This is a genomic window from Nonomuraea turkmeniaca (assembly GCF_005889735.1).
Taxonomy (GTDB): Bacteria; Actinomycetota; Actinomycetes; order Streptosporangiales; family Streptosporangiaceae; genus Nonomuraea; species Nonomuraea turkmeniaca.
The window spans coordinates 1-56,054 of the sequence record NZ_VCKY01000040.1 but is presented as its reverse complement, the minus strand read 5'-3'; the positions used below and the strand labels follow the sequence as shown (position 1 = coordinate 56,054).

Below are 56,054 nucleotides of genomic sequence, written 5' to 3'. Positions count from 1 at the left end.
GATTAGGGTGGGTGAGGCGAGGAGGTCATGATGAACCGCTTGAAAGACGCCACCAGCCCCTATCTGCTGCAGCACGCGGACAACCCGGTGGACTGGCATCCCTGGGGTGAGGAGGCGTTCGCGGAGGCCAGGCGCCGCGACGTGCCGTTGCTGATCAGCGTGGGCTACTCGGCATGCCACTGGTGCCACGTCATGGCCCACGAGAGCTTCGAGGACGCCGGCACCGCGCGCCTCATGAACGAGCACTTCGTCAACATCAAGGTCGACCGCGAGGAACGCCCGGACGTGGACGCCGTCTACATGGGCGCCACCCAGGCCATGACGCATCAGGGCGGCTGGCCGATGACGGTGTTCGCGACGCCGGAAGGCCACCCGTTCTACTGCGGCACCTACTTCCCGCGCCCGCACTTCCAGCGCCTGCTCACCGAGGTCCACAACGTGTGGACGGGCGACAGGGACTCGGTCTTGAAGCAGGGCGCGAAGGTAGTGGAGGCGCTCAACTCGCAGACCACGCTGCCCAGCGGGGCGGTGCCCGGCGAGGAGACGCTGGAGCTGGCCGTACGGAACCTGCGGGAGTCTTACGACCCGGTGAACGGCGGGTTCGGCGGCGCGCCCAAGTTCCCGCCGTCCATGGTGCTGGAGTTCCTCCTGCGTTCGGGCGAGCGCGAGATGAGCGGCAAGACGCTCGGGTCGATGGCCCGCGGCGGCATGTACGACCAGCTCGGCGGCGGCTTCGCCCGCTACAGCGTGGACGCGGAGTGGGTCGTGCCGCACTTCGAGAAGATGTTGTACGACAACGCGCTCCTGCTGCGGGTCTACACCCACTGGTGGAAGACGGGCGGCGGCGACCTGGCGCGGCGCGTGGCGCTGGAGACGGCGGACTGGCTGCTGCGCGAGATGCGCACCACAGAGGGCGGGTTCGCCTCGGCCCTGGACGCCGACAGCGAGGGCGTGGAGGGCAAGTTCTACGTCTGGACGCCGGAGGAGCTGCGCGAGGTGCTCGGCGAGGACGACGGGCGGTGGGCGGGCGGCCTGTTCGACGTCACCGGAACGTTCGAGCACGGCACGTCCGTCCTGCAGCTGCCGCGCGACCCTGAGGACCCCGAGCGGTACGCGAGCGTCCGCGAGCGGCTGCTCGCCGCCAGGGGCCGGCGGGTTCGCCCCGGGCGCGACGACAAGGTCGTGGCCTCGTGGAACGGCCTGGTCATCGCGGCACTGGCGGAGACCGGCGTGGTGTTCGAGCGGCCCGACCTCGTGGCGGCGGCCTCGGCGGCGGCGGAGCTGCTGGCCGGCATCCACATGGCGGACGGCAGGCTGCTGCGTACGTCACGTGACGGGCACGCGGGCACGAACGCCGGCGTGCTGGAGGACTACGCCAACCTGGCGGAGGGACTGATCGCGCTGTACGGCGTGACCGGCGAGGCCAGGTGGCTGCGGTTGGCGGGATCGCTGCTCGAAGTCCTCCTCGACAGGTTCGCCGACGGGGCGGGCGGCTTCTACGACACGGCGGACGACGCCGAGCGGCTGTTCCAGCGGCCGCAGGACCCCACCGACAACGCCACCCCCTCGGGCCAGTTCGCGGCCGCGGGCGCCCTGCTCTCCTACGGCGCGCTGACCGGCTCGGCCCGGCACCGAGAGGCCGCCTACGCCGCGCTCGGCACCGTGTCCGTGCTGTCCAGAGGGCATGCCAGATTCGCGGGCTGGGGGCTGGCCGTGGCGCGGGCAGCGCTGAACGGGCCGGTGGAGGTGGCCGTCGTCGGCCCGCCGGACGACCCGCGGACGGCGGCGCTGCACCGGGAGGCGCTGCTGGCGGACGTGCCCGGGCTGGTGGTCGCGCTCGGCGCCGGCGACTCCGCGGCGAGGGGCGCGGCGGGTGACCCGCTCGTCCACGGCGGCGAGGTGTTCCCTGCGCTGCTCGAAGGCCGCGGAACGGTCGGTGACGCACCGGCGGCCTACGTGTGCAGGGGTTTCACCTGCCGGATGCCGGTGACGACGGTCGACGCGCTCAAGGCGGAACTGGCCGCCGGATGAGGGCGGCCCGCCTTTAGCGCCCGTGGACGGCCGGCGCGTCAGCCCGTCGGGCGGGCGCCGTTGTCGCCCGTACTGGGCTCGGTGTCCGTGGACGGCTGCTCCGGCTGCTGCGTGACCGGTGGGGCGGTCTGTTCCGGCTGCTCGTCCTGCCGGTCCTCCGGCGCCTCGGTGACGGGCGGGTCGGTGACCGGCGACTCGCTGAACTCGGGCTCGGCCGTGCCGGAGAACTCGGGGTTCACCGGCGGCGTGTACTCCTGCTCCGGGACGTCACGGTCGGGAACCGAGTAGTCGTAGGAGTAGCCGTAGTCGGACGGCTCGGGGAACTCCTCGACCGGCTTGCCCGCCATGGCCTCGGTCATGAACGCCCGCCAGATCTGCGCGGGCAACGACCCGCCGAACTGGGTGCCGTACCCGGGGATCGTCACGGTCTTGTTGTCGTCGCGGAACATGGCGACCGCCACCGCCAGCTGCGGCGTGAACCCGTTGAACCAGACCGACTTCGAATCGTCCGTGGTGCCCGTCTTGCCGGCCACCGGGCGGTCGTAGAGCCGGGCGGCGGTGCCGGTGCCGTACTTGACGACCTGCTGCATCGCGTACGTCGTGTCCGCCGCGGCCTGCTCGCTGACCACCTGCTTGGAGACCGGGTTGACGACCACCTTGCGCCCCGTGCCGTCGGTGACCGACTTGAGCACGTGGGCTTCCACGTGCACGCCCTTGTTGGCGAACGTGGAGAAGCCGGAGGCGTTCTGGACGGCGCTGATGGAGGACACGCCGAGCGGGAACGAGGCGACCGTCTTCTGCTGCTCGAGCTGGTCGGCGGGGATGCCCGCCGCCTCCGCGATCTCGGCCACCTTGTCCAGCCCGACCTTCTGCCCGAGGTCCACGAACGCGGTGTTGACGGAGTTCTGGGTGGCCCGCACGAGGTCGATCTGGCCGTACGAGCGCCCGCTGTCGTTCGGAATCGGCTCTTCCGCGGAGGCCACGCGTAGCGGCGAGTTGCCGTCGACCCTGGTGGACAGATCGAAGCCGTTGTTCAGTGCGGCGGCCAGCGTGTACGGCTTGAACGTCGATCCGGCCATCACCTCGGCCGAGAAGGCGTTGTCGTAGTCGTACCGTTCGGGGTCGCCGCCGTAGAAGGCCACCACCTCGCCCGTCTTGGGGTCGACGGCCGCGAGCCCGGTGCGTACCTTCTCCGGCGTGTTGTCCGGCAACACGTCCTTGACCGCCCGCTCGGCCGCCGCCATGAGCTTCTTGTCGAACGTGCTGACGATCTTCAGCCCGCCGCCGTTGATGTCCTCGTCGCTGTAGCCGCGCCGGTTGAGCTCATCGGTCACCTGCCGCAGCATGTAGCGGGCCTGGCCCTTGAGCTCGAACGGCTTCTTCGGCGCCGCCGGCGTGGGGAACTTCTCGGCCGCCGCCTGCTGAGGTGTCAGCGCGCCCGTCTGTGCCATGGCGTTGATCACCGACCGCCAGCGCTTCTCGGCCGCGGCCAGGTCGGCGCCCTTGGGGTCGGCGAAGCGGCTCGGCTGCTGGATCACCGCCGCCAGGTAGGCCCCCTCGGACACGGTCAGCTCGCCGACGTCCTTGCCGAAGTAGGCGCGGGCGGCCGACTGGACGCCGTTGGCGCCGCGGCCGAAGTAGATCGTGTTGAGGTACTGCTCCAGCACCCAGTCCTTCGACTTGGACTGGTCGACCTTCATCGCGATGAGGATCTCTTTGAACTTGCGGGTGACGGAACGTTCCTGGCTGAGGCCGCTGTAGTAGTTGCGGACGAGCTGCTGGGTGATCGTGGAGCCGCCCTGGAGCTGCTGTCCGGTGACCGTGGACCAGACGGCCCGGCCGGTGCCCTTGAGCGAGACGCCCGCGTCCTCGTAGAACGAGCGGTTCTCGGCCGCGATGACGGCTTGGCGCACGTGCAAGGGCACCTTGGCGAGCTCGACCACCTTGCGGTCCACGCCCTGCCGGGCCAGCACGGTCTTGCCGTCGCGGTAATAGATCACCGACCCTTGTGCGGTGGCCTGCTTCTGGGTGGTGTCGGGAATGGGGGTCATTGCCCACGCGACGGCGAACAGACCGACCATGACAAGAATTGCCGCACCACATGAAATCAGGAGAAGACGGAGAATCCGCCGCTTTCGCATCCCGTTTCCTCCACCGCCTCGCACCCTCGACCTCCCGTCGTCCAAGCCTCGCCGAACCCCCGCAAGCTGGGCGAATGCCAAGGGTAAACGATCGACAATGGTGCCCCGTCCCCAAGCGATACTACGGCGACCGCTGCTCCCGCCGCGGAACATCGGCGACCAAAGGCAGCACTCGGTAGGGAACCGGGGTGTCGAGGGCGATGATCGAATTAGTCCTGAGCACACCCCGAACATCAACGATCTGGTCAATAACCCGTTGTAAATCGGCATTGGTGCGAGCCACCACGCGGCAGAGCAGATCGCTGTCGCCGGTGATCGTGTGCACCTCCAGCACCTCGGGAATGCGGGCCAGTTGATGCGCGACCGGATCGTGCCCGGCGACCTGCCTGATCTCCATGCTGACGAACGCGGTGACGTCGTAGCCGAGCGCCGCCGGCGACACGTCCGGACCGAACCCCGTGATCACGCCTCTGGCGATCAGCCGGTCGAGCCTGGCCTGTACGGTGCCGCGGGCCACGCCGAGCCGCCGCGAGCATTCCAGCACTCCAAGGCGGGGCTCGGCGGTCAGCAAGGAGATCAACCGGGCGTCGAGATCATCGATCGTCATGCTGTACAGAACTACCCGATATTTCGAGTGATAGCTAGACAGGTTGTGCACTGCTTGAGGTAACCCTTGCGCAAGTCGCCCAGGAAAATCGAGAGTTGGTGGCATGAGTGATGACTTTCCGGTTAACGGGATGGATGCCGTGGTGTTCGCCGTGGGCAACGCCAAGCAGGCGGCCCACTACTATTCGACGGCGTTCGGCATGAAGCTGGCGGCCTACCGCGGGCCCGAGACGGGCAGCCGCGACCTGGCCGCGTACGTGCTGACGTCGGGCAGCGCCACGTTCGAGTTCCGGGCCTCGATCCGGCCAGGCACGGAGGTGGCCCGGCACGTCGCCGAGCACGGTGACGGGGTGATCGACCTGGCCATCCAGGTGCCCGACGTGGAGGGGGCGTACGCGCACGCGGTCGCCCAGGGGGCGAAGGGGCTGGCGGAGCCGTACACGATGGAGGACGAGCACGGCAAGGTGCAGCTCGCGGCCATCGCCACGTACGGCGAGACCCGGCACACGCTGGTCGACAGGTCCAACTACGGAGGCCGCTACCTGCCCGGGTACGTGGCCGCCGAGCCGCTGGTCGCGCCGCCCGCGACCAGGACCGGGCGGCTGTTCCAGGCCATCGACCACTGCGTCGGCAACGTCGAGCTGGGCAAGATGGACGAGTGGGTGGCGTTCTACCGCAACGTCATGGGCTTCACCAACATGGCCGAGTTCATCGGCGACGACATCGCGACGGAGTACTCGGCGCTCATGTCGAAGGTCGTGGCCGACGGCACGCGCAAGGTCAAGTTCCCGCTCAACGAGCCGGCCGTCAGCAAGCGGAAGTCGCAGATCGACGAATACCTCGAGTTCTACCGAGGTCCTGGTGTGCAGCACATCGCGCTGGCCACCAACGACATCCTGACCACGGTCGACCACATGCGGGCGGCGGGCGTGCAGTTCCTGGACACGCCGGACTCGTACTACGACGACCCCGAGCTGCGCGCGCGCATCGGGCAGGTGCGGGCGCCGATCGAGGAGCTGAAGAAGCGGAAGATCCTCGTCGACCGGGACGAGGACGGCTATCTGCTGCAGATCTTCACCAAGCCGGTGCAGGACCGGCCCACGGTCTTCTTCGAGCTGATCGAGCGGCACGGCTCGCTCGGGTTCGGCAAGGGCAACTTCAAGGCCCTGTTCGAGGCCATCGAGCGCGAGCAGGAACGTAGGGGCAACCTTTAGTTTGTCGCGACTTGGCGGGGGCGATCAGGACACCATGGGATTGCCGCCACCGGGGCTGGCGGGACGCTGGCGGCGGCTGTTCGCCGGCGTCCTCGACTGGTTCATCGTCAACATCGTCTCAGCCCCTTTCAGCTGGACGAGCTGGGACTACGTCTGGGACAGCGCGCGAGGCGTCTGGGACCGCTACCCGGTGGAACACACCTTCCTGGCCGGGCTCGTGGCCTTCCTGTACTTCTGGCTGCTGCATGCCTTCTGGCGCGGTCAGACGCTGGGCAAGAGGGTGTTCGCGATCAGAGTGGTCTCGGACACCGGCGGGAAGCTGGGCGTGGGGCAGGTGGCGGTCAGGCAGGCCGTGATGACCGCTTTCGAATGGTTGTGCTGCGTCGGTCTCCTGATCGACCTGGCGTGGATCCTCTTCGACCCGCGCAAACAGGCCCTCCACGACAAGGCCGCCAGGACGGTCGTCGTCCACGCCTGACACAGCGTAATATTCACGTCACATAGCGAAGGGGGGTCGTTCGTCTATGCGTTCCAACCGGCGCGGGGTGGCACTGGTGACGGCGCTGGTCAGCGTGCTGGCCTGCGCGCCCGCCCATCAGCCGCATCCGGCGGCCGACCACCGGGCGGGCGCGCCCGGCATCGGCGACACGGACTTCCCCCAGGACGGCAACGGCGGCTACGACGTCGCCCATTACGCCGTCGCCATCGACTACACGCCCGCGAGCAAGCAGCTGGTCGGCGAGACCACCATCAAGGCCGCCGCGACGCAGGGCCTGTCCAGCTTCAACCTGGACCTGGCCGGTTTCGACGTGCGCGGGATCAGCGTGAACGACGCACCCGCCACGTTCAGCCGCGAAGGCGACGAGCTGACCGTGCGGCCCGCCCGGCCGATCGACAATCACGCCACCTTCACCGTGAAGGTGTCCTACTCGGGCGTCCCGAAACCGGTCCAGGAGGCCACCAAGCTGGGGACGTACGGCTTCATATCGACACCGGACGGCGCGTTCGTGGCCGCCCAGCCCAACGGCGCCAAGACCTGGCTCCCCGCCAACGATCACCCCGCCGACAAGGCCCTCTTCGATTTCACGATCACCGTGCCCGCCGGGTTGACGGCCCTGGCCAACGGCGAGATGACCGGGCAGCCCACGACGGCGGGCGGCAAGACCACCTACCGGTGGCGTGAGCGGCACCCGATGGTGACCTACCTGGCCACGGCCACGCTGGGCACGTTCGAGCTGCGCCAGGGCCGCACGCCCGGTGGCATCGCCAACCTGACCGCCGTCGACCCCAAGTTCAAGGCCTCGCTCGACGGCCTCTACACGAGCTCCGCCGCGCTCACCGACCACTGGGCCACGGTCTTCGGGCCCTACCCGTTCGGCTCGACCGGCGGCGTGATCGACGACTACGCCGCCGGATACGCGCTGGAAAACCAGACCAAGCCGCTCTACGGCGGCTTCCACCCGGACGAGACCATCGTCGCGCACGAGCTGGCGCACCAGTGGTTCGGCAACAGCCTGAGCATCAAGCGGTGGAAGGACCTCTGGCTCAACGAGGGGTTCGCCACGTACGCGGAGTGGTTGTGGGCCGAGCACAAGGGCAGGAAGACCGCCGAGGCCACCTTCAAGGAGCTCCACGGCCGCCCGGCCTCCGACCCGATCTGGGCGTACCCGCCAGGGCAGGCCCGGCCCGACGACCTGTTCAACCAGTCGGTCTACGTGCGCGGCGCCATGACGCTGCACGCCCTGCGCCAGGCCGTCGGCGATCAGACGTTCTTCGCGCTGCTGAAGAAGTGGGCCGCCGACCACCGCTACGGTCATGTCACGACGGAGCAGTTCATCGAGCTCGCGGAACGGATGTCGGGCAAGGACCTCGGCACCCTCTTCGACGCCTGGCTCTTCCAGCCCCGCCGCCCTGCCTGACCGGCGCCCCTCAGACTGGCCGCCTTCTGGTCCCTTGGGCAGGAGGCGGGCAAGGGCGGAGGAAACGCTTTTCGTCGCTCGGTCCAAGTACCGGATGTAAGGCGAACGACGAAAGGGATTGCAGGCGATGCGCCTCAACGAAGACCCTGCGGCCTTTGAGGCCTTCTATCGCCGCCACGTGGATGCCGTGCTGAAGTTCGTGGCCCGGCGGGTGAGTGACCCTCATCTCGCCGCGGACCTGACGGCGGACATCTTCCTGGCGGCCCTGGACTCGGCTCACACCTATGTGCCCGGCCGGGGCAGCGAGATCGCATGGCTGTACGGCGTCGCGCGCAACGTCGTGTCGGCCCAGCACCGCAAGGCGGCCAGGGAAGCACGGGCCACCGGCCGTGTCGCCGGTCGCCGGCTGATGGACGACGACGACCTCGTCAGGATGGAGGAGCGGATCGACGCCGAGCGCCGGATGCGCAGCGCTCTGGAGGCCATGGCCGGGTTGCCGGAGGGCGAGCGTGCCGTGCTGGAGCTCGTGGCGATCGACCAGCTCACCGTCACCGAGGCCGCCAAGGCCCTGGGCATCAGGCAGGTGACCGCGCGAGTCCGGTTGCACCGAGCCAGAAAAGCCCTGGAGAACGTCGCCTCACCAGCACCTGTGTACGTGGAAGGACAGGCATGAGCAATTTCGAAGAGCGCCTTCTCAGTGCACTCAAGGAAGAGATCACGACGAGGACGGCGGAGGACAAGATGACGACAACTGTGACGCAGGTTCAGCGCGGCTCGCGGCGGCGCCTCGCAGGGCTGTCCGCCGCGGTGGCGGGGGTCGCGGCGGCCACCACCGCGGTGGTGCTCCTGACGGGGGTCGCGGACAACCCGGCGTACGCGGTCACCAAGGGCACGGACGGCTCGGTCAGCGTGCGGATCAGCGCGTTCACCGACCCCGACGGGCTGGAGGCCGAGCTGGCCAACGCCGGCGTCAAGTCGGTCGTCGACTACCTGCCGCAGGGCCAGACCTGCAAGGACCCCCGCGGCGAGAAGGGCTCCGTCACCGGGCCGTTCTCGGTGAGCGTGGGGTCCGCGGGCGGCGGGGTCTCCTTCACGATCGAGAAGGGGAGGGTGCCCGCGGGCGAGACGCTCGTGCTGGCGGTGTCCAAGAGCGAGGACGGCGACGACAGGCCGCCGTTCGGGGTGTCGCTGACCGTGGTGAAGGGGGCGGTCGCGGACTGCGAGCCGACCTCGATGCCCGTCCCGCCCGCCGGCGACGGCGGCGTCACGGTGGACAAGAAGGACGACGGCGGGGCCGGCTTCGACTTCAGGACCGGAGGCGAGGACGAGGGTCCCAGCCTGGACCAGAAGACCGGATAGCGCTCCTTCCCGGCCTGCCGGAGCACCCTCACCGCTCTGGCAGGCAGGCCCGGCGACCTTCCCGAGCAGCGGGGCCGCCGGGCCTTCACCGTCGTTCAGCCCAGTAACTCTCGCCTGCCAGGATGAGGGCGGCCGCGCCGATCAGGCCGGCCTCCTGGCCCAGGGAGGCGGGTATGACCTTGACCCGCCGGGCGAACTCCACCCGGGCGTGCTCGCGCAGCGCCTCATCCAGCGGCCCGAACAGCGGCTCCCCCGCCTGCGACAACCCGCCGCCGATCGTGACCAGGTCCAGGTCGCACAGGTGCGTGGCCGACGCGATGGCGATGCCGAGCGCCCGCCCGGCCCGGCGCATGGCCCGCACCGCGACCGGGTCGCCGGCCCGCGCGTCGGCTGCCAGCGCCCGCGCCGTGACCACCCGATCCTCCTCGTACGTCCCGGATTCGGGATTTTTCGGCGCCCACCCTTGCTCCAGAGCCCAGGCGGTCAGGGCCGGACCGCGGGCGATGGCCTCCAGGCAGCCGTGGCCGCCGCAACCGCAGCGGGGCCCGCCGTCCGGCTCGACCACCACGTGCCCGATGTGCCCGGCGTTGCCCGTGCCGCCGTTGATCAGGCGCCCCTCCAGGATGAGCCCGCCGCCCACGCCTGTGGACACCACCATGCCGAGCATGTCCGCGCTCCCCTGGCCGGCGCCCTTCCAGTGCTCGGCCACGGCCAGGCAGATGGCGTCGTTGTGGAGGCGTACCGGTAAACCGGGGAAACGCTCGGCCAGCCGGGCACGCAGGGGGAAGCCGCGCCAGCCCGGCATGTTCAGCGGTGAGACCTCGCCGTCCGGCCAGGCCATGGGCCCGCCGCAGCCGACCCCCACGCCCTCGACCCCGTCCGGCAGGGAGTCGATCAACTCGACGAGCGTCTTCCACAGGGTCAAGGCGTCCGCGCCCTGCGGCGTCGGGACCCGCGCGGAGCGCGTCACCGTTCCGTCACCGGCCACCAGGCCGGCGGCCATCTTGGTGCCGCCGACGTCGATCGCGAGGATCATGGGTGCCTCAAGGAGCACCCGCGGCACTGGACAAGCCTCATGGAGCGCCTGCCGTGCTGGAGAAGACGAGCACGGAGGCGGTGAAGCCGTGCACGTGGTTGTGCCCGGCCACGGGACCGACCTCACCGGCGGCGAAGAAGCCCGCCACGCCGATCGGCCCCAGCGTGTCCCGCAACGCCACCGGGTCGTGGTCCGCGGTGCCGAACATGGCCGAGCCCCGTCCGTTGCACGAGAACAGCAGCGCCCCGTCCACCTTGCCGAGTTGCTCACGGTGGGCGTCGAGCAGGTCGTACAGGTCCTCGTCCGCGGTGGCCGCGTCCCGCACCTGGAAACGTACGGTCCTGCCGATCTCCACGATGTCGCCGATGGCCACGGCCTCGCGTTCGGGGTCGATGCCGATGACGCCGCGGATGAGGAAGTCGCCGCGTTCGTGGCGTTCGGCGTACTCGTCCATGGCCACGCCGATCTGCAGCCCGGCGGCGACCAGCTCGCGGTCGTCCTCGTCCAGCTCGCTGACGATGTCCTCCAGCCTGGCCAGCGCGGGCTGGCCGGCCAGCTCCAGCAGCAGGTTCTCCTCCGACGCCGTGACGACCATGCTGGGGCCGATGGGCCGGCAACCCTGGCTGACCACGGTGCTGACCTGCACCGGGCCGCTGAGCAGCACGCCGATCGCGCCCTCGGTGTAGATCCGGCCGTCGGCGAAGAGCCGTACCGAGCCCCGTCCCTGCAACCCGTTGGCCAGCCCGCCGATCAACGGCAGCTCGCCGAGCACATCGACCGAGCGCTCCACGAAGGCGTCGGTCGGGAAGGTGTACGGGTCCGCGAGCAGGATCGCCACATGGTCGTCCTGGCTGCGCTCGGGCAGTCCGACCACCACGAACTTGTCCTCGGCCGCCAGCGTCTCCAACGCGAACGTGGTCAACCTCGCCCCGTCCAATGTGCCCGCCCAGGCGCTCACGGCAGGCGTCAACTCCACACCCTGCCCGTCGCCGATCACTCCCGTGGCACTGCATCCGATCACATGCGCTCCGGGCGCGAGCTCCATCGCGGCCTGACCGGCCCTCGCGACGTCCTCGGGATCGTCACCGCAAATGAAGAAGCAGACCAGGTCGGCTTGGCCGCTGAGCCTCGACAGGGCCTGGCCGACAGCGTTCCGCGCGGCCTCCACCAGGTCGGAACCCACGGCGAGGCCGTCGGCGAAGCGGCTTGTCATCAAGGCCACGCGTCTCGCCTCCCTCGACATGTCCAACGTTCCTAGGCCCGATTCTCCCCACTAAAAGGACAAGCACGCCCACGAACCATCACGCAATAGTCAAGATCCGAAATCTCCGCCAGATGCGAAACTCTCTGCCACATTCCACGCAGGGGACGTAGTCTCGATCCCGTGCATCAGCCACAGCCACGTATTCTCCGCGAGCTGCGAGAGAGCGGCCACGTTCATCGCACCGTCAAAGCCGAGGTCCGCGAAAACCTGCTGGCCAAGCTGCGAGCGGGCGAGCCGAGATTTCCCGGCATCGTCGGGTTCGACGACACGGTCCTGCCGCATCTGGAGCGCGCTCTCCTCGCCGGTCACGACCTGGTCCTCCTCGGTGAGCGCGGCCAGGGCAAGACCCGGCTCATCCGCACCGTCACCGGGCTGCTCGACGAGTGGACGCCCGTGGTCGAGGGGTGCGAGATCAACGACCACCCGTACGCGCCGGCCTGCACGCGCTGCCAGGCCCTGGCGCGGGAGCTGGGCGACGAGCTGCCGGTCGCGTGGAAGCACCGCGACGAGCGCTACGGCGAGAAGCTCGCCACGCCCGACACCTCCGTCGGCGACCTGATCGGCGACGTCGACCCGATCAAGATCGCGGAGGGGCGCACGCTCGGCGACCCCGAGACCGTCCACTACGGGCTCGTGCCGCGCACCAACCGGGGCGTCTTCTCCGTCAACGAGCTGCCCGACCTGGCCGAACGCATCCAGGTGTCGCTGCTCAACGTGCTGGAGGAGCGCGACATCCAGGTGCGGGGCTACAACCTGCGGCTGCCGCTCGACATCCTGCTCATCGCCAGCGCCAACCCGGAGGACTACACCAACAGAGGCCGGATCATCACGCCGCTGAAGGACCGGTTCGGCGCCGAGATCCGCACCCACTACCCGCTGACGGTCGAGGACGAGCTCACGCTCATCCGCCAGGAGTCCATGCCGGACATCGGGGCCGACCTCCCCGAGCACCTGGTCGAGGTGATCGCCCGGTTCACCCGGCTGGTCCGCGAGTCCACCGCCGTGGACGCCCGTTCCGGCGTGTCCGCCCGGTTCTCCATCGCCGCCGCCGAGACCGCCTCGGCCTCCGCCGTGCGCCGTTCGGCCATCGCGGGCGAGGAGCAGGCGGTCACGCGGGTCGTGGACCTGGCCAGCGTGGTGCACAGCCTGCGGGGCAAGGTGGAGTTCGAGGTCAGCGAAGAGGGCAGGGAGACCGAGATCCTGGCCCACCTGCTGCGCCGGGCCATGGCGGAGACGTTCAGGAGCCGGTTGGGCGGCATGGATCTGTCCGCGGTGACCGACAAGTTCGCCGAGGGCAACCAGGTGGAGTCGGGCGAGCTGGTCCCGGCCGGCGAGCTGCTGCACCGGATGGGTCCCGTACCCGGGCTGGCGAAGATCATGTCCAGGCTCGGCATGGGGGCGGGCGAGGAATCGCCGGGCCACGCCGCGGCCGCCTTGGAGTTCGCGCTGGAAGGGCTTTACCTCATGCGGCGCCTGTCCAAGGAAGACCTTGACGGAGTGACCGTCTACCGGACGTGAACGACCGGGTCTACTTCCGCGTCATAGTGGATAGCTGTTCACATTTGACGGGGAGACCACTCATGCGCCTGTTTGCCGGTGCCGCCATCGCCGTTGCCCTGGGGAGCGTCGTCGCCCTGCCCGCAGAGGCAGCCGCCACCAAGGTCGTCTACGGGTACGCGTGGGCCGACGGCCAGGGCCACCTGCGGATCGTGCCCAAGTCGGCCACGTTCGTGAAGGCGACGGGCGGCTTCGTGGGCTACCGGCTCAAGCCGGTCTCCGGAGCCAAAGAGGTGCGGCTCGACTACACCAAGGCGACGAAGCTCGCGTTCGGGCGGGTCACGGTCGCGTGCGATCTCAAGGAGACCGAGGGGCGGGTCGCCGTGGACAGGAAGGGGCTGGGCCGGACCGCCTGCAAGCCCGCGGATCTGGCTGCCGGATTGCAACGCGGCGTCACTCCGCTTCGGGTCGAGTACCGAGGCTCCATGGCCGTCAAGATCAACGAGTTCTTGGTGGACAACTGGCCGAACTCGCGGACCGGCCGGGGCACGATCAAGCGGATCAACGACAACAGCGTCCTGTTCGCGACCGGCGGAAAGACCATCAAGCTGGGCTACTCGTACACCACGTTCTTCTACCGCGCCACGGCTCGCTGCCCGGACGGATGGCTGGCCGGCGAGCCGGTCAACGCCGGCAAGAACGGGCTCGGCAAGATGTCCTGCAGTGCCGCGGACCTGACCAAGGTGCTGAAGTCGCAGAAGCACCCCGTGCTCGTGCAGCTGCGCTACTCGCCCGAGGTGGGTGGCATCGACGAGGTCTGGGAGATCTACGGGGACGCGTGACCCCCGCCGGACCCGCGTCTGATGGGGCGCGCGTGGGGGGTTTCCGGGTTAGCGTGGGTTCGTGATGGCCTTCCGCTATGGCGAGTACCACGACGGGCCCGACCCCCTTGCCCCGCCCTACGACGTACGAGCGGCGCTGGACGAGATGGGCGATGCGATCCTGTCGGGCTCGACGCCGGTCCACGCCCTGCGCGACCTCCTCAAGCGCGGCCTGCCCGGCGCCCAGGACCGCCGAGGCCTGGACGACATGCTCAGGGAGGTCCGCCGCCGCCGCCGCGACCTGCGCGAACGCGGCCGGCTGGACGGCACGCTGGAGAAGGCACGGGCACTGCTCGACAAGGCGATCGGTCAAGAACGGGCCGAGCTGTTCCCTGACCCCTCCGACGAGGCCCGGTTCCGGGAGTCCGCGCTCGACGCGCTGCCCGACGACACGGCCAGCGCCATCCAGGAGCTGAACACGTACGACTGGCGCTCGGCCGCGGCCCGCCAGACCTTCGAAGAGCTCCGTGACCTGCTGCGCCGGGAGGTCCTCGACAGCCAGTTCCGTGGCCTGCGCGACGCGCTCGCGAACCCCGACCCCGAGGCCATGGAACGCATCCGCCAGATGATGTCAGATTTGAACGACATGCTGGACAAGGACGCCCGCGGCCAGCACACCCAGGCGGACTTCGACGACTTCATGGAGAAATACGGCGACCTGTTCCCGGAGAAGCCGCGCAATCTGGAGGAGCTCGTCGACATCCTGGCCCGCCGCGCCGCTGCCACACAGCGCATGCTGGCCTCGATGACCCCGCGCCAGCGCGAGGAGCTCGGCAATCTCATCAACCAGACCCTCGACCAGGCCGGGCTCTCCGACCAGATGCGCCGGCTCGGCGAGGCCCTCCATGCCCGCCGCCCCGACCTGGCCTGGAACGCCCCCGAACGCCTCACCGGAGAAGAGCCCCTGGGCATGGGCGACGCGGTCACCGCCTTGGAGGAGCTGGCCGACCTCACCCAGCTGGAAACCGCCCTGCGCCAGGACTACCCGGGCGCAAGGCTCGACGACATCGACGAAGCCGCGGTACGTCGCGCGCTCGGCCGTTCCGCGGTCGACGATCTGGAGGCGCTCAAGCGCATCGAGCGGGAGCTGGAGGAACAGGGCTACCTGCTGCGCCGCCGCGGCAAGCTGGAGCTGACCCCGAAGGCGGTGCGCCGGCTGGGCGAGACGGCGCTGCGCCGGGTGTTCTCCTCCCTCGACGCGGGCCGTCGCGGCGACCACGACCAGGACGACGCGGGCGCGGCCGGGGAGCTCACGGGCTCGTCCCGGGCGTGGCGCTTCGGCGACGAGCAGCCGATCGACGTGGTCCGCACCCTGGTCAACGGCGTCCGCCGGGGCAATGCCGGCAACGGCACGAGGACGGCTGTGAAGCTGTCCGTCGACGACTTCGAGGTCGCCGAGACCGAACGCCGCTCCGCCGCGGCCGTCTGCCTGCTGGTGGACCTGTCGTACTCGATGGCGTTGCGCGGCACCTGGGCCGCCGCCAAACAGACGGCCCTGGCCCTGCAGGCCCTGGTGGCCTCCAAGTTCCCTCAGGACGCCGTACAGATCATCGGCTTCTCCAACTACGCACGCGTCCTGCAGCCGGACGAGCTGGCCGGTCTCGACTGGGACATGGTCCAGGGCACCAACCTGCACCACGCCCTCCTGATCGCCGGCCGCCACCTGGACCGCCATCCCGACTTCGAGCCGGTGGTGCTGGTGGTCACGGACGGCGAGCCCACCGCCCACCTCATGCGCAGCGGCCGTTCGGCGTTCGAGTGGCCGCCGTCCCACGAGACGCTGGAGCTGACGCTGGCCGAGGTCGACAAGATGACCCGGCGACGCGCCACGATCAACGTCTTCATGCTGGCGGCGGACGACCGGCTGAAGGAGTTCGTGGACGAGGTGGCCCGCAGGAACGGCGGCCGCGTGTTCTCCCCGAGCGCCGATCGCCTGGGCGAGTACGTCGTCAGCGACTTCCTCCGGCTGCGCCGTGCCCGCTGAATCGTCGGTGGGGCCTGCCAGACTCACTCGACATGAGCGACGAGGACGTGCGGTTGCGCGACGTGGTCGAGGCGGACCTGGAGGTGTTCCTGGCGCAGGAGCACGACCCGGAGGCCGTCAGGAGATCGAGGTTTCCCGCCCGGCCGCGAGAGCGCTTTCTCACCCACTGGAAGACCCGGATCCTCGACGACCCCACCGTCTTCGTGCAGGCGATCATGGTGGGCGATGAGCTGGCCGGAAACCTCGTGGCGTGGTGGGAAGGGGATCGGCGCTTCATCGGCTACTGGCTCGGGCGCGAGTTCTGGGGCCGCGGCATCGGCACCCGAGCCCTGGGTCTCTTCCTGCGTACCGAGAAGACCCGCCCCCTCTACGCCGACCCCTTCCACGGCAACACCGCGTCGGTCCGGCTCCTGGAAAGGCACGGCTTCCAGCGCTCCGGAACGGTGCGGCACGGCGACGACGAGCACATCCTGCTCGTCCTCCACGACCCGGCGCCATAACAGGTACCAGCCATATCACCGCGCCGAGCCCGTCCGGACGCCGTACTACCGTCTTTCCCGGAAGGGCCAGTGTCGGCATATCCAGACGGCTACAAGGCGCACCCGATCGCCACAGAGCTTCTTCATGTCATCTACGTCGGACGTCAACATGACAACCGGTCGCGGTTGCCGGATCGCCAGCTCAGCCACGACCGCGTCGATCGCGTACTTGTGACCGTGCAGCTTGTGACCGTGCAGCCCGGCGGCGACCGGTCGTGGCGCAGGAATCCATGCGACGCCTCGAACCAGGCGATCCGGTCGAGGCCGGGGGTCCGGGGTAGGGAGGCCGGCAAGGGGGAGCTGTGGGCCCCCGTAAGAGGAGCCCGGAGCTTATTCGCGCGAAGCGCGCAACTGGCGGAGGCCCATGCCGTTGGGCAGGGGCTCCAGGTTTAGGCGCCGACGAGGCGGGTGTAGAAGGCGAGGGCCACGTCGAAGCCGTCGCGGCAGTTGCGGTGGGAGCGGTAGCAGGGGCGCCAGGCCGTGCTGGCGCCGACCCCGGCTCGGGCCTCGGTCAGGGCCGAAGGTACGCGCTCCGGTTTCGGGAGCAGGCCGTGCCCCAGGTAGCGGACGCCGGCCAGCTCGGTGTGGGCGCCGCGGCCGCCCGAGACGAACGTGCCCAGGCGCCAGCCGCTCTCCTCGTCCCACACCAGCGCGCCCCCGTCGGCCAGCTTGAGCGTGGCGTCACGCGGATCGCAGGGGCCCTCCCACCAGTCCACGACCTCGGCTCCGAGCTGGTCGACGACCTGGCGCACGTAGCTGGTCGGCTGCTGCAACCACTCGTCGGTGTACGGCTCGACGTGCCTTATGGCCACGGACGGCACCCCCTTGTGCCCAAACGGTAAGGAAAAAGCGACGGCTACCAACCATACCCGCGCCGAACTTATTCCGTTGCACAGGCGTCTAGTCATTCAGGACGATATTTACGTCCGGCACGGGGAAGGAGGCGAGACCATGATTGCCACGATTCTCCTCATCGTGCTGATGGTCGTCGCGGTGGCGGTCACGGAGCTCTGCATGTTGTGCTCAGCAGAGAGCAAAGAGAGTGTCGAGTCCCCCGCCGAGATCGTCGGGGACTAGTCTCTCCGGCATGTCGTCCCTGTTTCTCTGGTTGCACATCGCCTTCGCCATCTTCACGATCGGCCCGGTCACCGCCGCGACGATGGCCGCGCCCCGTGTCATCCGCAACAAGAACGTGCCCGCGCTGCAGAACATCCAGCGCATGACGCGGGTCTACAGCTTCGGCTCGATCGGCGTGTTCGTGTTCGGGTTGGCGCTCGGCGCGGTCCTCGGCAACGGGGTCCTCGGCAGGTGGTACATGACGGCCTCGATGACGTTGTTCATCGTGGCCGCCGTGATGCTCGTCATCATCGACCGCGACCTGCGCACCGCCGTACGGGTGCTGGGCAACGAGGACGCGAACGATGACGCGAAGGTGCAGAACGGGCGGATCGCCGCGATCAGCGGGTTGCTGTCGGTGATCTGGCTCGTGATCCTGTTCCTGATGCTGGTCCCCGGTTCCTGACCCGGTCCCCGGCCCGCCGGTCGCCGCGATTGCGGCCAGGGGAGCCGGATGATCAGGCCAGCGCTTGCGTCAGGTCGGCGAGCAGGTCATCGACGGTTTCGATGCCGACCGACAGCCGCACCAGGTCGGAGGGCACCTCCAGCGGCGACCCCGCCGCCGACGCGTGGGTCATCCTGCCGGGGTGCTCGATGAGCGACTCGACACCGCCGAGCGACTCGCCCAGCGTGAACAGCTTCGCCCGGTTGCACACCTCCACGGCCTCCGCCTCGCCCCCGGCGACCCGGAACGACACCATGCCGCCGAACCGCTTCATCTGCTTGGCCGCCACCTCGTGCCCCGGGTGGTCGCCCAGCCCCGGGTAGAGCACGTCGGTCACGCGCGGGTGCGCCAGCAGCAGGTCGACGACGCGTTCGGCGTTGTCGCAGTGGCGGTCCATGCGGACGCCCAGTGTCTTGAGCCCGCGCAGCGTCAGCCAGGCGTCGAACGGCCCGGCCACCGCCCCCATCGCGTTCTGGTGGTAGGCCAGCTCCTCGCCGAGCCCGGCGTCGGCCGCGATCAGCGCCCCGCCGACCACGTCGGAGTGCCCGCCCACGTACTTGGTCGTGGAGTGCACGACGACGTCCGCCCCCAGGGCAAGGGGCTGCTGCAGGTACGGCGACGCGAACGTGTTGTCCACCACCAGCAGCGCCCCGTTGTCGTGGGCCAGCTGCGCGAGCGCCGCGATGTCGGCGATGCCGAGCAGCGGGTTGGTGGGCGTCTCGACCCAGACCACCTTGGTCTTCTGCGTCATCGCCGCGGCCACGGCGTCGAGGTCGTGCAGCGGGACCGGGTCGTAGTGCAGGTCCCACCGCTCGTTGACCTTGGCGAACAGCCGGTACGTCCCCCCGTACGCGTCGTTCGGGATGACCACGTGGTCCTGCGGCTTGCACACCGCGCGAAGGAAGGTGTCCTCAGCGGCCAGTCCCGACGCGAACGCCAGGCCGCGCGTGCCCCCCTCCACGGCCGCCAGCGCCTCCTCGAGCGCGGTCCTGGTGGGGTTGGCCGAGCGGCTGTACTCATATCCCGAACGCAGGCCGCCCACGCCGTCCTGCTTGTACGTGGACGTCGCGTAGATCGGCGGCACGACCGCACCGGTCAGCGGGTCGGGCTCTTGACCTGCGTGGATGGCCAGGGTCTCAAAACCGTTGCTCATAGAGGCCACGTTAACGGAAGACGGCGAGCGGTCCGTTCCCGCACCATCCGTTCCTGCCCGACGGCCCGCGGTCCGTTCCCCACCGGACCGCGGGCCGCGGTGCGGGTGCCGTCCCCAACGGCCGCCCGCGCAGCTCGCGCACCATGCCCGCGCGAGCCGGTCCTCAGGCCGCCTTGGGCTCGTGGCGGTCTCCCCCGCTCGCCTTGGGCGCCAGCCGTACCACATCCGCCTGGACGAAGCGGCCACTGCCGCCCTCGCCGGACTCCCCGTTGATGCGGGAGAGCAGCACCGGGTCGGCCAGCGCCAGCAGCACCCCGACGACCAGGCCGATTCCCAGTAATGCGAACCCGATGGCAACCATCTCTGTCCCCTTTCCGACATATCCAGCATCCGTGATCTCCTCCCCCGCCGCCTCCGCTGAAGGATGGGTCTGCGGCGCGCTGGCTCGGCCGAACGGTTGATACGACTTGTCCGACTTCCGGCCTAGGCTCGGGGCCGTGGGTGATTCCAAGCGGCTCGTGTACTGGATCCGGCGGCTGAGCGAGATCGCGATGCTCGGCTGGCTGGGCATGATGCTGCTGATCGATCTCCTGGTGGCGGGGAGCATCGGGGGTTTCCAATGGCTCGTCCCGTTCTGCGGCGGGTGCGGCATCGCGGCCGTGGTGCTGCGGCGCAGACATCGGGTCGACGGGTTCGCCATCATGCTGGCGCTGTCGTTCGGCACCTCCGTCACGATCGGCGGCGGCGGCTTCAACGGCGCGCCCGGCATGGCGGAGACGGGATCGCTGCTCATCCTGATCATCGGCGTGCTGCGGCACGCGGAGCCGGTACGCCGGGCGGCGGTGCTGGCCTGCGCCGGACTGATCGTGCTGATGGCCGAGGGCCTCGGGCGCGACTACGAGAACGCGGGGCTGGTGTTCTCCTTCGTGTTGTTCGCGGGCTGGTCGACGGCGGCCGGGATCGGCGGCTACCTCCGCTTCCAGCAGGAGCGCCGCACGGAGGCCGTGCATTCGGTACGGCGGGCGGAGCGGCTGGAGCTGGCCAGGGAGCTGCACGACCTGGTCGCCCACTACATCACGGGCATCGTGGTCCAGGCACAGGCCGCACGTACGGTGGCCCAGACGAAACCGGAGGCGGTGGCGCCCGCGCTCGACGCGATCGCCACGGCCGGGTCCGAGGCGCTGACCTCGATGCGGCGCATGGTGGCGGTGCTGCGTACCGAGGACGACGCGGCCCGCAAGCCCGGCACCACACTGGCCGACCTGCGCATCCTGACCGACCGGTTCTCGGCCGACGGGCCGAAGGTGGCGTTCGAGGTCGGGCAGGGGCTGGACGATCGCACGCTGCCGCCGGAGGTCATGACCACCCTGCACCGGGTGCTGCAGGAGTCGCTGACGAACGTGCGCAAGCACGCGTCTCGTGCCGCCTGGGTGGAGGCGGATCTGCGGAGGTACGAGAAGGTCGTGGTGTTGCGGGTGCGGAACTTCGGGGCCTCCGCGTCAGATCCGCGGGTGGCCCGCCTTGGTGGCGGATTCGGGCTGGTCGGCATGGCCGAGCGCGTGGAGGCGCTGGGCGGCAGGCTCTACGCGGGCCCGTCCCCGGAGGGCGCTTGGGCGGTGGTCGCCGAGTTCCCCCTGCTGCGAGCCGGGTCCCCCGCGCCCGGCTCCTCTATGCCTTGAGGCGAGGTCCGGCTCCTTCGGCGTACGCCCGCTCGAACGCCTCGCCCCCCAGGGCGGCGCGCAGCCGGGCGGTGATCCGGTCCACGTCCCGCCGCTCGCCAGAGGGCAGCGGCGCGCCGACGGCCCGCCTGATGCCGGCGGCCGCCCCGACCATCCGGGCCGCCTCCGCGAGCTGCCCTGCCTCGGCCTGGTCTCCGAGGGACAGAGCCCCGGCCAGGCCTTCGAGGGACAGCGCGATGGCCCTGGGGTCGCCGGTCTCGCGCGCCGCCTCGTATCCCTCCCGCTGCCGGCTCAGCGCCGCCTCCGCGTCACCCCGCTGCTCGGCGACGAAGCCCAGCTCCGCCATCACGAACGCGATCCCGGGCGTCCCCCGCACCCGCCGCAGGAAGTCCAGCACCGGCCGCAGATGCGCCTCCGCCTCCTCGTACCGGCCCTGCCGCCGGGCGCTCATGGCCAGCCCGAGCAGGGCGTTCTCCTCGGCCGACCGGTAGGACTGGGCGACCGCCAGCCGCCTGGCCCGCTCGTGGTAGTCGTCGGCCCGCTCGTAGTCGCCCGCCAGCAACGCGATCCGCCCGATGGCCGCGAGCCGGAACGACACCTCGAAGCCCAGCTCCTCGGCCAGCCGCAGCGCCTCCTCGCGCAGCCGAGCGGTCTTGGGGTAATCGCCACGGATCTCGGCCGCCCGATCGAGCACGTCCATCGCCTCGATCTGCCCCCACGCGTCACCCAGCTCCCTGAACAACGCGAGCCCGCGCTCCCCGTCCCGCTCCATCGCCGCCAGGTCGGCCCGGCCGACGGCGAGCTTGGCGCGCAGGCACAGCGCCGCCGCCACACCCCACCGGTCACCCAGCTCCTCGTACGCGGCCAGCGCCCGATCCGCCGCCGCCTCGTGCGCCGCCCCGTCGCCGTAAGCCCACCGAACGTGGGTCAGCAGCCAGTCGGCCAGCGCCGTGCCCGCCCGATCGAGCCCGGCACGACGCACCGGCGAGACGGGCTCGCCGAGCAGCAGCTCGATCCCCGCCAGCCAAACGGACGCCCGAGCCGCCAAGGCCTCGTCGGTCCCGCCGGCCAGGGCGGCCGCCAGCGACCTACGTGCCTCGCTGAGCCCGCCACGCAACATCCAGTACCAGGCAAGGGAGTTGACCAGCCGCAACGCGTCCGGCCCCGCGAGCGCGAGCCGCAGGTTGGCACGCTCGGCGTCGAGCCGCGCGAGCCACTCCCGCTGCGCCGGTCCTCTGAGATCCGCACGTTCGGCCAGCTCGGTGTAGTAACGGGCATGCCGGGCCGTGATCAGATCGTCCTCACCCGCCTCGGCCAGCCGCTCCCGGCAGTAGGCGGCCACCGATTCCAGCAGCCGGAAACGCGGCCCGGCACCGCGTACCACCAGGGACCGGTCCACCAGCCTGGCCAGCGTGTCCAGCACGTCCACGCCAGGCTCGGCGCACACCTCCTCGGCCGCCTCCAGTGAGCACCCACCGGCATGCACCGCCAGGCGCCGCAACACCACCCGCTCGTCCCGGGAAAGCAGCTCCCAGCTCCAGTCGATCATCGCCCGCAACGTACGCTGCCGCTCCGGCGCATCCCGCATCCCCGCCGTCAGCACCCGGAAACGATCGTCCAGCCGATCGGCCAACCCCCGCACCCCCAGTGCCCGCACTCGGGTGGCCGCCAGCTCCAAGGCCAGGGGAAGCCCGTCCAGCCTGGCGCAGATCTCCGCCACGTCCGCGTCCGGCTCGATCCCCGCCCGCTCCGCGAACAACTCCACCGCCGCCTCCGGCGCCAGCGGCGGCACGCTCCACAACCTCTCGCCCTCGATGCGCAGCGGATCCTGGCTGGTGGCCAGGATCCGCAGCCCGGGCGCCGCCCGCAACAACCGCCCGGCCAGTGCGGCGACCTGCTCCACGACGTGCTCGCAGTTGTCCAGCACCAGCAGTGTCTGCCTGCCCCGCAGCGCTGCCGCCAGCCGATCGACCATGGACCCGGCCACGTCATCCCGCAACCCCAGGACGCCGCCGACCGCCTCCGCCACCTCGGCCATCCCCGCGTGCGGCCGCAGCGCCGCCAGCTCCGCCAGCCACACTCCTCCGCCGAAGGAGTCGCCCACGGGTGGCTCCAGGGCGCCGGCCGCCAGGGCCTCAGGACGCGGGTCCATGGTTGCCGCGGCCGCCAACGCCAGCCGCGTCTTGCCCACTCCGCCCGGGCCTGTGAGCGTGACCAGACGACCGTCCAGGAGCAGCGCACGGACCTCGGCCAACGCCTCCTCCCGCCCCACCAGGCCGCTCAGCGGCGCGGGAAGGTTGGACCGAGGCCGCACGACGACGTCCAGCGCCGGATCCTGGCGCAGGATCGCCTGGTGCAGCCGGCTCAGCTCGGACGACGGGTCAACCCCGAGCTCGTCGCGCAGCCGCTCCCGCAGGTCCTCGTACGCGGCCAGCGCCTCGCTCTGCCGCCCGCCCCGGTACAGGGCCAGCAGGTGCGAGGCACGCAACCGTTCCCGCAGCGGGTGGAGGGCGACCAGCTCCGCCAGGTCGACCCGTTCGCCGAGCGACAGCCGTACCTCCGCCTGCTCCTCCAGCGCCGCCAGGCGCGTCTCCTCCAGGCTCGCGGCCTCGGCGCGGGCGAAGCCGGCGTCGGGGAAGTCGGCGTACGCGGGCCCGCGCCACAACGCCAGCGCCTGCTCCAGCTCCGCCGCCCGCGTGGCGGGATCCGGGGAGCGGCGGTCGACGAGGGCGCGGAAGCGGGCGGCGTCGCTGTCGTGGGCCGCCAGCCGGTAGCCGGCGGGCTCGTGCCTGATCAACGAGGCGTCGCCGAGCGCGCGGCGCAGCTGGGAGACCCGCGCTTGGAGCGTCCCGACCGGGTTGCGGCCGGCCCGGGCGCCCCACAGGTCCTCGACCAGCCGGTCGACCGGCACCGGCCCGCCGCCGTGCGCCAGAAGATCGGCCAGCAGCGCGCGAACCTTGGCCTCGGGCACGTGAACAGACCGGCCGTCCGCCCACACGGCCAGCGGCCCGAGCACCCCGAAACGCACCACGCCATTACCAACCCGTAGCCGGCCAGAAGGATTTCCGTAGCCGCGTGTCCCAAGGTGAGGGCATGAGTGACGTGACGATTGTGGGGCTCGGCCCGATGGGATCGGCGATGGCCGAGACGCTGCTGGCCGCCGGCCACCGGGTCAAGGTGTGGAACCGTACGGCGAGCAAGGCAGAACCGCTGCTGGCCAAGGGCGCCGGGCAGGCGGCGACGGCGGCGGACGGCGACCTGCTGGTGGTCAGCCAGATCAGCTACCAGGCGATGTACGACAGCATCGGCGACGCCCGCCTGGACGGGAAGGTGCTGGTCAACCTCAGCTCCGACAGCCCAGAACGGCTGCGCGCGGCGGCCAGGTGGGTGGCCGGGCGCGGCGGCACGCTGATCACCGGCGGCATCATGGTCCCGCCGCCCGGGATCGGGCAGCCCGGGGCGTACACCTTCTACAGTGGCCCCAAAGACGTGCTCGACCAGCATGCGACAACCCTGGAAGCACTGAGCGAGATCACGTACGTGGGCGAGGACGAGGGCCTGGCGATGATGTACTACCAGGCCCAGCTGCTGATCTTCTGGTCGAGCCTGACCAGCCACATGCACGCCATGGCCATGCTGCGCACGGCAGGCGTGTCGCCGCTGGAGTTCCTGCCGTTCGCGCAGGAGACCTTCACCCAGCTGGGCAGTGACGACGGCCCCATGGCGTACGCGAAGATCCTGGCCGAGGAGTTCGAAGCCGAGACGTATCCGGGCGAGCAGAACTCCCTGCGCATGCAGGCCGTCGGCCTGGGCCACGTCGTCGAGGCCCTGGAGGAGGCCGGCATGGAGACGACGGTGCCGAACGCGCTCAAGAGACTCTTCGAGCGCGCCGACGCCGAAGGCCGCGGCCACGAGGGCCTCGGCACCGTCATCGAATCGATCAGAAAGCCCTAATGATTGGCGAGGAAGGCGAGCAGGTCCTGCCGGGTGATCAGCCCGGCGGGCTTGCCCTCTTCCAGCACAACAGCCGCATCAGCCTTCTCCAGCGCTTCGACCGCACGTGCCACAGGTTCACCACTGCCGATCGTGGGTAGCGGCGCGGACATGTGATCGGCGATCGGGTCGTCGGAGGAGAGCCTGCCGTGGTAGAGGGCTTCGAGGAGATCCCGCTCGACGATGGAGCCGACGACCTCGGCCGCCATGACCGGCGGCTCCTCCTTCATCACCGGCAACTGGGACACGGAGTACTCGCGCATGATCGCGATGGCCGTGCTGACGGACTCGTGCGGGTGCGCGTGCACGAACTCCGGCATCGCCCGACCCTTACGCGCCAGCACATCGCCGACCAGCCCCTCGTCGGAGGACTCGGTCAGGAAGCCGTAGTCGGCCATCCAGTCGTCGTTGAAGATCTTCGACAGGTAGCCGCGGCCGCCGTCCGGCAGCAGCACGACCACCACGTCGTCCTTGCCCGCCTTGGCCGCCACCTGCAGCGCCGCCACGACCGCCATCCCGCAGGAGCCGCCGACCAGCAGCCCCTCCTCGCGGGCGAGCCGGCGGGTCATGTTGAAGGACTCCTTGTCGGACACCGCGATGATCTCGTCGCAGATCGTGGTGTCGTACGTGTCCGGCCAGATGTCCTCGCCGACCCCCTCGACCAGGTACGGCCGCCCGGACCCGCCGGAGTAGACCGAGCCCACGGGGTCCGCACCGATGATCTTCACCCGGCCGTCGGAGGCGTCCTTGAGGTAGCGGCCCGCGCCGCTGATCGTGCCGCCGGTGCCGATGCCCGCGACGAAGTGCGTGACCCGGCCCTCGGTATCCGCCCAGACCTCGGGCCCCGTCGAGTGGTAGTGGGACTCGGGGTTGTTGACGTTGGAGTATTGGTTGGGCTTCCAGGCGTTGGGCACCTCGCGCGCCAGCCGGTCGGAGACCGAGTAGTACGAGTCGGGATGGTCGGGCGAGACGGCCGTCGGGCAGACCACGACCTCGGCCCCGTACGCGCGCAGCACCGCGATCTTGTCCTGGGCCACCTTGTCCGGCACCACGAACAGGCACCGATACCCCCTCTGCTGCGCCACGATGGCCAGGCCCACACCGGTGTTGCCGGACGTCGGCTCGACGATGACGCCGCCGGGACGCAGCTCGCCCGACTTCTCGGCGGCCTCGATCATGCGTACCGCGATGCGGTCCTTGACCGAGCCGCCCGGATTGAAGTACTCGACTTTGGCGAGCACCTGGGCGGGCAATCCCGCGGAAACCTTCTGCAGCCGAACCAGCGGGGTGTTACCCATGAGATCGACCAGGGAATCGTAAACGCGCACCGAGGTGTTCACCTTCTTTGCCAAAGCTTGATCAGCTTGCCTGTGGCCGAGATCCAGTGGGGGTGGCAGGCCCTCGGCTAGTTTTTCAAGCAAACGCTACCGCCGAGTTCGACCAGGGGAGGCACGTACGTGGTCTGGCCAGCTGGGGTGGCCCGCGCGGCACGCAAGATCGCGACCGCGGCGGCGCTCGGAGGGGGCGGGCTGACGGCGCTGGGCGCCACGGCGTACGCCCTGCTGATCGCGGAAGGACTGCTCGCGCGCAAGGCCATCGGCCAGCCGCACGGCCTGGACGGCCCCCTGTCCGACGGCGAGTACGGCGACTTTCCCGGTGAGCCGCTCAAGCTCGCCATGCTCGGCGACTCCACGGCCGTCGGCCTCGGCATGACCGACCCCGCCGACACCCCGGGCGTGTTGCTCGCCAACGGCCTGGCCGCGGTCTCCGAGCGCCCGGTGCGCCTGCTCGTCGCCGCCAAGTCCGGCACGCCGTCGGCCGAGCTGGGCGAGCAGGTGGACCAGGCCCTGGCCATGGAGCCCGACGTGGCGGTGATCTTCGTGGGGGCCAACGACATCATCACGCAGACCCCGCCCGCGATCGCCGTACGTCATCTGACCAAGGCCGTGCGGCGGCTGCGGGACGCGGAGATCGAGGTGGTCGTGGGGACGTGCCCGGACCTCGGCACGGTGCGCCCGATCTCGCAGCCGCTGCGGTGGGTGGCCCGGCGGTGGAGCCGGCAACTGGCGGCGGCGCAGACGGTTGCGGTGGTGGACGCGGGCGGGCGCACGGTGGCGTTCGCCGACGTCCTTGGCCCAGAGTTTGCGACAAATCCGACAGAAATGTTCGGACCCGATCGTTTCCATCCATCTGCCCGAGGTTACGCGCAGGCCGCTTACGCGGTGCTACCGTCGGTGTGCGCTGCGTTGGAGCTGTGGCCTGAGCCGCGCCCCGCGCGCGGCGAGGCACTGCAACCGATCTACCTTGCGGCGGCTACGGCCGCGGAGGAGCCCGGCACCGAGGTCACCGCGACCCAGGTCGACGGGCGGGCGACGGGCCTGCACGGGAAGTGGGCGTCGTTGTTCCGCCGGCGACTCGGCGAGCAGCTCAACGAGTCCTGACCCCCAATCGCGACTCGGCCTCGGCTCAGGCTTGGCGAGCGCTCGACGACGCCCGGCCACGGTCACCCTCCGCGCCCAAGTGGTCGCTATACGTCCCTTTGGAGGGTATTGCCCGTGCTCCGGCCCCTCTGGAAACCGTCCATCGCCCTCGCCGGAACTCTGGCCGCCGCCGCCTGCTCCGGCAGCGACGCGGCCACCACCGACAAGTTCCCGACCTGGCACAACACCCAAGTCAACGCGGTCAGCCGCATGGCGGTGGCCGGCGGGGTCGTCGCCACGACCTCCATGAAGCCCGACGGCACGCTGGAGACCGTCGCGATCGGCCTGCGCGACGGCAAACGCCTGTGGGCCTACCCGGCCACCATGGCGGGCCGCCTGCCCGGCATGGGCGTCTCCGCCCCCGCGATCGTCGAGACGGCCAAGGGCCAGGGCCTGGTCGTCGCGCTCGACCCGGCGAAGAAGGCCCAGTGGAGCGCCACCCTCATCGCCCGCGACGCCCACTCCGGGGTGCAGAAGTGGACCAGGCCGGTGCATTCGACGTTCGGGCCGCAGCGCTGCGGGCCCTACATCTGCCTCTCCGAGCACACTGCCCTGGCCAAGGCCCGCATGGTGGTGCTCGATCCGGCGACGGGGAAACAACTGTGGAAGCTGCCCGGGATCTCCGAGGTCGAATGGTCCGACCCGGCGCGGGTGCTGCTGCTCAGGCTGTCCGCCAATCCCGTGATCGAGTCGTACGAGCTCAAGACCGGCAAGCTGCAGTGGCAGCAGCCGATCGAGCAGGCTCTGGGGCCTGGCGTCGACCTGTCGGGGGGCTGGGCGTTCGGCGCGGCCGGGGACAACCTGGTCGGCTACGTCGCCCCGTACACCAGCCCCCAGACGAAGAAGATCTCCACCTTCGGGCTCTTCTCCGTCAAGATCGCTGACGGGACGATCAACTGGATCCGGCCCTCGGTCGTCCGCGTCTATCCGAGCGGCAACCCCGGCTACGCCCCGGTCGTACGCCCCGTCGACCGGCAGGGCGCCTACGGCGGCTTCGCCCGGCTCGACTCCGGGTCCGGCCGGGTGATCGGGCAGATCACCGCGTCCGACGTGCCGGGCTCGGGCTGGTGGCTGGCCTTCCCCGACCGCATGGACAAGCTGGGCTTCCTCAAGCACAACACCAAGGGGACGGCCTTCGACCTGGTCTCCGGCAAGCCCGTGCCGGCGGAGAAGGAACGCGGCTGGTCCTTCTGCGTCACCGACCCCAAGCCGCTGCCGCTGCGCGGGCAGCCTCCGGGCTTCTACTCGACGGCGGCCATTTGCCAGTACGACCTGGGCACCGGCAAGCGGGCCGACCCAGCGAGCGCGCCGCCGCCCTGGTTCACCGGCAGCCAGGAGGGGTGGCGGTTGTGGCGCGACGAGAAGGGCACCCTGCACGCCGTCAACGATCAGACGGCATCCGCTCCGGGCATGTACGGGTAGCCGCCCGCGGGGCTTTCGGAGCAGGACTGGAATATAGTTCTGCTATAAGCGCCGACAAAGGAGGGGCCATGCCCGAGGCAGTCATCGTCGCAACCGCGCGTTCGCCCATCGGACGAGCCTTCAAGGGCTCGCTCAAGGAGATCAGGCCCGACGACCTGACCGTGCAGATGATCAAGGCGGCGCTGGCCAAGGTGCCCCAGCTCGACCCCCACACGATCGACGACATCATGCTGGGGTGCGGCCTGCCGGGCGGCGAGCAGGGCTTCAACATGGCGCGGGTGGTGTCCGTCATGCTCGGCCTGGACGACGTGCCAGGCACCACCGTGACGCGCTACTGCTCCTCGTCGCTGCAGACCACCAGGATGGCCTTCCACGCGATCAAGGCGGGCGAGGGCGACGTGTTCGTGTCCGCGGGGGTGGAGGCCGTCTCGCGCTTCACCAAGGGCAGCTCCGACTCGCTGCCCGACACCCACAATCCGATCTTCCTGGACGCGCTGGCCCGTACCAAGAAGTTCACCGAGGGCGGGCAGACCTGGCACGACCCGCGCGAGGACGGCGCGATCCCGGACATCTACATCGCGATGGGGCAGACCGCCGAGAACCTCGCCGAGCTCAAGGGCGTCACCCGGCAGGAGCAGGACGAGTTCGGGGTCCGGTCACAGAACCTCGCCGAGAAGGCGCTGGCCGACGGATTCTGGGCCAAGGACATCACGCCCGCGACCATGCCCGACGGGACCGTGGTCAGCAAGGACGACGGGCCGCGGGCCGGGACCACGTACGAGAAGGTCGCCACCCTGCAGCCGGTCTTCCGGCCCGACGGCACCGTCACGGCCGGCAACTGCTGCCCGCTCAACGACGGGGCGGCCGCCGTGATCGTGATGAGCGACGTCAAGGCCGCCGAGCTGGGGATCACGCCGGTCGCCCGGATCGTGTCCACCGGGGTGTCCGCGCTGTCGCCCGAGATCATGGGGCTGGGGCCCGTGGAGGCCAGCCGGCAGGCGCTGTCGCGGGCGGGGATGGCCATCGAGGACGTCGACCTGGTCGAGATCAACGAGGCCTTCGCCGCTCAGGTGATCCCGTCGTATCGGGAGCTGGGGATCGACCTGGATCGGCTCAACGTGAACGGAGGGGCGATCGCGGTGGGGCACCCGTTCGGGATGACCGGGGCGCGCATCACGTCCACGCTGGTCAACAGCCTCCAGCACCACGACAAGAGCATCGGGCTCGAGACGATGTGCGTCGGCGGCGGCCAGGGCATGGCGATGCTCCTCGAGCGCCTGAGTTGAACCCCCGTCCTTGACGGTTGCCGTGGCCGGCCGCCCGCCGTCATGGGTCGGCGTCTGTCCAGGGAAACGGCCTCTGACCGGGTGACGGCGGCCCGCCGCTACGCGAGCCCCCGTTGCCCGGCTTCCGTGGCGACCCGTTACCCCGCGCCGTGCCCCGCCCGGAGCGCCGACCGCGTTGCGCCGAGCGCCACCGCCACGCCGGAAGCCGCAGACGCCCCAGAGGAGCGGATCACCCGTGGTGGTCCGGGCCGGCGTGGATCGGGGTGATGCGGAGGATGACGCGGCGTTCGCGGATCATGGCGGCGCGGTAGTCCGCCCAGTCCGGGTGCTCTCCCGAGATGTTGCGGTAATAGGAGACCAGGTGATCCATGGCCTCGGGGAGGAGGATGATGTCGGCCGTCCCGTCCACCTGGATCCAGTCGCCGTAGAAGGCGTTCGTGAAGACGCAGAGTGAGACGTGCGGGTCGCGGCGGGCGTTGCGGACTTTGACCGCCGTCTCCCTGCTGCTGATGACGATGTGCTCGTCCTCGACCCCGGCCGTCACCGGCGACATCTGCGGGCGCCCATCGCGATGCCGGGTGAGCAGGACGGCGTTGTGGTTGGCGCGGAGGAAGGCGAGAGCCTTGTCGAGATCCATTCCCTCATGATGACGCGCCCGCGTCTGGGACGCGGGCGCGGGGACGGATGGGCTTAGATGAAGCCCATGCGGTTACGGCGATGCCGCTCGTGTTCGTGGACGATCGCGGCGGCGTAGCCGTGGGTGAGCCCGTGCTCGTCGGCAAGCCAGTTGGCCCGCTCGTCGCATCTCAGGAAGCTCGGGCCGTTGTCGATGGCTTGGAACCACTCTGGGAGTTCGCGTCCCGTTATGGCCGGGACCCTTGCGATCAGCTTTGTCTGCGTCTCCGGTGAGTGGTTCAAGGACATGGGCACCTCCGCGGATAACGGTCCTTTGCTCGACAGTGCAACACGTCCGTCCGAATGGCAACCCCCTAGCCAGGCATCATTTCGTGACGGCACGTAGATTTTCGGTCGCACAAAGAGAGGGCCCCGCCTGAACGGCGAGGCCCACCCGGGTGACGCTGGTGCTAACGATCAGTCACTGTTGCTGAAATAGCTGATGAAGCGGAGCACCTCGAGGTAGATCCAGACGAGGCTCAGCGTCAGGCCGAAAGCGCACTGCCACGCGAACTTCTCCGGAGCGCCCTGCTTGACCCCCTGCTCGATCGAGTCGAAGTCGAGCAGCAGGAAGAAGCAGCCGATCAGGATCATGACGATGCTGAAGGCCCATCCGATCGGGCTGTCGGTGCGCAGGCCGAGGCCGACGCCGTTGAACAGTCCGACGAGCAGGTTGACGAGCACGAGCCCGACGGCCGCGATCGCGGCGGCGATGCCGTACTTCACCAGCTTCGGCGTGACGCGGATCACACGGAGTGAGTAGACGGTCAGCACGGCGCCGAAGGCGAAGGCCGTGCCGAGCACCGCCTGCAGCACGATGCCGCTGATGGCGCCTTCGAAGACGGAACTGATCTTGCCGAGGAACACGCCTTCGAACAACGCGTACGCCAGGATGAGCGCCGGGTTGGTGCTCTGCGTGAACGCGGCGATCAAGCCCAGGATCATCGCGACGATGGCCGCGCCGATCGCGACCATGGGTGGCACGTTGAGCACCCATGCTGCCGCGGCGGCCAGCACGAGGGTGCCGAGGGTCAGAAACCCGCGCACCACTACGTCGTCGAGGGTCATGGTCCGGTATGCGGGCCCGCTCGGCGGGGCGTACGACGGGGCGTCGTACATGTTCTGCAGGTGGTCGGGAGACGGGGTTGGGCCTGCCCAACCCCCCGCCTGCTGACGCGACCTGCTGAATACGGGGTTCTTGCTCTCCATCGCTGCCTCCTGTGACACCGAGCCTACGGGGCGGGGTGGCACCTTGGTCAACTTGCGCTCAGATCGATGTTCATTTGGGACTTCGGCAGGGTTGACAACGAACGTGGCCACCAGAGAGTTCCCATGGTCACGCGGGCTATGGGAAAACGGATTTCCAATGGTAGAAGCAGGTGCCCCCGGCGGGATTCGAACCCGCACGTCAACCCTTTTAAGGGGTTTGCCTCTGCCATTGGGCTACGGGGGCGCCGCAATCATACGAAACGGACCATGCTTCCGAGGAGCACAACTTCGCATCAGGCGTCACAACTGTGAAGTCTGCGGTGAAGTGATAGGGCTCCTGGCACTCTGTCCAAGAAGAGTAGACCGTCCAGATGGTCCAGTTGGTGCTGAATGCAACGGGCTTCGAAGGCATCAGCTTCGATGGTGACTGCCTCGCCGGTGCCTGGCAAATGCCCATGTACGGTGATACGCGTAGCGCGCAGGACGTCAGCCGTGAGCCCGGCGATCGAGGCGCACCCCTCTCGCCCGTGATCCCAATGGGATGCTCCGGCGAGGCGTGGATTGGCCACCACGAGCTCTCCAGCCGACGATCGGCCGCGGGGGTGGACCCGGGTGTCAAAGGCGATCAGGCGCAGTCTCAGGCCGATCTGAGGGGCCGCCAGGCCGGTCGTGGACGGCTCATGGCGGAGGGTGGCCAGCAGATCCGCGGCGGCCGCCACGACGTCGGGGTCGGTCGGGTCCACCGGCTCGGCCACGGCGGACAGGATCGGATGCGGGGCGCAGAGCACATTCCGCGGAGTTCCGGCGGGAGACGCCCCTCCGCGGAGGATCCCGCCAGAGCGCGGCGTGCCCCGGGGCCCGTTCACAGGCCTTCCTTCGCCGATCTCATGCGCACGTGGCCGCGTCCAACGGCTCGCCCCCTCACAGCAGGTCCGGTTCGACGGGGCGGAAGGTGATCTCTGAGTCGAGGCTGGCGCCGACGGCGGCCAGCCTGCGCATGAGCGCCGCCACGTCCACCTCCTTCGGCAGCTCGACGTCGGCGATGAGCACGTACAGCCGCCCCGTGAGCCGGGTGCTCATGCCGGTGATGTTCCCGCCGTCCGCCGCCAGCACGGCGCTGATGGCCGAGATGATCCCGGGCCGGTCGGGGCCGTGCACGGTCAGCACGTAGCCGAGCCCGCCCCCGTCCTCGCAGAAGTGGCGGCGGGCCTCGATGGCCGACGCGGTCACCACCAGGTCGGGCGCCCGCAGCCGCTTGAGCAGCTCGGCGGAGTCCAGGTCGCCGGAGACCAGGAGCATCATCGCCACATGGCCGCCCAGCAGCGTCATGGTCGAGTCCTGGATGTTCGCCCCGCAGTCGGCGAGCGAACCGGTGACTGCGGCGATCACGCCGGGCCTGTCCACGCCGAGCACGGTCACCGCTGAGAGCCCCACCCGTGTCTACCCCTTCCGCTTGCGCCAGGGGGCGCCGAGCCGCCCCGGCGATGATCGCCGGGGCGCTGCCGTACCCGGGCTAGCGGCGCATCGTCGCGACGGCGGCCCTGAAGCCCTCGCGCGGGTGCTCCATCTCACCCAGCGAGATCGTCTCTCGCTTGAAGAACAGAGCCAGGGTCCAGTCGACGACGACACGGACCTTGCGGTTCAGCGTCGGCACCCGCGACAGATGGTAGGTGCGGTGCATGAACCACGCAGGGAATCCGCGAAGCTTGACGCCATAGACATTGGCGACGCCCTGATGCAGGCCCAGCCCGGCAACCGATCCGACATACTTGTGCCGATATTCGACCAGTTGCTGTCCGCGCAGGTGACGGATGATGTTGTCGGCCAGCACCTTGGCCTGCCGGACCGCGTGCTGGGCGTTGGGCGCGCAGTACTGCCCCGGGTTCGTCACGTCGGGCACCCCGGCGGCGTCGCCGGCGGCGAAGGCGTCCCGCGTTCCCGCGATGGTGAGCATGGTGGTGGTCTTGATCCGGCCGCGCTCGTCGAGGGGCAGGTCGCTGTCGTTCACCACCGGGCTGGGCTTGACGCCCGCGGTCCACACGAGGGTCTCGGCGTCGAACTCCGAGCCGTCGGAGAGGATCACCCGGCCGCCCTCGCACGACTCCAGCCGGGTCTCGATCTTGACGTCGATGCCGCGCTCGCGCAGTTGCTCCAGTGTCCACTTGCCCATCTCGGGGCCGACCTCGGGCAGCACCCGGTTCGTCGCCTCGACGAGCACCCAGCGGATGTCGGACGGCTCGATGTTGCGGTAGTAGCGCACCGAGTCCTTGGCCATGTCCTCGAGCTCGGCGAGCGCCTCCACGCCCGCGAAACCCGCGCCGACCACGACGAACGTCAGCGCCCTGCGCTTCACCTCGGGATCGTCGGTCGACTCGGCCACGTCCAGCAGGTGCAGCACGCGGTTGCGCAGCGCGATGGCCTCGCCCACGGTCTTGAAGCCGATGCCGATGTCGGTCAGGCCGGGGATGGGCAGCGTGCGGGAGATGGAGCCGGCGGCCATCACGATCACGTCGTAGGCCACCTGGCGCGGCTCGCCCTCGGGCGGCTGGAAGGTGACGGTGCGCTCGGCGTGGTCGACCTTGGTGACCCTGCCGTTGAGTATGCGCGCCTTCGGCAGGATCCGCCGCAGCGGGGCGACCAGGTGCCGGGGCGACAGGTTACCCGCGGCCGCCTCAGGCAAGAAGGGCTGGTAGGTCATGTAGGACTGGGGGTCGATGATCGTGATGCGCACCTCGCCACCGCGCAGCTCGCGATGGAGCTTGCGCTGCAGCCGGAGCGCCGTGTACAGGCCGACGTATCCGCCACCGACGATCAATATGTGCTTGTTCATCCTGAGGCCCCATCCCTCGTGGAATGCTTGTGAAAGCATTCACAAGCTTACGTCAAGCACTCTCGATGAATCCAATCCGGGCGTGGTGCAACGCGTCACACAGCCAGTGACCTGGCCCTGGTGAAGACATCGTCCAGCATTTGGGCGGTGACGCGGCCGGTGAACGTGTTCTGCTGGCTGGGGTGGTAGCAGCCGAGCAGGGTGACGGGGGCATCGGCGTACCGGGCCTGGGCCTCGAAGCCGTGCCCGAACGGCGGCCGGCTGCGCGGCAGCTCGTAGCCGGCGTCCTTCAGCGCCGGCCACATGGCCTGCCAGGCGTACCCGCCGAGCGCCACGACCACCCGCACGGTCGGCGCGACCAGCGCCAGCTCGCGGGCCATCCACGGGAAGCACGTGCTCTTCTCCGACGGCGTGGGCTTGTTGGCCGGCGGCGCACAGCGGACAGAGGCCAGCACGCGCGTGCCGATGAGCTCCTGCCCGTCGCCGGCGTGCGTGCTGGTCTCCTGCGCCGCCAGGCCGCTGCGGTACAGGGAGGCGAACAACCAGTCGCCGCTGCGGTCACCGGTGAAGATCCGCCCGGTCCTGTTGCCGCCGTGCGCGGCCGGGGCGAGGCCGACCAGCACGATCCGCGGGCGCTCGTCGCCCCAGCCGGGGACCGGACGGCCCCAGTACGTCTCGTCCGCGAACGCGCGCCGCTTCGCCGTGGCGACTTCCTCACGCCACTCCACCAGGCGGGGACAGGCGCGGCAGACGGACTGCCTGGCCGTGAGCTCCGCGAGGGTGCTGCTGGAGGCGGCGAGGCGGCGCACGTCCGCGGGGTCGAGCGCGACCGGCGTGTCAGCGGTCGCGGGGTCGCCGGGCCAGCCGGTGCCAGGAGGTACGAAGCTCATGACACCGATGGTGCCCGATCACTTCGTGGGCGTCGGACTCGGCGTGGCGGCCGGGCAGCCGGACGACGACGGGACCGGCACCGGCATGCCGTCCTTGAGCCTGCCCTTCTTCGCCATCTCGGACTTCAGCTCGACGAGCGGGAGCGGGTAGCGGTTCAGTATCGGCTCGCCGCACGACCGGTCGACCATGTAGCCGTAGCTCTCCGGGTCGGTGGTGAGCGGGTTGCCGTCCTGGTCGTAGAGGTAGACGTCGGTCAGCGGGGTGCCGTCCTTGGCGTAGGGCTTGATGTTGTAGACGCCCTTCGCCCCCGTGCCGACCAGCAGCACATTGGGACCCGGCTCGACCATCGCGACCGGCCGCGAGTCCGGGCCGGACGACGACTCCGCCGCCATCAGCCCGGCCAGCAGCACCAGGACGGAGACCGCGTTGAGCGCGGTGGCCAGCACGCCGGCCGGCCGTCCCCCGCGCCGCCTGCCCAACCAGACCGATGCCCAGACGGCCACCGCGACCACGGCCCAGTCGGCGAGGCTCCCGGGCACGATCCTGCCCTCGCCGCTCAGCGACAGCAGCAGCATGGCCAGCAGGTAGCCGCGCAGCACCCACCAGCCGGGCCGCAGCTCGGGCAGGAAGGCCACGAAGCTCTGATACGGCCCTTGCCGCAACAACGTGGCGTGCGCTCCCAGCGCCCACTCCCGCGGGCGCGCACGGCGCTTCTGGCGGCTCTCCGCGCGGCCTCCGTACGCGGCCATGAGCTCTTCGGCGTAGACGGACGGCGGGCCGAGCCGGTCTTCGAGCGGCACGTCGGACTCCGCCGCGATCTCCAGCAGATGGTCGTCCAGGTCCTCGAGCAGCTCTTCTCTGTCGGGGTGGCCGCCCACGGCATCGCGCACGGCCTGCGCGTACTCTTCGGGGGTCATCGGGGTCCCTCCTTCAGCAGGGAGGCCATGGTGGCCGCGAAAGAGGCCCAGGTCTTGGCGGAGGTGGCGTACATGCCCCTGCCGACCTCGTTGAGCCCGTAGTACTTGCGGTGCGGCCCCTCGTCGGAGGCCACCACATAAGAGGTCAGGGCGCCTGCCTTGAACAGGCGGCGCAGCGTTCCGTACACGGAGGCGTCGCCGACCTCTTCCAGGCCCGCCTCCCTGAGCCTGCGCACGACGTCGTAGCCGTAGCCGTCGCGCTCGTTGAGCACGGCCAGCACGGCCAGGTCGAGCACGCCCTTGAGCAGCTGGCTGCTATCCACGCTATGCACACTACTGCGCAAAGCGTAGTAGTAGCAACGAGAAAAACCGGGTGGACGCACGGAGGCGCCACCCGGTTCTTACTCGCTCAAGACCTCATTCACGCCTTCGTCGGGGCGGACGGGTCGGAGGCGGGAGCCGGGACGTTGCACGCGGCGTAGGTCTGCGTGATCGTTTCGGCGTTGTTCGGCCCGGTGACCGTCAGCGTGACGTTGCCGCCCTTGACGGCGTCACCGGTCAGCGGGAGTTCGGAGAGCGTGACGGTCTGCGACCCAGCGCCGCCGAACACGGTCTCACCCTTGGCCACGGACGTGCCGTTCACCGACCAGGTCCACTGGACCTTCGCGGAGCCCGTCGCGCCGACGGTGGCGTGGGCGCCCACCTTGCAGCCGTCGTGGTTGGTGGCGGTCACCAGATTGGAGACCGAGACCTTCGTGACGGGAGCGGGGGCAGGGTCCTTGCACCAGACCTTGTAGTAGGCCCGGTTCGAGGACACGTGGTCGGGACGGAGGACCTCCAGCTGCGCCCAGCCGCGGTGGCTGTCACGCGGGGAGAGGCCGAAACCGACCTTGCTGGCGCGGTAGACCTTCACCTTGCCGTAGTCGACGACGTCGCCGTTGAGCACCCAGCGGTAACGGACCCAGCTCGGCCTGTCGACCTTGATCAGGCCGGTGAAGCCGATCTTGTTGCCGGGGGTGCACTCGCCGACGTACGTGTCGGGGCTGGCCCAGGCGCGGGCCGACACCGACGGGGCCGACGGCACGTGGATATCGACCTTGGGCTCCTCAGCCGGCTTCTCACAGGAGACGGAGAAGTAGCCCTTCTTCGACGTGTACTTCTTCGGACCGAGGACCTGAATGGCCTCCCAGCCCTTGACGTCGTCCTTGAAGGTGATGGACTGCTTGGCCGTCACCGTCTTGGTGCCCTTGCCCGTGAGCTTGATCACCTTGACCTTGCTCTTGGACCCGTCACCGTGCAGCCAGCGGTACGCCAGCTCGGTCTTGCCCTTGACGGACACCTTGATCTTGGCCGAGAAGTTGACCTTGACCGGGCAGGAACCTTCGTACTTGCCCGGAGTGGCCTTGGGCGCGGACGCCGAGACCTTCGGCCCGCCCTTGGTCGTGGTCGCCGCCTGCGCGGGGCCGGCGACCAGGCCCGCGGACAGGGCGGCCAGCGCGGCGACCGACGCGCCGAAGGCCGCCGCCTTGCGCGCTGCTAACCCAGCGAACTTCATGTGAGAGTGCTCCATTCCGTGAGGGAAAAGACGCGCTCGGGAACGGTCGCCACGCCGGTACCTCCCGTACACAGCGATATGGCAAAGCCCCCGTAATGCCTCTTTACCTAAGCACAATAATGATTGCACACTCAACACAGGACGTAGATCTGAAATGTCCGGATTTAGCCACCGCTATCGGGCCAGCGACCAGGCAATACCGTCGAGGATGTCATGTTCGCTCACGACGACCTGCGAAAACGCGAAACGGCGCACGATCCGGTCCAGAATTAGCGCACCGGCGCCAATCACGTCAACTCTTCCTGGGTGCATGACCGGAACGGCGGCACGCTCACCATGGGTCATCGCGAGCAGCCGCCGCGTGACGTCGTGGACCTGGCCGGCCGAGATGCGGGAGTGGTGGATCCGCGCCGGCTCATAGGCCGGCAGGTCGAGCGCCATGCCCGCGACCGTCGTCACCGAGCCGGCCAGGCCCACCAGCGTGTGCGCCCGCTGGACCGGCACTTCCGCCTCGACCCGGTCGAGCGCCGCCTCGATGTCGGCCACGACGGCCTCCAGCGCGGGCGCGGACGGCGGGTCGCCGGCGTCCTTGAGATGCCGCTCGGTCAGGCGTACGCAGCCGATGTCCACCGACAGCGCGGCCTCGGCGTGCTCCGCGCCGATCACGAACTCCGTGGACCCGCCACCGATGTCCACCACCAGATAAGGCGGCAGCGGCCCCTGCGGGACCTCCGTCTCGGGCGACAGCCTGAGCAGGCCCTTGGTCGCGCCGACGAAGGACAGCTCGGCCTCCTCGGCGCCCGTCACCACCTCGGGCTCCACGCCGAAGATCTCGCGGACCCCGTCGACGAACTCCTGCCGGTTGGCCGCGTCCCTGGTCGCGCTCGTGGCCACCACGCGGGTGGCGACGGCGCCGTGCCGCTCGATCAGCTCGCGATAGGCCCGCATGGCCTTGAACGTGCGTTCCAGCGCGTCGGGGGCGAGCCTGCCGGTCCGGTCGACGCCCTGGCCGAGGCGGACGATCTCCATCCGGCGCTCGACGTCGTCGATCAGCTCGTCGCCGACGTCGGCGACGAGCAGGCGTACGGAGTTGGTGCCGCAGTCGACGGCGGCTACACGCATGGTCCGTCACTCCACCAATCGGGGAGGGCGTCGAGCGCCTCCCTGCCGAACGGGTTGACCCCGGGCGCCGCCAGCTCGTGCGCGACGAGCGCGTGCAGGCACTTGACCCGCTGCGGCATGCCTCCCGTGCTCTGCATGTCGCGAGGGAGCGGCTCCAGGCCCTCCTCCTGCGCCGCCTTGTCCCGCCTGGCGACGTAGTCGTCGTGCGCGGCCTGGTAGGCGGCGGCCAGGTCGGGGTCCGTGGCCAGCCTGGCCTGCATCTCCCGCATCAGGCCGGAGCCCTCCAGGGTGCCGATGGCCGAGGCCGCCTTGGGGCAGGTCAGGTAGTAGAGGGTCGGGAACGGCGAGCCGTCGGGCAACCGCGGTGCGGTCTCCACCACGTCGGGGTTGCCGCACGGGCAGCGGTGCGCCACCTTGCGCAGCCCGCGGGGTGGCCGCCCGAGCTGCTGCCGCACGACCTCGACGTCGCGCTCATGGTCGCGCCCGCTTCGGCCCTCAGTGGTCACAGCCTCATCCCGTCCGGCGGCTCGGTCGCCATATGCCGTCGCCTCCCCCGCAGCGGCGCGTCCCTCGCTCTCTCCGGCCGAGCCGCTGCGCTCAGGACTGTCCAACACTTTCCTTCCCCGTGACGGCCCTGCGTCCGGTGCCCTTGTCGGTGGCCTCCACGGACTCCCAGAGCGTCTGGTACCACGGCGGCACCGCGGCGGGCTGTTTCACGGTCGCCTGCTCCTTGCCCTGCTCGGGCTCCATCACCACGAAGCACTTCTCGCCGGGACCGCAATAATGCAACCGTTCCTTGGCCGTCTTCTTGATCCAGTTGGGGTCGTTGCTCTGCCGGTCGCGAGCCAGCAGCGCCTGTTTCTCCGCCTCGACCCTGGCCTTCTCCGCCCGCAGCTCGGAGATGCTGCGGCGCAGGCTGATGTACTCGCGCACAGGGTAGGCCAGGCTCATCGCGATCGCGCACACCACGACGGCCAGGATGGCGGCCCGCCCGGTCAGCTGCGGTCTCTTCGCCACTTGCTGCTCCCTGCTCATGGCCGCCGCTCCGCGGCGGCGGCTCGGTCGCTATGGAGCCGTTGTCTTCCTCACCATTCCGGTCGCTGCGCTCCCTCCATGGCGAGGAAGACAACGGCGCTCCCTCGCAAAACCTAGCGCCGGAAACGCGGGAAAGCGGCACGACCCGCGTAACGGGCGGCGTCGTCGAGGAGCTCCTCGATGCGCAGCAGCTGGTTGTACTTCGCCACCCGGTCCGAGCGGGCCGGCGCGCCGGTCTTGATCTGGCCGCAGTTGACCGCCACCGCGAGGTCGGCGATCGTCGTGTCCTCGGTCTCGCCGGAGCGGTGGCTCATCATGCACTTGTAGCCGCTGCGGTGGGCCAGGTCCACGGCGTCGAGCGTCTCCGACAACGTGCCGATCTGGTTGACCTTGACCAGCAGGGCGTTGGCGGCGCCGTCCTTGATGCCGCGCTCCAGCCGCTCGGGGTTGGTGACGAACAGGTCGTCGCCGACGAGCTGCACCTTGTCGCCGAGCGAGGCGGTGATGGCCTTCCAGCCCTCCCAGTCCTCCTCGTTGAGCGGGTCCTCGATGGAGACCAGCGGGTAGTTGGCGACCAGGTCCTCGTAGAAGGCGATGAGCTCGGCGGCCGACAGGCCCTTGCCGTCGATCGTGTAGACGCCGTCGTTGTGGAACTCGGAGGCCGCCACGTCGAGCGCCAGCGCGATGTCCTCGCCCGGCGTGTAACCGGCCCGCTCGATCGCGACCAGGATCAGGTCGAGCGCGTCGCGGTTGGACGGCAGGTTGGGCGCGAAGCCACCCTCGTCGCCCAGGCCCGTGGCGTAGCCCTTCTCCTTGAGCACGCTCTTGAGCGCGTGGTAGACCTCGGTGCCCATGCGCACGGCCTCGCGGAACGTCTCCGCCCCGATCGGCGCGATCATGAACTCCTGGATGTCCACGTTGGTGTCGGCGTGTGCGCCGCCGTTGAGGATGTTCATCATCGGGACGGGCAGCACGTGCGCGTTGGGGCCGCCCAGGTAGCGGAAGAGCGGCAGGTCGGCGCTGTCCGCGGCGGCCTTCGCGACCGCCAGCGAGACGCCCAGGATGGCGTTGGCGCCGAGCTTCGACTTGTTGGGCGTGCGGTCCAGATCGATCATGATCTGGTCGATGATGCGCTGGTCCTCGGCCTCGATGCCGTTGATCTCTTCGGAGATCTCGTCGGTCACGGCGAGCACGGCCTTCTCCACGCCCTTGCCGCCATAACGCTTGCCGCCGTCACGCAACTCGACCGCCTCGAACTGGCCGGTGGACGCCCCGCTGGGCACGGCCGCTCGGCCGGTGCTGCCGTCGTCGAGGACCACTTCGACCTCGACGGTCGGGTTGCCCCGGGAGTCGAGGATCTCGCGAGCGTAAACGACCTCGATGGTAGCCACGGGATGCGCTCCTAAAATCGAAAGGCGATAGGCCTTCAGAGCCTATCGGTCCGCGTCTCCCACGCACGTACGCGGTCGCGGTAGGCGCGGGCCGCCGCGCGCAGCTCCGCCTCCGCATCGAGCCCGGCGTCCCCGGCGCGGCGCACGAGGTCGAACAGCTCCCTGGCCACCCCTTGGCCGATCCCGGCCGACAGCGCTTCCGGCGCGCCGGCCCGCTCCGCTCTGCGCAGCAACTGCGCGGCCAGCGACAACGCGGGCTGCCCCAGGGGAACGCCGTCGAGCGCCGACTCGCGCCCCTTGGACGCCCGCTCGGCCGCCTTGATGGCCTCCCAATTGTCGTTGACCTCGTCGGCGCTCTCGGCCCGCACCGAGCCGAACACGTGGGGGTGGCGGCGCACCAGCTTCTCCACGATCCCGGCCGCCACGTCGTCCATGTCGAAGCCCTCGGCCACCCTGGCGTGGAAGACCACCTGCAGCAGCAGGTCGCCGAGCTCCTCGCGGAGCGCCGGATAGTCGCCCTGCTCGATGGTCTCCAGCACCTCGTAGGCCTCTTCGAGCAGGTACGGCACCAGCGACTCGTGGGTCTGCTTACGGTCCCACGGGCATTCCGTACGCAGCCGGTCCATCACCGCGACCAGGTCGAGCACCCGCGCGCCCGGCAGGTCGTACGAGCCCGGCACCACCTCGATCAGCGGCGGGTCCTGGAGCGCGACCGCGGCGTGCCCCACCGCGCGCATGAAGTCCTCGTCGTCCTCCGCGAGCCACACGACGGTCTCGGCGACCGCCCGCGCGGCCAGTCCCCGCGGGTCCGGCTCGACGACCTCGACCTCGATCCCGGCCTCGGCCAGATAGGGCAGCTGAGGATGTGCGGCGGAGCCGGTCAGCACCGGGCCCGAGCGCAGCGCCTGCCAGGCCTGGTGGCTCAGCAGGCCCGGCGCGACCCTGGGCGAGGAGGTGACGAGGATCAGCGGCATCGGCTAGCCCTGAGGTTGCTGTTGCTGTTGCTGGGGCTGTTGCTGTTGTTGCTGCTGTGGCGGGGTGAGCTTGCCGAACCTGCCGGTGTCGAGGAACATCGCCGGGTTCTCCTGCGAACGCTGCGGGTTGAGCACGCCGTAGCGAGGGCTGAAGACCGGCTGGAACGCGCTGAACTCCTTGAGGAGCCGCTGCTGCCCGCTCTCGCCGCCGAACTGCTGCTGCAACTTCGACACGCCGACCACCACCCGGCCGTATTCGCGCGCGTTTTGGGGCGCAATGCCGCTGAACAGCAGTCTGAGCTCAGCGGACGGGTATTGGCCGGGATCCTTGAGCGCGTTGTCGATCTCCGTCTGGCTCACCTGCACGTTGTAACGCGCCATGAGCTGCCTGAACGCGCTGATCTCGACCATGCTCCGCAGCACGACCTGGCTGGCCGACGTGCCTTGCAGCGCGGCCTCTTCCAGACTGGCGCCGGCGAGGGCGGCCTTCGTCTGCTCGTCCAGCTTGGCGGTCCTCAGCGCATTGACGTAGACCTGCGTGTCTTCGTTCAGCTGGCTTACGGAGATGCGCTCGCTCCCGACCACGGCCGCGGCACCGGCGCGCATGGGCGAGGAGCAGGCGGTCAGCGTTATGCCCACCGCCACGGCGGCCACAGCCACTCGTATCGACTTCACGTACGTCCCTTTCGACCGAAAAACCGCCGCTAGCTTACCCGTGCGGGCTCGAGGAACATCGCCTCCACCAGGTCACCGCACCATTTGAGCAGATCGAGGTCACGGAGCGGCTGCCCACCCAGCGGCTTCGTCTTGGGTATCGGCACCAGCAACGTCTCCGCGGCCTGCTTGTAGATGGCCTTCTTGTAGAGCCGGTCCAGGCGAACCTGCTGCGACTCCTTCAGCCTGGCCGGGCCGAACTTGATGTTCTGCCCCTGCAGCGTGACGTCCGTGAGCCCGGCCCGGCGGGCCCTGATCCGGAACCTGGCCACCTCCAGCAGGTTGTCCACCTCCGTCGGCGGCTTGCCGTAGCGGTCGGTGAGCTCGTCGCGCACCTCGTCGATGTCGCTCTCCCCGGCGATGGCCGCGATCCGCTTGTACGCCTCCAGCCGCAGCCGCTCGGAGGTGACGTAGTCGTGCGGGATGTGGGCGTTGATCGGCAGCTCGACCTTGACGTCGTGCGCCTCCTCGCGCACCTCCTTGCCGTCGAGCTTGGCCTTCTGCTCGGCCACGGCCTCGGCCATCAGCCGCACGTACAGGTCGAACCCGACGCCCGCGATGAAGCCGGACTGCTCGGCGCCGAGCACGTTGCCCGCGCCGCGGATCTCCAGGTCCTTCATCGCGACGTACATGCCCGCGCCCATCTCGGTGTGCTGCGAGATCGTGGCGAGCCGCTCGTGCGCGGTCTCGGTCAGCGGCTTCTCCGGCGGGTAGAGGAAGTACGCGTACCCGCGCTCCCTGCCGCGCCCGACCCGGCCCCGGAGCTGGTGCAACTGCGACAGGCCGTAGTTGTCCGCCCGGTCCACGATCAGCGTGTTGGCGTTGGGCACGTCGAGACCGGACTCGACGATCGTGGTGCAGACGAGCAGGTCGTACTCCCGCTCCCAGAAGCCCACCATGATCTTCTCGAGCTGGTGCTCGTTCATCTGCCCGTGCGCCACCGCGATGCGCGCCTCCGGGACCAGCTCACGCAGCCGCGCCGCGACCCGGTTGATCGAGGCCACCCGGTTGTGCACGAAGAAGATCTGACCGTCGCGCAGCAGCTCACGCCTGATCGCCGCCCCGATCTGCTTCTCGTCGTACGGCCCCACGAACGTGAGGATCGGGTGCCGCTCCTCCGGCGGCGTGAGGATCGTCGACATCTCGCGGATGCCGGTCAGGCCCATCTCCAGCGTGCGCGGGATCGGCGTGGCCGACATGGCCAGCACGTCCACCTGCGTGCGCAGGTGCTTCATCGCCTCCTTGTGCTCGACGCCGAACCGCTGCTCCTCGTCGATGACGATCAGCCCCAGGTCCTTGAACCTGACCTCGGGGCTGAGCAGCCGGTGCGTGCCGATCACGATGTCCACCGCGCCCGACCTGAGCCCTTCGAGCGTGCCCTTGACCTCGCCGTCGGTCTGGAAGCGGGAGACCGGCTTGACCGTGACGGGGAAACTGGAGAACCGCTCGGCGAACGTCGACATGTGCTGCTGAACCAGCAGGGTCGTCGGCACCAGCACCGCGACCTGCTTGCCGTCCTGCACGGCCTTGAACGCCGCCCGCACCGCGATCTCGGTCTTGCCGTAGCCGACGTCGCCGCAGATCAGCCGGTCCATCGGCACGCCGCGCTCCATGTCGCGCTTGACCTCGTCGATGGCCGCGAGCTGGTCCCCGGTCTCGGCGTACGGGAAGGCGTCCTCCATCTCCCGCTGCCACGGCGAGTCATCGGCGAACGCGTGGCCTGGCGAGGCCATGCGGGCCGAGTAGAGCCTGATCAGCTCGCCGGCGATCTCCTTGACCGCCTTCTTCGCCCGCGACTTCGCCTTGGCCCAGTCGGCGCCGCCCATGCGGTTGAGCGTGGGCGCCTCGCCGCCGACGTAGCGGGTGACCTCGTCGAGCTGGTCGGTGGGCACGTAAAGGCGGTCGCCCTTGGCGTACTCGATGACCAGGTATTCGCGGGTGGCGCCCTGCACCGTGCGCTGCACCATCTCGACGTAGCGGCCCACGCCGTGCTGCTCGTGCACCACGTGGTCGCCGACCTTGAGCTGGAGCGGGTCGACCATGTTGCGGCGGCGCGAGGGCAGGCGCCGCATGTCCTTGGTGGACGCCTTCTGCCCGACCAGGTCCAGATGCGTGAGCACGGCCAGGCTGGGCGTGATGAAACCGTGTTCGATCAGGCCGGTCGAGACGTGCACGACCTTGGGCTCGGGCGCCTTGTCCAGGAACTCCTGGAGCCTGGCGGGCACGTCCACGCCCTTGAGCAGCTCCACCATGCGCTCGGCGGGCCCATGGCCCTCGCTGAGCAGCACGACCGCCTTCTCGTCGGCCAGCCAGCCCTTGATGTCGGCCAGCGCCCTGGCCGTGTCGCCCCGGTAGGCCTCGGAGTCCTGCGCGTCCAGCTCAACTCCGCCGCCGAACGGCGCCATCGTCCACCACGGCTGCCCGAGCACGTCGGCGTGGTCGCGGATCTCCTCCAGCGTCCGGAACGCGGCCGCGTCCAGGTCGATCGGCGCCTCGCCGCCGGCCGCCGCGTTGATCCAGGAGGCCTCCAGGAACTCCTGCGAGGTGCGTACGAGCTCCTCGGACCGCCCCCTGATCCGCTCCGGATCGCACACGAACACCGCGGACCTGATCGGCAGGTGGTCGAGCAGCAGGTCCATCTCCCCGGCCAGCACCGGCGCGAACGCCTCCATGCCCTCGACCGCCGAGCCTTCGGCGAGCTGGTCGAGCACCTCGGCCAGCGCCGGGTGCTCCTCGGCCAGCTCCCGCGCCTTGGCCCTGACCTCGTCCGTCAGCAGCAGCTCACGGCACGGCGGCGCGAACAGCCCGTCCTCGGCCGCCTCCAGCGAGCGCTGGTCGGCCACCTTGAACCAGCGGATCTCCTCGACCGTGTCACCCCAGAACTCCAGCCGCAGCGGATGCTCCTCGGTCGGCGGGAACACGTCGAGCAGCCCGCCGCGCACGGCCACCTCGCCGCGCTTCTCCACCATGTCCACCCGGTGGTAGCCGTTGGTGACGAGCGCCTCCACCACGTCTTCGAGGTCGGCGTCGTCGCCCGCGCGCAACCTGATCGGCTCCAGGTCGCCCAGGCCCTTCACGATCGGCTGCAGCAGCGCCCTGACCGGCGTCACGATCACGCTGAGCGGCCCGGCCGCGGTGTCGCCCGCGACCGGGTGCGCCAGTCTCCTGAGGACGGCCAGCCGCTGCCCCACGGTGTCGCTGCGCGGCGAGAGCCGCTCATGCGGCAGCGTCTCCCATGCCGGGAACACCGCCACGGAGTTGGGCTCGATCAGGCTCGTCAGCGCCGCGGCGAGGTCTTCGGCCTCGCGCCCGGTGGCGGTGACCGCGAGCACGGTCCGCTGGTCGTGTGCGGCCAGCGCGGCCACGCCGAACGGCCGTAGCGCGGACGGCGCGATCAGCGAGACGTCGCCGCCCTCTTCGAGAGCGGCGGTCAGCTTCGGGTCAGCGCGAACAAGGTCAAGAAGTCCGGAAAGACTCATCAGATACGCCCACAGCCCCAGATTGCGGCAACACGATTACCCCCGGCCGTCTCAGGTCGCGGGGGTTCCTCTTCAAAGGGTACTCGCCGCGGGAGTCAGCCGACTCTGTAACCAGGCACGGAGGGCCAGCGCACGGTGAGGACGGTGGAGGACTCCTCGGCGCGCCACGAATGGTCGACACCCTCGCCCCACACCACGTAGTCGCCCGGCTCGGGCCATCAGCACGCTGCGGCCCGGCAACTCGACCCAGAACCGGCCGCTGATGAGAACCAGCAGAGCGGACACCGCCGCCTTCCCCCGCTCAGGTCGCTGGGCGGCTTGACGTGGCCGAGCAGCCGGCCCTCGGTCGCCGATCGCCTCCACTCCCGCGTTCCCCACGTAGATGTGGTCGCTCGCGGGCTAGAACGCCGGCAGGCGGGGAAATGCCTTACTGATACCGACCGAGTGACTACTGTAGGTGACATGTCTGAGGTGCGATCTGTCGCCCAGCGAGGCGATCTCTTCGAGCAGCGACTCCGCGAGCACTGGACCGGCCAGCTCGGCAGGCGGCTCGACGTCCTGGTCGCCGGCTGCGCCCACGACGAACCGCTGACGCTGGAGCGGATCGAGACCAGGGCCACCGGAGTCGACGAGGACCACCCCGCGGTCAGGGCAATCCTGGACGAGCGGGCCGACCTGGTCGCGTGGTCGCTGGGCGACCTGCGCGGCGTGCCGCTGCCGCCCAGGTCCTACGACGTGATCCAGCTGTCGTTCCTGCTGGAGCGGGTCAGGCACGCCGAGCTCATCTTCGACCGGCTCCTGCAGGCCCTGCGCCCTGGCGGGGTGGTGCTGCTGCGCATGCGCGACCGCAGGTCCGCCTACGGCCTCCTCGACCGGATCACGCCGTCGTGGTTGCGCCGCCTGCTCTGGCGCCCGCTCGTGACCCCGGGCACCCCGGGTCCGCTGCCGAAGGTGTACGAGCCGCTGGCGTCGAGCGACGGCATGCACGCGTTCTGTCTCAGCCGCGGCCTGATGATCACTGACGACGAGCGCAACGTCAGCGGCGCGGCCCGTGCGAGTAGGATCGCCTGCGCGGCGGTCAGGGCCGTTTCGAGCCTGACCAGCGGCCGCTACCCCGCCTCCCACGACGAGATCACGATGGTGATCAGGAAACCGCAGCACCACTTCGCCCGGGTCATCTAGCGACACATCGGCATCAGTGGGTAAGCTTGCTTCCCTACCAATTCAATCGGAATAGTTGGGATGCAGGAAACGTGGAGTGGACCCCCGAGCCGCATGAGCTGGCCGACCTCGAGCTGCTGCTCTCCGGGGCGTTCGGCCCGCTGACCGGGTTCCTGGGCCACGACGATCTCCACGCGGTGCACGAACGCGGCACGCTCGCCGACGGCACCCCGTGGCCCGCGCCCGTCACGCTCCATCTGCCCGTCGACGTCTCCCCCGGCGTCGAGGTCACGCTGCTCGACCCGGAGCGGCTGCCGCTCGCGGTGCTCACGGTGACCGCGCAGGAGGCCGACGGGCTGACCTCCGGGCCCGTCAAGGCCCTCGGCACGCCGGAGCACGGGCCGTTCGCGCGCCTGCGGCGCACCCCCGCCGACGTGAAGGAGGAGCTCGGCGGGCGTCCCGCGCTCGCCGTCACCATGCGGGGCCCTCTCGACGACCTCTCCGAGATCGTCGCCACCGCGAAGGAACTCGACGCGGTGATCATGCTGCTCCCCCTCTCGTACGGCGAGCCCGGCCCCGCGGTCGTGCGCGCCGCGCTGCGCGCCAAGGAGCAGCTCCCCGACGGCGCCATCGTCGTCTCCGTGCCCCTGGCGCCGCGCGCCGAACCCGAGATCGACCTTGAGCTGCGCGAGCACGTCGCCACCGCCTACGGCGCGGCCGAGCACCTGGCCGGGCCGGAGCCGGTGAGCATCCCCGGGCCGCCGCACCGGCGCGGGATCGTGGTGTTCTTCACCGGCCTGTCAGGGTCGGGCAAGTCCACGATCGCCCGCGGCCTGCGTGACGCGCTGCTGGAGCTCGGCACCCGCACGGTGACCTACCTCGACGGCGACGTGGTGCGGCAGCTGCTGTCCAAGGGCCTGACGTTCTCCAAGAGCGACCGCGACCTCAACATCCGGCGCATCGGCTTCGTGGCCGCCGAGGCCGCCCGCCACGGCGGCCTGGCCATCTGCGCGCCCATCGCCCCCTACGCGGCCACCCGCGCGGAGGTGCGCGAGATGGTCGAGTCGGTCGGCGCCGACTTCCTGCTCGTGCACGTCGCGACGCCGCTGGAGGAGTGCGAGCGGCGCGACCGCAAGGGCCTGTACGCCAAGGCCCGCGCCGGGCTCATCCCCGAGTTCACCGGCATCTCCGACCCGTACGAGGAGCCGGACGACGCCGACCTGATGATCGACACCACGCACATCTCGATCGACGCGGCCGTCTCCCAGGTCCTGGGGACGCTGCGGTCTGGAGGCTGGATCCGTTGATCGATTTCCCCCTGATCGGCGGGTCCTTCCTCGTCGCGATCGTGGTCGGGCTGACCGGGATGGGCGGCGGGGCGTTGATGACGCCGATGATGATGTTGTTCTTCAACGTGCCGCCGCTGGCCGCCGTCTCCAGCGACCTGGTGGCCTCGGCCGTGATGAAGCCGGTGGGCAGCGTCGTGCACCTGCGGCGCGGCACGGTCAACCTGCGTCTGGTGGGCTGGTTGTGCGCGGGGTCGGTGCCGACCGCGTTCTGCGGGGTGTTCCTGGCCCGGGCGTTCGCGGTCAGCGACGCCGTCAAGTACGCCCTGGGCGTGGCGCTGCTGCTGGCCGTGGCGGGCATGGCGCTCAAGGCGTGGCTCGGGACGCGGGGAGGGACGTCGAGCACGCATGACATCGTCGTGCGGCCAATTCCGACCCTACTGGTCGGTATGGTGGGCGGGCTGGTGGTCGGCGTCTCCTCCGTCGGCTCGGGGTCATTGATCATCGTGGCCCTGCTCGTGCTCTATCCGGCGCTCAAGGCCAACCAGCTCGTCGGCACCGACCTGGTGCAGGCCGTGCCGCTGGTCACCGCGGCCGCGCTCGGTCACCTGCTGTTCGGCGACTTCCAGATGGACCTCACGGTGTCACTGCTCATCGGTTCGATCCCGGGCGTCTATCTCGGCGCCAGGATCTCCTCGCGTGCTCCGGGCGGGCTGATCAGAGCCCTGCTGGCGATCGTGCTGCTCGCCTCGGCTCTGAAGCTCCTCGACGCGAGCAACACGCTCACCGTCTGGGCACTCGTGGCCGCCACGGCCGTCACCGTCGCGGGCTGGAGGTGGCGGCGTCGCCCCAGCGACCAGGCCGCCTCCCCAAGCGAGACCGTGAGCACGCACTAGGCGCATCGACCGCGGGCGCCGCGCCCTTCCCCCAACAGGAACCTCGAAGCATCCCCCAAGGAATCCCGAGGCGAAGTGCGGCGGAACTGGGGCTACGGGCGCGGCACGGGGGTCGAGCGGAAGTATCGATCGCGCGCGAGCCGGGTGAACGCCCGGCCGGCCTCGGCGTTGGAGTCGAAACTGGTGTCGCCGCGCGGCGCCCGCGGCGAGTCGAAGTACAGCAGCGCCTTGATCTGGGGATACCGCTTGACCTGCCGCCGCACCGACTCGAAGAACTTCCGTTTGAACCCGGGATCCCTGGACCGCTCGAACACCCCCCACTCGGCCACCATGACCGGCTTGCCGGGGAACCGCAGCTGCATCCACCGGTAGAAGCCCGGCCACTGCGCGTATTCCTCGCGCGTCTTGTTGACGAGCCCGTCGAAGTTCTGGACCCGGTCGTCGGCGTAGGGGTCCATGGCCACCCAGTCCACCACGTCGTCCCCCGGGTAGAGCTCCTCGAACCACGACTCGGCCGCCCAGTTGGGCGCCCCCATGTACGTCATGACCGTGACCGCGTTCCGCACGCCCTGCTCGCGCAGCCGAAGCACGACGTACCGGTACATCGCCGCGTAGTCGGCGGCCCGCATGCCGGACCCGGACGAGGTGTCCACGTCGTTCTCCGGCTCGTGGTGGATGGTGAGGAAGAACCGCTCGGGGAAGGTGCGCCTGAGGTATCCGGCCAGCCGGTCGATCCTGCCGTCGAGCTCCCCGTCGGCGATCTCGGCCCACGTGTGGTCGAACGAGGGCTTCCAGTTGATCAGGAGCAGCCGCGGCCGCGCCGGATCGCGGGCCAGCCGCAGCTCCGCCTCGGTGGGGAACAACTCGCTGCCCCGGTGGTAGACGTGCAGCACGTCGGCGGTGGCGCCCATGCGCGCCTCGGCGCCGCGCAGCGCCTCATCGACCGGGGCGCCGGTGAAGACCTCGGGCGCCAGCCCCCACCACGCGCCGCACGACGGGATGAGCCTGGCGGTGGCCGTGCAGGCCGGCGCCCCCGCGATCTTGTCCTTGGCCGGCGGCGCGACCGGCACCCGTACGTCGGAGCCCTCCGCGCCGGAGCAGGCGGCCAGCGCCGCCATCACGACGAGTCCGGTCGTTCTATGAGTAATTCCCCGTAGCAGCAAAGCCGTTCAACCCCCTTGTCGAAGGACCCCCGCCTTGTCACACCTGAACCTTGCCATGTCATTGCCGGTGGCGTGGAAGTCTTCGCAGTTCACGCAAGGGAACAATGCGCCCCGATTTTCCCGCTATTTCGTTTTATTACGGCCCTTCTTTCCTGCCGCACAGGAGAAAATCTTGGGTAATCGACTTGGGTGCTGATCGTCCGGCCTATAGTGGGCGCACGCCTCGACTTGTGACGGAGAGTCGTCAACCGACGACAACCCGCACACCTTCCAGGAGACCTCCCCCATGAGCCAGTCGCCGGACGTCCAGGCCCGCCGCCCCGGCGCCGACCTGGACGAGCATCTCTCACTGCTGCGCAGGCGGTGGCTGCTCCTCGTGGGCTGCGTGGTGTTCGGCGGCACGGCCGGGCTCGCGCTGCTGCGGCTCACCCCGCCCGCCTACACCGCCGTCACGCAGGTGCACGTCATGCCGGTCGGGCCGCAGGAGCCGGGCAACCAGGTGACCGCCCGTCAGCGCGAGCCGCTCAACCTCGACACCGAGGCCCAGATCGCGCAGTCGGCCGTGGTCGCCGCCCGCGCCGCGCGGGCGCTGGGCGTCAAGGAGACCGAGCCCGCCGTGGTCACGGTGCCGCCCAACTCCGCGGTCCTGTGGATCGCGGTGACCGCCGCCGACCCCGGCGTCTGCGCCGCGCAGTCCCACGCGTACGCCGAGGCCTATCTCGCGCACCGGCGGGAGAGCGCGCTGGACGCGCTCACGGCGCAGCAGCAGACGGTGCTGGCCAAGCTCAAGCAGGTCAACGCGGGCATCGACGCGGGCATCAGAGGCCTCGGCCAGTTGTCCAAGGGCAGCCCCGAGCGGGCCATCGCGCTGCAGCGGCAGGGCGTGCTCAACCGGCAGGCCGCCAGCCTCGCGCTCAAGTACGACGCGTTGCGCACGGTCGCGGTGACGCCCGGTGCCATCATCAGCCGGGCCGCGCCGCCTTCCGCACCCAGCTCGCCCAGCCTGCCGCTCTACCTCGGCACCGGGCTGATGGCGGGGCTGCTCGCCGGCTCCGCCGCCGCCTACGCCCGCGATCGGCTGGACATGCGGCTGCGTACGGCCGCCGACGTCGAGCGGCTGACCGGTCTGCCCGTGCTGGGCGACCTCTCGGGCCCGCGTGAGAACGGTGTGGCGCACGACCTGGCCTGCGCCATCGTGGCCGCGTGCCCGGGCAAGCGGCTGCTCGTCCAGACGCTGCCTGCCGGCCTCGGCGACTCGTTCGCGGCCGAGCCGCTCGAGGTCCGCGCGCCGCTGTCGGTGCTCGACGGCTCCGACGTACGCGACCTGGCGAGGGCCGACGCGGCCCTGCTGCTGGTGGGGCTCGGCCGGGCCACGGCGGACCAGGTCACGGCCGCCGCGGGCCGGTTGGGCCGGCACGACGTGCCCGTCATCGGCGTGGTGACGGCCGGCGACGCGGCGCCGGCGTTCGTACCGCTGCTGGAGCCGCGCCCGCACACCCCGCTGGGCAAGCTCGTGGCCACCGGCGAGTTCGGAGTGAGCGTGTCGGCGGAGACCACGCCCATGCAGGCGCTGCGCCAGAGCCGCCCCGGCCAGCCGACGTGAGAGGACCCGCCTGGCCCATCGCGGCGTTGCTGGTCGGCTACCCGGTCTGGTGGGCGCTCGGGTTCGGCGGGCTGTCGGTGGTCGTCCTGGCCGTGCCGATGGCGGTGCTGCTGTGGCGGCGCCGCCCGATCAGGGTGCCGCCCGGGTTCGGGTTGTGGTTGCTGCTGCTCGCCGGCTACCTGGTGAGCGGCATCATGCTGGCCGAGACGCCGCCGGGCACGTACGGCGAGCTCGGCCCCGGCCGGATCGTCGGCTACACCATGCGGCTGGCGTTGTACACGGCCGTCCTGATCATGGTCCTCTACCTCGGCAACCTGACCGAACGCGAGCTGCCGCAACTACGCCTGGTCCGCATGCTCGGCGTGTTGTTCGTCACGACGGTGGCGGGCGGGCTGCTCGGCGTGTTCCTGCCCGGGTTCTCCTACACCTCGCCGGTCGAGTGGCTGTTGCCGCGCTGGCTGGGCGACAACCCGTTCGTCCAGAACCTGATCCATCCCACGGCCGCCCAGACGCAGAAGGTGCTCGGCTACGCCATGCCCAGGCCGGAGGCCCCGTTCGAGTGGGCGAACGCGTGGGGCAGCAACGTGTCCGTGCTGCTCGTCTGGGCCGTGGTCGGCTGGTGGGTGTACGGCGGGCCGCGGCACAAGCTCTTCGTGGCCGCCGTGATCGCCCTGGCCGCGGTCCCCATCGTGTACTCGCTCAACCGCGGCCTGTGGATCGGCCTCGGCCTGGCGGTCCTCTACGTGATCGTCCGCGTGGGAGGGCGCACCAGGGTGGCGTTGTGCGGGGCGGTGGCGGCGGCGACGCTGGCGTTCGCGCTGAGCCCGCTCGCGCCGCTCGTCGCGCAGCGGCTGGACAAACCGCACTCGAACGACATCAGGGCCTTCACCGTGACCGCCACCCTCGCGGCCGCCCGGCACTCGCCGGTGATCGGCTACGGCAACACCCGCAACGCGATGGGCAACCACCGCACGATCACCACGGGCCGTACCGACTGGTGCACGACCTGCGGCCACCCACCGCTCGGCAGCGACGGGCAACTCTGGCTGCTGATCATCACGCAGGGCGTCACGGGGGCGGCCTTGTACGTGGCGTTCTTCCTCCGCGCGGTCCGCCGCCACTGGTCCGACCGCAGCCCCATCGGGCTGGCGGGGGTGCTGGTGATGGGGCTCGTCCTGCTCTACATGTTCGTCTACGACGGCCTGGTCACGCCGCTCGGCCTTTACCTCGTCTCCTTCGCCCTTCTTTGGAGGAACGCATGATCCTTGGAGGGACGCGTGAGTGACGCCGCAACCCGCCTCGACTACCTCTCGGAGACCGTCCGGTTGTTGTATCCGGGGCCTGGCTCGCCCCGGGCGTACACCCTCCTGCCGCACGCCGCCGTGCCCCGCCGGCTGGCGCCGCGCCGGTGGTGGCACCTGTGGTCCCCGGTCGTGGTGCCGGGTGCGGGGTCGATCACGGCGCATTTGAGCGAGGTGTTCGACCGGCCGGTGGAGACCGTTCTTCACGTACGTCCCGCACGGCGGGCCAACCGCAAGCCGATCCTCGAGGTGCGCTCCGGAGGGCGGCCGCTGGCGTTCGTGAAGATCGGCGACAGCGCGCGGGCCCGCGAGCTGATCACTTCCGAGACGGCGGCCCTCCGCAGGCTGGCCGGCCTCGGGCTGAGGACCGTGACCCCGCCCGCGGTGCTCCACCACGGCGACTGGCGAGGGCTGGCGGTGCTGGCGCTGTCGCCGCTGCCGGTGCGGCGCCGGCGCGTGCCGCGCCCGCTGCTGTTCGCCGCGGTCAAGGAGATCGCGCGTACCGGCGGGCCGAGCCCGGCCTGGCACGGGGACTTCGCGCCCTGGAACGTGTGCCCGGCCCCCGACGGACGGCTGCTCGTATGGGACTGGGAGCGCTACGAGGTCGGCGTGCCCTACGGGTTCGACGCCGTACACCACTTCTTCCAGCGGGCGCTGCGCAGGATGGATCCGCCCGCCGCCGCCCGGGCGTGCGTGGCGCGGGCGGCACGCGAGCTGGCTCCCCTGGGGCTGTCGGGGGCCACGGCCAGGCAGACCGCGCTGCGGTACCTCATCGCGCTGGCCGACCGGCACGCCACGGACGGGCACACGCCGCTCGGGCCGCCGGAGAGCTGGCTCAATCCGGCCGTCGACCATGAGGAGTTGCTCACATGAGGACCACCAAACGGTCCGCGCTGTCGCTGTCACGGGGCGCGGGCAGGCTGACGTCCGGGGCGCGGGTGTTGCCGTCGTTCCTGATCGTGGGGGCGCAGCGGTGCGGCACCACGTCCCTGTACCGGGCGCTGGCGCACCATCCGCTGCTGCTCAAGCCGGTGCTGCACAAGGGCGTGCACTACTTCGACGTCGGCTACCGGCGCGGGATCTCCTGGTACCAGGGGCATTTCCCGCTGCGGGTCGGGGCGGCACTGCTCGAGCGCCGGTACGACGGCCGGGCGTTGGCGTTCGAGTCGTCCCCCTATTACCTGTTCCATCCGCTCGCCGGCGAGCGGATCGCGGCCGACCTGCCTGATGTGAAGCTAATCGTGCTGGTACGCGATCCGGTGGAGCGGGCCTGCTCGGCCCATGCCCACGAGCTGGCCCGGGGGTTCGAGAAGGAATCGCACTTCGAGTACGCGGTCGAGCTGGAGGCGGGGCGGCTGGCGGAGGCCGAGGAGCTGCTGCGTGCGTCGCCTCATACGCTGCACCACTCGCACCGCCACCATGCGTACGTGGCCCGGGGCCGCTACGCCGACCAACTGGACCGGCTGGAGCCGCTGTTCGGGCGGGACCGGATCCTGGTGCTGGACAGCCATCGTTTCTTCCGCGACCCCGGGCCGGTTTACGACCGCGTGCTGGAGTTCCTGGGGGTGCCGCATCTGGGGTATCCGGTGTTCGAACAGCACAACGGGCGGGCATTGCCGCGGCCGGTGCCTCGTGCGCTCGGGGGGGCGCTGCGGGAGCGGTTCGAGCCGTACGACGCGCGGCTGGTGCGGTGGCTGGGCGAGGAGCCGTCATGGCGGCGCTGACCCGGGGGCGGATCGCGCGGCTGGCCCGGCGCGGCCGGCTTGCCAAGCAGGCTCAAGGTGGGATCGAGGGGCCGGGGCGGGCC

Annotated in this window: 51 protein-coding genes and 1 tRNA gene; 24 read left to right on the top strand and 28 right to left on the bottom strand. The window is 70.1% G+C overall.

Annotation, left to right across the window (positions count from 1 at the left end; genetic code table 11):
• The first annotated feature begins 27 nt into the window (after positions 1 to 27).
• The gene (locus tag ETD86_RS14610) at positions 28 to 2,031 is read left to right on the top strand and encodes a thioredoxin domain-containing protein (RefSeq protein ID WP_138666686.1); all 2,004 of its coding nucleotides are present in this window, start codon (positions 28 to 30) and stop codon (positions 2,029 to 2,031) included.
• A gap of 38 nt (positions 2,032 to 2,069) precedes the next feature.
• Here the strand turns inward: ETD86_RS14610 and ETD86_RS14605 are convergent, their stop codons facing one another.
• Complete coding sequence (locus ETD86_RS14605) at positions 2,070 to 3,944, bottom strand: transglycosylase domain-containing protein (protein WP_425465633.1); 1,875 nt, start codon at positions 3,942 to 3,944, stop codon at positions 2,070 to 2,072.
• Between the two features lie 349 nt (positions 3,945 to 4,293).
• Positions 4,294 to 4,779 carry an Lrp/AsnC family transcriptional regulator gene (locus ETD86_RS14600; protein ID WP_138666685.1) on the bottom strand — a complete coding sequence of 162 codons (486 nt, stop codon included), beginning with the start codon at positions 4,777 to 4,779 and terminating at the stop codon, positions 4,294 to 4,296.
• Positions 4,780 to 4,882: 103 nt separating this feature from the next.
• Here ETD86_RS14600 and hppD point away from each other — a divergent pair, with 103 nt between their 5' ends.
• From hppD to ETD86_RS14575, 5 genes are all read left to right on the top strand, one after another.
• Positions 4,883 to 5,992 carry a 4-hydroxyphenylpyruvate dioxygenase gene (gene hppD / locus ETD86_RS14595; protein WP_138666684.1) on the top strand — a complete coding sequence of 370 codons (1,110 nt, stop codon included), beginning with the start codon at positions 4,883 to 4,885 and terminating at the stop codon, positions 5,990 to 5,992.
• A gap of 34 nt (positions 5,993 to 6,026) precedes the next feature.
• Positions 6,027 to 6,470 carry an RDD family protein gene (locus ETD86_RS14590; protein WP_138666683.1) on the top strand — a complete coding sequence of 148 codons (444 nt, stop codon included), beginning with the start codon at positions 6,027 to 6,029 and terminating at the stop codon, positions 6,468 to 6,470.
• 46 nt (positions 6,471 to 6,516) lie between these two features.
• A complete protein-coding gene (locus ETD86_RS14585; protein WP_138666682.1) occupies positions 6,517 to 7,911 on the top strand; it encodes a M1 family metallopeptidase in 1,395 nt (464 codons plus the stop codon).
• Positions 7,912 to 8,038: 127 nt separating this feature from the next.
• Complete coding sequence (locus tag ETD86_RS14580; RefSeq protein WP_138666681.1) at positions 8,039 to 8,584, top strand: RNA polymerase sigma factor; 546 nt, start codon at positions 8,039 to 8,041, stop codon at positions 8,582 to 8,584.
• Entirely contained in the window at positions 8,581 to 9,270 is a 690-nt protein-coding gene (locus tag ETD86_RS14575; protein WP_138666680.1) for a hypothetical protein, read from the top strand. Before ETD86_RS14580 ends, ETD86_RS14575 begins: the two co-directional genes overlap by 4 nt.
• 85 nt (positions 9,271 to 9,355) lie before the next feature.
• On the opposite strand, the gene ETD86_RS14570 is transcribed toward ETD86_RS14575, so the two are convergent.
• Together ETD86_RS14570 and ETD86_RS14565 are read right to left on the bottom strand one after the other, a co-directional pair.
• On the bottom strand, positions 9,356 to 10,306 hold the full coding sequence (locus tag ETD86_RS14570; protein ID WP_138666679.1) for an ROK family protein: 951 nt from the start codon (positions 10,304 to 10,306) through the stop codon (positions 9,356 to 9,358).
• Positions 10,307 to 10,343: 37 nt separating this feature from the next.
• Positions 10,344 to 11,519, bottom strand: coding sequence for an FIST signal transduction protein (locus ETD86_RS14565; protein ID WP_138666693.1), 1,176 nt, complete (start codon positions 11,517 to 11,519; stop codon positions 10,344 to 10,346).
• A gap of 171 nt (positions 11,520 to 11,690) precedes the next feature.
• On the opposite strand from ETD86_RS14565, the gene ETD86_RS14560 reads away from it, so the two are divergent.
• The 4 genes from ETD86_RS14560 to ETD86_RS14545 all read left to right on the top strand — a co-directional run bounded on the left by ETD86_RS14560 (position 11,691) and on the right by ETD86_RS14545 (position 16,432).
• Positions 11,691 to 13,088 carry a sigma 54-interacting transcriptional regulator gene (locus tag ETD86_RS14560; RefSeq protein ID WP_211370039.1) on the top strand — a complete coding sequence of 466 codons (1,398 nt, stop codon included), beginning with the start codon at positions 11,691 to 11,693 and terminating at the stop codon, positions 13,086 to 13,088.
• Positions 13,089 to 13,150: 62 nt separating this feature from the next.
• Complete coding sequence (locus ETD86_RS14555; RefSeq protein WP_138666678.1) at positions 13,151 to 13,909, top strand: hypothetical protein; 759 nt, start codon at positions 13,151 to 13,153, stop codon at positions 13,907 to 13,909.
• A 64-nt stretch (positions 13,910 to 13,973) separates the two neighbouring features.
• Positions 13,974 to 15,932, top strand: a complete 1,959-nt coding sequence (locus tag ETD86_RS14550; protein ID WP_138666691.1) for a vWA domain-containing protein — start codon at positions 13,974 to 13,976, stop codon at positions 15,930 to 15,932.
• Positions 15,933 to 15,964: 32 nt separating this feature from the next.
• Positions 15,965 to 16,432 carry a GNAT family N-acetyltransferase gene (locus ETD86_RS14545; RefSeq protein ID WP_138666677.1) on the top strand — a complete coding sequence of 156 codons (468 nt, stop codon included), beginning with the start codon at positions 15,965 to 15,967 and terminating at the stop codon, positions 16,430 to 16,432.
• A 428-nt stretch (positions 16,433 to 16,860) separates the two neighbouring features.
• Here ETD86_RS14545 and ETD86_RS14535 read toward each other — a convergent pair whose 3' ends face one another.
• Complete coding sequence (locus ETD86_RS14535) at positions 16,861 to 17,283, bottom strand: DUF6292 family protein (protein ID WP_246147903.1); 423 nt, start codon at positions 17,281 to 17,283, stop codon at positions 16,861 to 16,863.
• 139 nt (positions 17,284 to 17,422) lie between these two features.
• Here ETD86_RS14535 and ETD86_RS59090 point away from each other — a divergent pair, with 139 nt between their 5' ends.
• Both ETD86_RS59090 and ETD86_RS14530 read left to right on the top strand, forming a co-directional pair.
• On the top strand, positions 17,423 to 17,548 hold the full coding sequence (locus ETD86_RS59090; protein ID WP_281286907.1) for a hypothetical protein: 126 nt from the start codon (positions 17,423 to 17,425) through the stop codon (positions 17,546 to 17,548).
• A gap of 10 nt (positions 17,549 to 17,558) precedes the next feature.
• Complete coding sequence (locus tag ETD86_RS14530; RefSeq protein ID WP_138666675.1) at positions 17,559 to 17,993, top strand: hypothetical protein; 435 nt, start codon at positions 17,559 to 17,561, stop codon at positions 17,991 to 17,993.
• 52 nt (positions 17,994 to 18,045) lie between these two features.
• On the opposite strand, the gene ETD86_RS14525 is transcribed toward ETD86_RS14530, so the two are convergent.
• On the bottom strand, positions 18,046 to 19,185 hold the full coding sequence (locus ETD86_RS14525; RefSeq protein WP_138666674.1) for a cystathionine gamma-synthase: 1,140 nt from the start codon (positions 19,183 to 19,185) through the stop codon (positions 18,046 to 18,048).
• 163 nt (positions 19,186 to 19,348) lie between these two features.
• Positions 19,349 to 19,546 (bottom strand): hypothetical protein, encoded by a 198-nt coding sequence (locus ETD86_RS14520; protein ID WP_138666673.1) that lies wholly within the window; start codon positions 19,544 to 19,546, stop codon positions 19,349 to 19,351.
• Between the two features lie 136 nt (positions 19,547 to 19,682).
• Between ETD86_RS14520 and ETD86_RS14515 the strand changes: the two genes are divergently transcribed.
• Complete coding sequence (locus ETD86_RS14515; RefSeq protein WP_138666672.1) at positions 19,683 to 20,864, top strand: sensor histidine kinase; 1,182 nt, start codon at positions 19,683 to 19,685, stop codon at positions 20,862 to 20,864.
• Here the strand turns inward: ETD86_RS14515 and ETD86_RS14510 are convergent.
• Positions 20,854 to 23,895, bottom strand: coding sequence for an ATP-binding protein (locus tag ETD86_RS14510; RefSeq protein WP_342779269.1), 3,042 nt, complete (start codon positions 23,893 to 23,895; stop codon positions 20,854 to 20,856). The two genes, ETD86_RS14515 and ETD86_RS14510, sit on opposite strands and share 11 nt — an antisense overlap.
• Positions 23,896 to 23,957: 62 nt before the next feature.
• On the opposite strand from ETD86_RS14510, the gene ETD86_RS14505 reads away from it, so the two are divergent.
• On the top strand, positions 23,958 to 24,818 hold the full coding sequence (locus ETD86_RS14505; RefSeq protein ID WP_138666671.1) for an NAD(P)-dependent oxidoreductase: 861 nt from the start codon (positions 23,958 to 23,960) through the stop codon (positions 24,816 to 24,818).
• Here the strand turns inward: ETD86_RS14505 and ETD86_RS14500 are convergent.
• Complete coding sequence (locus ETD86_RS14500) at positions 24,815 to 26,185, bottom strand: cystathionine beta-synthase (protein WP_138666670.1); 1,371 nt, start codon at positions 26,183 to 26,185, stop codon at positions 24,815 to 24,817. The genes ETD86_RS14505 and ETD86_RS14500 overlap by 4 nt on opposite strands.
• A 129-nt stretch (positions 26,186 to 26,314) precedes the next feature.
• Here ETD86_RS14500 and ETD86_RS14495 point away from each other — a divergent pair, with 129 nt between their 5' ends.
• The 3 genes from ETD86_RS14495 (at position 26,315) to ETD86_RS14485 (ending at position 30,045) form a co-directional block, all read left to right on the top strand.
• Complete coding sequence (locus ETD86_RS14495; RefSeq protein WP_246147902.1) at positions 26,315 to 27,298, top strand: SGNH/GDSL hydrolase family protein; 984 nt, start codon at positions 26,315 to 26,317, stop codon at positions 27,296 to 27,298.
• Positions 27,299 to 27,412: 114 nt separating this feature from the next.
• A complete protein-coding gene (locus ETD86_RS14490) occupies positions 27,413 to 28,759 on the top strand; it encodes a PQQ-binding-like beta-propeller repeat protein (RefSeq protein ID WP_138666669.1) in 1,347 nt (448 codons plus the stop codon).
• A gap of 68 nt (positions 28,760 to 28,827) precedes the next feature.
• Entirely contained in the window at positions 28,828 to 30,045 is a 1,218-nt protein-coding gene (locus tag ETD86_RS14485; protein ID WP_138666668.1) for an acetyl-CoA C-acetyltransferase, read from the top strand.
• A gap of 229 nt (positions 30,046 to 30,274) precedes the next feature.
• On the opposite strand, the gene ETD86_RS14480 is transcribed toward ETD86_RS14485, so the two are convergent.
• The 18 genes from ETD86_RS14480 to mfd form a co-directional block, all read right to left on the bottom strand.
• Entirely contained in the window at positions 30,275 to 30,682 is a 408-nt protein-coding gene (locus tag ETD86_RS14480; protein WP_138666667.1) for a PPOX class F420-dependent oxidoreductase, read from the bottom strand.
• Positions 30,683 to 30,735: 53 nt separating this feature from the next.
• On the bottom strand, positions 30,736 to 30,969 hold the full coding sequence (locus tag ETD86_RS14475; protein WP_101788372.1) for a DUF4287 domain-containing protein: 234 nt from the start codon (positions 30,967 to 30,969) through the stop codon (positions 30,736 to 30,738).
• A gap of 168 nt (positions 30,970 to 31,137) precedes the next feature.
• On the bottom strand, positions 31,138 to 31,929 hold the full coding sequence (locus tag ETD86_RS14470; RefSeq protein ID WP_138666666.1) for a Bax inhibitor-1/YccA family protein: 792 nt from the start codon (positions 31,927 to 31,929) through the stop codon (positions 31,138 to 31,140).
• 171 nt (positions 31,930 to 32,100) lie between these two features.
• Positions 32,101 to 32,173 (bottom strand) — tRNA-Leu (locus ETD86_RS14465).
• A gap of 49 nt (positions 32,174 to 32,222) precedes the next feature.
• Positions 32,223 to 32,717, bottom strand: coding sequence for a peptide deformylase (locus ETD86_RS14460; RefSeq protein WP_281286906.1), 495 nt, complete (start codon positions 32,715 to 32,717; stop codon positions 32,223 to 32,225).
• 133 nt (positions 32,718 to 32,850) lie between these two features.
• Entirely contained in the window at positions 32,851 to 33,363 is a 513-nt protein-coding gene (locus ETD86_RS14455) for a glycine cleavage system transcriptional repressor (protein ID WP_127936495.1), read from the bottom strand.
• 79 nt (positions 33,364 to 33,442) lie between these two features.
• Positions 33,443 to 34,759 carry an NAD(P)/FAD-dependent oxidoreductase gene (locus ETD86_RS14450; RefSeq protein WP_138666665.1) on the bottom strand — a complete coding sequence of 439 codons (1,317 nt, stop codon included), beginning with the start codon at positions 34,757 to 34,759 and terminating at the stop codon, positions 33,443 to 33,445.
• A gap of 95 nt (positions 34,760 to 34,854) precedes the next feature.
• On the bottom strand, positions 34,855 to 35,649 hold the full coding sequence (locus ETD86_RS14445) for a uracil-DNA glycosylase (RefSeq protein ID WP_138666664.1): 795 nt from the start codon (positions 35,647 to 35,649) through the stop codon (positions 34,855 to 34,857).
• Between the two features lie 18 nt (positions 35,650 to 35,667).
• Positions 35,668 to 36,567 carry a hypothetical protein gene (locus tag ETD86_RS14440; RefSeq protein ID WP_138666663.1) on the bottom strand — a complete coding sequence of 300 codons (900 nt, stop codon included), beginning with the start codon at positions 36,565 to 36,567 and terminating at the stop codon, positions 35,668 to 35,670.
• A complete protein-coding gene (locus tag ETD86_RS14435) occupies positions 36,564 to 36,890 on the bottom strand; it encodes a PadR family transcriptional regulator (protein WP_138666662.1) in 327 nt (108 codons plus the stop codon). Before ETD86_RS14435 ends, ETD86_RS14440 begins: the two co-directional genes overlap by 4 nt.
• Positions 36,891 to 36,988: 98 nt before the next feature.
• The gene (locus ETD86_RS14430) at positions 36,989 to 38,122 is read right to left on the bottom strand and encodes a hypothetical protein (protein WP_138666661.1); all 1,134 of its coding nucleotides are present in this window, start codon (positions 38,120 to 38,122) and stop codon (positions 36,989 to 36,991) included.
• A gap of 174 nt (positions 38,123 to 38,296) precedes the next feature.
• The gene (locus ETD86_RS14425; protein ID WP_138666660.1) at positions 38,297 to 39,244 is read right to left on the bottom strand and encodes a Ppx/GppA phosphatase family protein; all 948 of its coding nucleotides are present in this window, start codon (positions 39,242 to 39,244) and stop codon (positions 38,297 to 38,299) included.
• On the bottom strand, positions 39,235 to 39,750 hold the full coding sequence (locus ETD86_RS14420; protein ID WP_138666659.1) for a DUF501 domain-containing protein: 516 nt from the start codon (positions 39,748 to 39,750) through the stop codon (positions 39,235 to 39,237). Before ETD86_RS14420 ends, ETD86_RS14425 begins: the two co-directional genes overlap by 10 nt.
• A 91-nt stretch (positions 39,751 to 39,841) precedes the next feature.
• Complete coding sequence (locus tag ETD86_RS14415) at positions 39,842 to 40,261, bottom strand: FtsB family cell division protein (RefSeq protein WP_138666658.1); 420 nt, start codon at positions 40,259 to 40,261, stop codon at positions 39,842 to 39,844.
• Between the two features lie 131 nt (positions 40,262 to 40,392).
• Positions 40,393 to 41,670, bottom strand: coding sequence for a phosphopyruvate hydratase (eno, locus tag ETD86_RS14410; RefSeq protein WP_138666657.1), 1,278 nt, complete (start codon positions 41,668 to 41,670; stop codon positions 40,393 to 40,395).
• Between the two features lie 35 nt (positions 41,671 to 41,705).
• A complete protein-coding gene (locus tag ETD86_RS14405; RefSeq protein ID WP_138666656.1) occupies positions 41,706 to 42,644 on the bottom strand; it encodes a nucleoside triphosphate pyrophosphohydrolase in 939 nt (312 codons plus the stop codon).
• Positions 42,645 to 42,647: 3 nt separating this feature from the next.
• A complete protein-coding gene (locus ETD86_RS14400; protein ID WP_138666655.1) occupies positions 42,648 to 43,298 on the bottom strand; it encodes a hypothetical protein in 651 nt (216 codons plus the stop codon).
• A gap of 50 nt (positions 43,299 to 43,348) precedes the next feature.
• Positions 43,349 to 46,837 carry a transcription-repair coupling factor gene (mfd, locus tag ETD86_RS14395; protein ID WP_138666654.1) on the bottom strand — a complete coding sequence of 1,163 codons (3,489 nt, stop codon included), beginning with the start codon at positions 46,835 to 46,837 and terminating at the stop codon, positions 43,349 to 43,351.
• Positions 46,838 to 47,299: 462 nt separating this feature from the next.
• Here mfd and ETD86_RS14385 point away from each other — a divergent pair, with 462 nt between their 5' ends.
• The 3 genes from ETD86_RS14385 to ETD86_RS14375 all read left to right on the top strand — a co-directional run bounded on the left by ETD86_RS14385 (position 47,300) and on the right by ETD86_RS14375 (position 50,180).
• A complete protein-coding gene (locus tag ETD86_RS14385) occupies positions 47,300 to 48,019 on the top strand; it encodes a class I SAM-dependent methyltransferase (protein ID WP_138666653.1) in 720 nt (239 codons plus the stop codon).
• A 71-nt stretch (positions 48,020 to 48,090) separates the two neighbouring features.
• A complete protein-coding gene (gene cysC, locus ETD86_RS14380) occupies positions 48,091 to 49,305 on the top strand; it encodes an adenylyl-sulfate kinase (protein WP_138666652.1) in 1,215 nt (404 codons plus the stop codon).
• Entirely contained in the window at positions 49,302 to 50,180 is an 879-nt protein-coding gene (locus tag ETD86_RS14375) for a sulfite exporter TauE/SafE family protein (protein WP_138666651.1), read from the top strand. The genes cysC and ETD86_RS14375 overlap by 4 nt, the downstream gene beginning before the upstream one ends.
• Before the next feature lie 92 nt (positions 50,181 to 50,272).
• On the opposite strand, the gene ETD86_RS14370 is transcribed toward ETD86_RS14375, so the two are convergent.
• Positions 50,273 to 51,298 (bottom strand): glycoside hydrolase family 26 protein, encoded by a 1,026-nt coding sequence (locus tag ETD86_RS14370; RefSeq protein ID WP_138666650.1) that lies wholly within the window; start codon positions 51,296 to 51,298, stop codon positions 50,273 to 50,275.
• Between the two features lie 331 nt (positions 51,299 to 51,629).
• Here ETD86_RS14370 and ETD86_RS14365 point away from each other — a divergent pair, with 331 nt between their 5' ends.
• The 4 genes from ETD86_RS14365 to ETD86_RS14350 are packed head-to-tail and all read left to right on the top strand — an operon-like array spanning position 51,630 to position 55,971.
• Complete coding sequence (locus ETD86_RS14365; RefSeq protein WP_138666649.1) at positions 51,630 to 52,946, top strand: Wzz/FepE/Etk N-terminal domain-containing protein; 1,317 nt, start codon at positions 51,630 to 51,632, stop codon at positions 52,944 to 52,946.
• The gene (locus tag ETD86_RS14360) at positions 52,943 to 54,208 is read left to right on the top strand and encodes a hypothetical protein (protein WP_138666648.1); all 1,266 of its coding nucleotides are present in this window, start codon (positions 52,943 to 52,945) and stop codon (positions 54,206 to 54,208) included. Before ETD86_RS14365 ends, ETD86_RS14360 begins: the two co-directional genes overlap by 4 nt.
• A 15-nt stretch (positions 54,209 to 54,223) precedes the next feature.
• Positions 54,224 to 55,120, top strand: coding sequence for a hypothetical protein (locus ETD86_RS14355; RefSeq protein WP_138666647.1), 897 nt, complete (start codon positions 54,224 to 54,226; stop codon positions 55,118 to 55,120).
• Positions 55,117 to 55,971, top strand: a complete 855-nt coding sequence (locus tag ETD86_RS14350) for a sulfotransferase domain-containing protein (protein ID WP_138666646.1) — start codon at positions 55,117 to 55,119, stop codon at positions 55,969 to 55,971. Before ETD86_RS14355 ends, ETD86_RS14350 begins: the two co-directional genes overlap by 4 nt.
• Positions 55,972 to 56,054: the final 83 nt, after the last annotated feature.

What these genes read in the sequence shown, in the direction of transcription:
- ETD86_RS14485 (WP_138666668.1), top strand. Translation starts at nt 28,828, where the DNA reads ATGCCCGAGGCAGTCATCGTCGCAACCGCGCGTTCGCCCATCGGACGA.
- ETD86_RS14370 (WP_138666650.1), bottom strand. Translation starts at nt 51,298, where the DNA reads ATGGCGGCGCTGGCCGCCTGCTCCGGCGCGGAGGGCTCCGACGTACGG.
- ETD86_RS14570 (WP_138666679.1), bottom strand. Translation starts at nt 10,306, where the DNA reads ATGATCCTCGCGATCGACGTCGGCGGCACCAAGATGGCCGCCGGCCTG.
- ETD86_RS14445 (WP_138666664.1), bottom strand. Translation starts at nt 35,649, where the DNA reads ATGAGCTTCGTACCTCCTGGCACCGGCTGGCCCGGCGACCCCGCGACC.
- hppD (WP_138666684.1), top strand. Translation starts at nt 4,883, where the DNA reads ATGAGTGATGACTTTCCGGTTAACGGGATGGATGCCGTGGTGTTCGCC.
- ETD86_RS14565 (WP_138666693.1), bottom strand. Translation starts at nt 11,519, where the DNA reads ATGACAAGCCGCTTCGCCGACGGCCTCGCCGTGGGTTCCGACCTGGTG.
- ETD86_RS14475 (WP_101788372.1), bottom strand. Translation starts at nt 30,969, where the DNA reads ATGTCCTTGAACCACTCACCGGAGACGCAGACAAAGCTGATCGCAAGG.
- ETD86_RS14505 (WP_138666671.1), top strand. Translation starts at nt 23,958, where the DNA reads ATGAGTGACGTGACGATTGTGGGGCTCGGCCCGATGGGATCGGCGATG.
- ETD86_RS14600 (WP_138666685.1), bottom strand. Translation starts at nt 4,779, where the DNA reads ATGACGATCGATGATCTCGACGCCCGGTTGATCTCCTTGCTGACCGCC.
- ETD86_RS14575 (WP_138666680.1), top strand. Translation starts at nt 8,581, where the DNA reads ATGAGCAATTTCGAAGAGCGCCTTCTCAGTGCACTCAAGGAAGAGATC.
- ETD86_RS14520 (WP_138666673.1), bottom strand. Translation starts at nt 19,546, where the DNA reads ATGGTTGCCATCGGGTTCGCATTACTGGGAATCGGCCTGGTCGTCGGG.
- ETD86_RS14480 (WP_138666667.1), bottom strand. Translation starts at nt 30,682, where the DNA reads ATGGATCTCGACAAGGCTCTCGCCTTCCTCCGCGCCAACCACAACGCC.
- ETD86_RS14530 (WP_138666675.1), top strand. Translation starts at nt 17,559, where the DNA reads ATGTCGTCCCTGTTTCTCTGGTTGCACATCGCCTTCGCCATCTTCACG.
- ETD86_RS14450 (WP_138666665.1), bottom strand. Translation starts at nt 34,759, where the DNA reads ATGAACAAGCACATATTGATCGTCGGTGGCGGATACGTCGGCCTGTAC.
- ETD86_RS14385 (WP_138666653.1), top strand. Translation starts at nt 47,300, where the DNA reads ATGTCTGAGGTGCGATCTGTCGCCCAGCGAGGCGATCTCTTCGAGCAG.
- ETD86_RS14430 (WP_138666661.1), bottom strand. Translation starts at nt 38,122, where the DNA reads ATGAAGTTCGCTGGGTTAGCAGCGCGCAAGGCGGCGGCCTTCGGCGCG.
- ETD86_RS14580 (WP_138666681.1), top strand. Translation starts at nt 8,039, where the DNA reads ATGCGCCTCAACGAAGACCCTGCGGCCTTTGAGGCCTTCTATCGCCGC.
- ETD86_RS14405 (WP_138666656.1), bottom strand. Translation starts at nt 42,644, where the DNA reads ATGCCGCTGATCCTCGTCACCTCCTCGCCCAGGGTCGCGCCGGGCCTG.
- ETD86_RS14525 (WP_138666674.1), bottom strand. Translation starts at nt 19,185, where the DNA reads ATGAGCAACGGTTTTGAGACCCTGGCCATCCACGCAGGTCAAGAGCCC.
- ETD86_RS14585 (WP_138666682.1), top strand. Translation starts at nt 6,517, where the DNA reads ATGCGTTCCAACCGGCGCGGGGTGGCACTGGTGACGGCGCTGGTCAGC.
- ETD86_RS14610 (WP_138666686.1), top strand. Translation starts at nt 28, where the DNA reads ATGATGAACCGCTTGAAAGACGCCACCAGCCCCTATCTGCTGCAGCAC.
- ETD86_RS14555 (WP_138666678.1), top strand. Translation starts at nt 13,151, where the DNA reads ATGCGCCTGTTTGCCGGTGCCGCCATCGCCGTTGCCCTGGGGAGCGTC.
- ETD86_RS14470 (WP_138666666.1), bottom strand. Translation starts at nt 31,929, where the DNA reads ATGGAGAGCAAGAACCCCGTATTCAGCAGGTCGCGTCAGCAGGCGGGG.
- ETD86_RS14425 (WP_138666660.1), bottom strand. Translation starts at nt 39,244, where the DNA reads ATGCGTGTAGCCGCCGTCGACTGCGGCACCAACTCCGTACGCCTGCTC.
- ETD86_RS14365 (WP_138666649.1), top strand. Translation starts at nt 51,630, where the DNA reads ATGAGCCAGTCGCCGGACGTCCAGGCCCGCCGCCCCGGCGCCGACCTG.
- ETD86_RS59090 (WP_281286907.1), top strand. Translation starts at nt 17,423, where the DNA reads ATGATTGCCACGATTCTCCTCATCGTGCTGATGGTCGTCGCGGTGGCG.
- ETD86_RS14350 (WP_138666646.1), top strand. Translation starts at nt 55,117, where the DNA reads ATGAGGACCACCAAACGGTCCGCGCTGTCGCTGTCACGGGGCGCGGGC.
- ETD86_RS14440 (WP_138666663.1), bottom strand. Translation starts at nt 36,567, where the DNA reads ATGACCCCCGAAGAGTACGCGCAGGCCGTGCGCGATGCCGTGGGCGGC.
- ETD86_RS14550 (WP_138666691.1), top strand. Translation starts at nt 13,974, where the DNA reads ATGGCCTTCCGCTATGGCGAGTACCACGACGGGCCCGACCCCCTTGCC.
- mfd (WP_138666654.1), bottom strand. Translation starts at nt 46,837, where the DNA reads ATGAGTCTTTCCGGACTTCTTGACCTTGTTCGCGCTGACCCGAAGCTG.
- ETD86_RS14545 (WP_138666677.1), top strand. Translation starts at nt 15,965, where the DNA reads ATGAGCGACGAGGACGTGCGGTTGCGCGACGTGGTCGAGGCGGACCTG.
- ETD86_RS14590 (WP_138666683.1), top strand. Translation starts at nt 6,027, where the DNA reads ATGGGATTGCCGCCACCGGGGCTGGCGGGACGCTGGCGGCGGCTGTTC.